The organism is Actinoallomurus sp. NPDC052308 (assembly GCF_040679195.1).
Taxonomy (GTDB): Bacteria; Actinomycetota; Actinomycetes; order Streptosporangiales; family Streptosporangiaceae; genus Actinoallomurus; species Actinoallomurus liliacearum.
This window is the reverse complement of the sequence record NZ_JBFAUM010000001.1, coordinates 1,109,535-1,164,234: the sequence shown is the minus strand read 5'-3', so window position 1 is coordinate 1,164,234 and position 54,700 is coordinate 1,109,535. Positions and strand designations below refer to the sequence as shown.

At 71.8% G+C, this 54,700-nt stretch carries 63 protein-coding genes and 1 tRNA gene (1 of these 64 running past the window's edge); 29 read left to right on the top strand and 35 right to left on the bottom strand.

Going from position 1 to position 54,700, the window contains the following annotated elements; all coding sequences use genetic code 11:
• Positions 1–810, bottom strand: partial view of an MFS transporter gene (locus tag AB0L00_RS05910; RefSeq protein WP_364428903.1) — the 5' portion only. The gene continues 585 nt to the left of window position 1, outside the view; the window shows 810 of its 1,395 coding nt (coding positions 1–810); its start codon is at positions 808–810; its stop codon lies beyond the left edge, outside the window.
• Positions 811–992: 182 nt separating this feature from the next.
• On the opposite strand from AB0L00_RS05910, the gene AB0L00_RS05905 reads away from it, so the two are divergent.
• The 9 genes from AB0L00_RS05905 (at position 993) to AB0L00_RS05865 (ending at position 13,377) form a co-directional block, all read left to right on the top strand.
• Entirely contained in the window at positions 993–1,799 is an 807-nt protein-coding gene (locus tag AB0L00_RS05905) for an AraC family transcriptional regulator (protein ID WP_364428900.1), read from the top strand.
• A gap of 162 nt (positions 1,800–1,961) precedes the next feature.
• Positions 1,962–4,058, top strand: coding sequence for a hypothetical protein (locus AB0L00_RS05900; protein WP_364428897.1), 2,097 nt, complete (start codon positions 1,962–1,964; stop codon positions 4,056–4,058).
• Between the two features lie 285 nt (positions 4,059–4,343).
• On the top strand, positions 4,344–5,117 hold the full coding sequence (locus tag AB0L00_RS05895; protein WP_364428894.1) for a PHB depolymerase family esterase: 774 nt from the start codon (positions 4,344–4,346) through the stop codon (positions 5,115–5,117).
• A 40-nt stretch (positions 5,118–5,157) separates the two neighbouring features.
• Positions 5,158–6,342 (top strand): amino acid deaminase/aldolase, encoded by a 1,185-nt coding sequence (locus AB0L00_RS05890; protein WP_364428891.1) that lies wholly within the window; start codon positions 5,158–5,160, stop codon positions 6,340–6,342.
• A gap of 105 nt (positions 6,343–6,447) precedes the next feature.
• Positions 6,448–7,566, top strand: a complete 1,119-nt coding sequence (locus AB0L00_RS05885) for a carbohydrate kinase family protein (RefSeq protein WP_364428888.1) — start codon at positions 6,448–6,450, stop codon at positions 7,564–7,566.
• Between the two features lie 82 nt (positions 7,567–7,648).
• Complete coding sequence (locus AB0L00_RS05880) at positions 7,649–8,992, top strand: extracellular solute-binding protein (protein WP_364428886.1); 1,344 nt, start codon at positions 7,649–7,651, stop codon at positions 8,990–8,992.
• Positions 8,989–9,924: a sugar ABC transporter permease gene (locus AB0L00_RS05875; RefSeq protein ID WP_364428883.1), complete on the top strand. Its 936-nt coding sequence runs from the start codon at positions 8,989–8,991 to the stop codon at positions 9,922–9,924. Before AB0L00_RS05880 ends, AB0L00_RS05875 begins: the two co-directional genes overlap by 4 nt.
• A complete protein-coding gene (locus AB0L00_RS05870; RefSeq protein ID WP_345359682.1) occupies positions 9,921–10,721 on the top strand; it encodes a carbohydrate ABC transporter permease in 801 nt (266 codons plus the stop codon). Before AB0L00_RS05875 ends, AB0L00_RS05870 begins: the two co-directional genes overlap by 4 nt.
• Positions 10,722–10,749: 28 nt before the next feature.
• Positions 10,750–13,377, top strand: a complete 2,628-nt coding sequence (locus tag AB0L00_RS05865) for a sugar-binding protein (RefSeq protein ID WP_364428880.1) — start codon at positions 10,750–10,752, stop codon at positions 13,375–13,377.
• Between the two features lie 56 nt (positions 13,378–13,433).
• Here AB0L00_RS05865 and AB0L00_RS05860 read toward each other — a convergent pair whose 3' ends face one another.
• On the bottom strand, positions 13,434–13,733 hold the full coding sequence (locus AB0L00_RS05860; protein ID WP_364428877.1) for a DUF3618 domain-containing protein: 300 nt from the start codon (positions 13,731–13,733) through the stop codon (positions 13,434–13,436).
• 167 nt (positions 13,734–13,900) lie between these two features.
• Here AB0L00_RS05860 and bcp point away from each other — a divergent pair, with 167 nt between their 5' ends.
• From bcp to AB0L00_RS05840, 4 genes are all read left to right on the top strand, one after another.
• A complete protein-coding gene (bcp, locus tag AB0L00_RS05855) occupies positions 13,901–14,371 on the top strand; it encodes a thioredoxin-dependent thiol peroxidase (RefSeq protein WP_364428874.1) in 471 nt (156 codons plus the stop codon).
• Between the two features lie 45 nt (positions 14,372–14,416).
• Positions 14,417–14,917 carry an HNH endonuclease signature motif containing protein gene (locus tag AB0L00_RS05850; protein ID WP_364428872.1) on the top strand — a complete coding sequence of 167 codons (501 nt, stop codon included), beginning with the start codon at positions 14,417–14,419 and terminating at the stop codon, positions 14,915–14,917.
• Positions 14,908–14,981 (top strand) — tRNA-Leu (locus AB0L00_RS05845). Before AB0L00_RS05850 ends, AB0L00_RS05845 begins: the two co-directional genes overlap by 10 nt.
• Before the next feature lie 74 nt (positions 14,982–15,055).
• Positions 15,056–15,832: a DNA-formamidopyrimidine glycosylase family protein gene (locus AB0L00_RS05840; protein ID WP_364428870.1), complete on the top strand. Its 777-nt coding sequence runs from the start codon at positions 15,056–15,058 to the stop codon at positions 15,830–15,832.
• A gap of 29 nt (positions 15,833–15,861) precedes the next feature.
• Here the strand turns inward: AB0L00_RS05840 and AB0L00_RS05835 are convergent, their stop codons facing one another.
• The 4 genes from AB0L00_RS05835 to AB0L00_RS05820 form a co-directional block, all read right to left on the bottom strand.
• The gene (locus AB0L00_RS05835) at positions 15,862–16,689 is read right to left on the bottom strand and encodes an SAM-dependent methyltransferase (protein WP_364428867.1); all 828 of its coding nucleotides are present in this window, start codon (positions 16,687–16,689) and stop codon (positions 15,862–15,864) included.
• Positions 16,690–16,888: 199 nt separating this feature from the next.
• Positions 16,889–18,106, bottom strand: a complete 1,218-nt coding sequence (locus AB0L00_RS05830) for a S53 family peptidase (protein ID WP_364428864.1) — start codon at positions 18,104–18,106, stop codon at positions 16,889–16,891.
• A 241-nt stretch (positions 18,107–18,347) separates the two neighbouring features.
• A complete protein-coding gene (locus tag AB0L00_RS05825) occupies positions 18,348–18,743 on the bottom strand; it encodes a RidA family protein (RefSeq protein WP_364428861.1) in 396 nt (131 codons plus the stop codon).
• Positions 18,740–19,501 carry an NAD(P)-binding domain-containing protein gene (locus tag AB0L00_RS05820; protein WP_364428859.1) on the bottom strand — a complete coding sequence of 254 codons (762 nt, stop codon included), beginning with the start codon at positions 19,499–19,501 and terminating at the stop codon, positions 18,740–18,742. The genes AB0L00_RS05825 and AB0L00_RS05820 overlap by 4 nt, the downstream gene beginning before the upstream one ends.
• A 79-nt stretch (positions 19,502–19,580) precedes the next feature.
• Here AB0L00_RS05820 and AB0L00_RS05815 point away from each other — a divergent pair, with 79 nt between their 5' ends.
• From AB0L00_RS05815 to AB0L00_RS05790, 6 genes are all read left to right on the top strand, one after another.
• Positions 19,581–20,501 carry a LysR substrate-binding domain-containing protein gene (locus AB0L00_RS05815; protein WP_364428856.1) on the top strand — a complete coding sequence of 307 codons (921 nt, stop codon included), beginning with the start codon at positions 19,581–19,583 and terminating at the stop codon, positions 20,499–20,501.
• Positions 20,502–20,573: 72 nt separating this feature from the next.
• A complete protein-coding gene (locus AB0L00_RS05810; protein ID WP_364428853.1) occupies positions 20,574–21,680 on the top strand; it encodes an LLM class flavin-dependent oxidoreductase in 1,107 nt (368 codons plus the stop codon).
• On the top strand, positions 21,677–22,255 hold the full coding sequence (locus AB0L00_RS05805) for an NAD(P)H-dependent oxidoreductase (RefSeq protein WP_364428851.1): 579 nt from the start codon (positions 21,677–21,679) through the stop codon (positions 22,253–22,255). The genes AB0L00_RS05810 and AB0L00_RS05805 overlap by 4 nt, the downstream gene beginning before the upstream one ends.
• A 26-nt stretch (positions 22,256–22,281) precedes the next feature.
• Positions 22,282–22,785 carry a flavin reductase family protein gene (locus AB0L00_RS05800; RefSeq protein ID WP_364428848.1) on the top strand — a complete coding sequence of 168 codons (504 nt, stop codon included), beginning with the start codon at positions 22,282–22,284 and terminating at the stop codon, positions 22,783–22,785.
• Positions 22,786–22,898: 113 nt separating this feature from the next.
• On the top strand, positions 22,899–23,774 hold the full coding sequence (locus AB0L00_RS05795; RefSeq protein ID WP_364428845.1) for an MEDS domain-containing protein: 876 nt from the start codon (positions 22,899–22,901) through the stop codon (positions 23,772–23,774).
• Positions 23,771–24,694, top strand: coding sequence for a sensor histidine kinase (locus AB0L00_RS05790; protein ID WP_364428842.1), 924 nt, complete (start codon positions 23,771–23,773; stop codon positions 24,692–24,694). The genes AB0L00_RS05795 and AB0L00_RS05790 overlap by 4 nt, the downstream gene beginning before the upstream one ends.
• Before the next feature lie 66 nt (positions 24,695–24,760).
• On the opposite strand, the gene AB0L00_RS05785 is transcribed toward AB0L00_RS05790, so the two are convergent.
• Genes AB0L00_RS05785 through AB0L00_RS05770 form a run of 4 tightly spaced genes read right to left on the bottom strand, consistent with a single transcriptional unit; the run spans position 24,761 to position 26,404 of the window.
• Complete coding sequence (locus AB0L00_RS05785; RefSeq protein ID WP_364428840.1) at positions 24,761–24,883, bottom strand: hypothetical protein; 123 nt, start codon at positions 24,881–24,883, stop codon at positions 24,761–24,763.
• A gap of 33 nt (positions 24,884–24,916) precedes the next feature.
• On the bottom strand, positions 24,917–25,363 hold the full coding sequence (locus AB0L00_RS05780) for a hypothetical protein (RefSeq protein WP_364428837.1): 447 nt from the start codon (positions 25,361–25,363) through the stop codon (positions 24,917–24,919).
• Positions 25,353–25,868, bottom strand: a complete 516-nt coding sequence (locus AB0L00_RS05775; protein WP_364428834.1) for a SigE family RNA polymerase sigma factor — start codon at positions 25,866–25,868, stop codon at positions 25,353–25,355. Before AB0L00_RS05775 ends, AB0L00_RS05780 begins: the two co-directional genes overlap by 11 nt.
• Before the next feature lie 41 nt (positions 25,869–25,909).
• On the bottom strand, positions 25,910–26,404 hold the full coding sequence (locus tag AB0L00_RS05770) for a hypothetical protein (RefSeq protein ID WP_364428831.1): 495 nt from the start codon (positions 26,402–26,404) through the stop codon (positions 25,910–25,912).
• A gap of 104 nt (positions 26,405–26,508) precedes the next feature.
• Here AB0L00_RS05770 and AB0L00_RS05765 point away from each other — a divergent pair, with 104 nt between their 5' ends.
• The 3 genes from AB0L00_RS05765 (at position 26,509) to AB0L00_RS05755 (ending at position 29,540) form a co-directional block, all read left to right on the top strand.
• Complete coding sequence (locus AB0L00_RS05765) at positions 26,509–27,243, top strand: maleylpyruvate isomerase family mycothiol-dependent enzyme (RefSeq protein WP_364428828.1); 735 nt, start codon at positions 26,509–26,511, stop codon at positions 27,241–27,243.
• 82 nt (positions 27,244–27,325) lie between these two features.
• Positions 27,326–28,489, top strand: coding sequence for a glutamate--cysteine ligase (locus AB0L00_RS05760; protein ID WP_364428826.1), 1,164 nt, complete (start codon positions 27,326–27,328; stop codon positions 28,487–28,489).
• A gap of 64 nt (positions 28,490–28,553) precedes the next feature.
• A complete protein-coding gene (locus AB0L00_RS05755; RefSeq protein ID WP_364428824.1) occupies positions 28,554–29,540 on the top strand; it encodes an iron-containing redox enzyme family protein in 987 nt (328 codons plus the stop codon).
• Here the strand turns inward: AB0L00_RS05755 and AB0L00_RS05750 are convergent.
• The 4 genes from AB0L00_RS05750 to AB0L00_RS05735 form a co-directional block, all read right to left on the bottom strand.
• Complete coding sequence (locus AB0L00_RS05750; protein WP_364429025.1) at positions 29,505–29,756, bottom strand: CDGSH iron-sulfur domain-containing protein; 252 nt, start codon at positions 29,754–29,756, stop codon at positions 29,505–29,507. The genes AB0L00_RS05755 and AB0L00_RS05750 overlap by 36 nt on opposite strands.
• Positions 29,746–30,384 carry a HemK2/MTQ2 family protein methyltransferase gene (locus AB0L00_RS05745; RefSeq protein ID WP_364428821.1) on the bottom strand — a complete coding sequence of 213 codons (639 nt, stop codon included), beginning with the start codon at positions 30,382–30,384 and terminating at the stop codon, positions 29,746–29,748. Before AB0L00_RS05745 ends, AB0L00_RS05750 begins: the two co-directional genes overlap by 11 nt.
• A 383-nt stretch (positions 30,385–30,767) precedes the next feature.
• Positions 30,768–31,001: a hypothetical protein gene (locus AB0L00_RS05740; protein ID WP_364428819.1), complete on the bottom strand. Its 234-nt coding sequence runs from the start codon at positions 30,999–31,001 to the stop codon at positions 30,768–30,770.
• Positions 30,998–31,303, bottom strand: coding sequence for a hypothetical protein (locus AB0L00_RS05735; protein ID WP_364428817.1), 306 nt, complete (start codon positions 31,301–31,303; stop codon positions 30,998–31,000). Before AB0L00_RS05735 ends, AB0L00_RS05740 begins: the two co-directional genes overlap by 4 nt.
• Positions 31,304–31,447: 144 nt before the next feature.
• Between AB0L00_RS05735 and AB0L00_RS05730 the strand changes: the two genes are divergently transcribed.
• Positions 31,448–32,743, top strand: a complete 1,296-nt coding sequence (locus AB0L00_RS05730; RefSeq protein WP_364428814.1) for a hypothetical protein — start codon at positions 31,448–31,450, stop codon at positions 32,741–32,743.
• Between the two features lie 112 nt (positions 32,744–32,855).
• The gene (locus AB0L00_RS05725) at positions 32,856–32,954 is read left to right on the top strand and encodes a hypothetical protein (protein ID WP_364428811.1); all 99 of its coding nucleotides are present in this window, start codon (positions 32,856–32,858) and stop codon (positions 32,952–32,954) included.
• A gap of 105 nt (positions 32,955–33,059) precedes the next feature.
• On the opposite strand, the gene rdgB is transcribed toward AB0L00_RS05725, so the two are convergent.
• The 3 genes from rdgB to AB0L00_RS05710 all read right to left on the bottom strand — a co-directional run bounded on the left by rdgB (position 33,060) and on the right by AB0L00_RS05710 (position 35,238).
• Complete coding sequence (gene rdgB, locus AB0L00_RS05720) at positions 33,060–33,656, bottom strand: RdgB/HAM1 family non-canonical purine NTP pyrophosphatase (RefSeq protein WP_345359749.1); 597 nt, start codon at positions 33,654–33,656, stop codon at positions 33,060–33,062.
• Positions 33,653–34,372 (bottom strand): ribonuclease PH, encoded by a 720-nt coding sequence (rph, locus tag AB0L00_RS05715; RefSeq protein WP_364428807.1) that lies wholly within the window; start codon positions 34,370–34,372, stop codon positions 33,653–33,655. Before rph ends, rdgB begins: the two co-directional genes overlap by 4 nt.
• A 116-nt stretch (positions 34,373–34,488) precedes the next feature.
• The gene (locus tag AB0L00_RS05710; RefSeq protein WP_364428805.1) at positions 34,489–35,238 is read right to left on the bottom strand and encodes an MBL fold metallo-hydrolase; all 750 of its coding nucleotides are present in this window, start codon (positions 35,236–35,238) and stop codon (positions 34,489–34,491) included.
• A 90-nt stretch (positions 35,239–35,328) separates the two neighbouring features.
• On the opposite strand from AB0L00_RS05710, the gene AB0L00_RS05705 reads away from it, so the two are divergent.
• Positions 35,329–35,817 carry a hypothetical protein gene (locus tag AB0L00_RS05705; protein WP_364428802.1) on the top strand — a complete coding sequence of 163 codons (489 nt, stop codon included), beginning with the start codon at positions 35,329–35,331 and terminating at the stop codon, positions 35,815–35,817.
• A gap of 39 nt (positions 35,818–35,856) precedes the next feature.
• On the opposite strand, the gene AB0L00_RS05700 is transcribed toward AB0L00_RS05705, so the two are convergent.
• From AB0L00_RS05700 to AB0L00_RS05685, 4 genes are all read right to left on the bottom strand, one after another.
• On the bottom strand, positions 35,857–36,609 hold the full coding sequence (locus AB0L00_RS05700; RefSeq protein ID WP_364428799.1) for an MBL fold metallo-hydrolase: 753 nt from the start codon (positions 36,607–36,609) through the stop codon (positions 35,857–35,859).
• Positions 36,610–36,619: 10 nt separating this feature from the next.
• Complete coding sequence (gene murI, locus AB0L00_RS05695) at positions 36,620–37,435, bottom strand: glutamate racemase (protein WP_364428796.1); 816 nt, start codon at positions 37,433–37,435, stop codon at positions 36,620–36,622.
• A 162-nt stretch (positions 37,436–37,597) separates the two neighbouring features.
• On the bottom strand, positions 37,598–38,377 hold the full coding sequence (locus AB0L00_RS05690) for a thioesterase family protein (protein ID WP_364428794.1): 780 nt from the start codon (positions 38,375–38,377) through the stop codon (positions 37,598–37,600).
• A gap of 122 nt (positions 38,378–38,499) precedes the next feature.
• Positions 38,500–39,354 carry a helix-turn-helix transcriptional regulator gene (locus tag AB0L00_RS05685; protein WP_364428791.1) on the bottom strand — a complete coding sequence of 285 codons (855 nt, stop codon included), beginning with the start codon at positions 39,352–39,354 and terminating at the stop codon, positions 38,500–38,502.
• Positions 39,355–39,501: 147 nt separating this feature from the next.
• Here AB0L00_RS05685 and AB0L00_RS05680 point away from each other — a divergent pair, with 147 nt between their 5' ends.
• Positions 39,502–40,128, top strand: a complete 627-nt coding sequence (locus tag AB0L00_RS05680) for a YbhB/YbcL family Raf kinase inhibitor-like protein (RefSeq protein WP_364428789.1) — start codon at positions 39,502–39,504, stop codon at positions 40,126–40,128.
• Positions 40,129–40,177: 49 nt separating this feature from the next.
• Here AB0L00_RS05680 and AB0L00_RS05675 read toward each other — a convergent pair whose 3' ends face one another.
• The 8 genes from AB0L00_RS05675 to clpS form a co-directional block, all read right to left on the bottom strand.
• On the bottom strand, positions 40,178–40,855 hold the full coding sequence (locus AB0L00_RS05675) for a nucleotidyl transferase AbiEii/AbiGii toxin family protein (RefSeq protein WP_364428786.1): 678 nt from the start codon (positions 40,853–40,855) through the stop codon (positions 40,178–40,180).
• Entirely contained in the window at positions 40,846–41,229 is a 384-nt protein-coding gene (locus tag AB0L00_RS05670; RefSeq protein WP_364392480.1) for a hypothetical protein, read from the bottom strand. Before AB0L00_RS05670 ends, AB0L00_RS05675 begins: the two co-directional genes overlap by 10 nt.
• A 74-nt stretch (positions 41,230–41,303) precedes the next feature.
• Positions 41,304–42,251 carry a cysteine synthase gene (locus tag AB0L00_RS05665; protein WP_364428784.1) on the bottom strand — a complete coding sequence of 316 codons (948 nt, stop codon included), beginning with the start codon at positions 42,249–42,251 and terminating at the stop codon, positions 41,304–41,306.
• A 1-nt stretch (position 42,252) separates the two neighbouring features.
• Positions 42,253–42,525, bottom strand: a complete 273-nt coding sequence (locus tag AB0L00_RS05660; RefSeq protein ID WP_345359784.1) for a MoaD/ThiS family protein — start codon at positions 42,523–42,525, stop codon at positions 42,253–42,255.
• Between the two features lie 190 nt (positions 42,526–42,715).
• Entirely contained in the window at positions 42,716–43,147 is a 432-nt protein-coding gene (locus AB0L00_RS05655; protein ID WP_364428781.1) for a M67 family metallopeptidase, read from the bottom strand.
• 25 nt (positions 43,148–43,172) lie between these two features.
• Complete coding sequence (locus AB0L00_RS05650; protein ID WP_364428778.1) at positions 43,173–44,120, bottom strand: sensor histidine kinase; 948 nt, start codon at positions 44,118–44,120, stop codon at positions 43,173–43,175.
• Between the two features lie 174 nt (positions 44,121–44,294).
• Complete coding sequence (locus AB0L00_RS05645; RefSeq protein ID WP_364428776.1) at positions 44,295–44,831, bottom strand: DUF2017 domain-containing protein; 537 nt, start codon at positions 44,829–44,831, stop codon at positions 44,295–44,297.
• A 3-nt stretch (positions 44,832–44,834) separates the two neighbouring features.
• Positions 44,835–45,125: an ATP-dependent Clp protease adapter ClpS gene (clpS, locus tag AB0L00_RS05640; RefSeq protein WP_252778952.1), complete on the bottom strand. Its 291-nt coding sequence runs from the start codon at positions 45,123–45,125 to the stop codon at positions 44,835–44,837.
• 32 nt (positions 45,126–45,157) lie between these two features.
• Here clpS and AB0L00_RS05635 point away from each other — a divergent pair, with 32 nt between their 5' ends.
• Positions 45,158–46,489, top strand: coding sequence for a nicotinate phosphoribosyltransferase (locus tag AB0L00_RS05635; protein ID WP_364428774.1), 1,332 nt, complete (start codon positions 45,158–45,160; stop codon positions 46,487–46,489).
• Between the two features lie 707 nt (positions 46,490–47,196).
• Here AB0L00_RS05635 and AB0L00_RS05630 read toward each other — a convergent pair.
• The 4 genes from AB0L00_RS05630 to AB0L00_RS05615 form a co-directional block, all read right to left on the bottom strand.
• Positions 47,197–47,847: a methyltransferase domain-containing protein gene (locus AB0L00_RS05630; RefSeq protein ID WP_364428771.1), complete on the bottom strand. Its 651-nt coding sequence runs from the start codon at positions 47,845–47,847 to the stop codon at positions 47,197–47,199.
• Positions 47,844–48,335, bottom strand: coding sequence for a hypothetical protein (locus AB0L00_RS05625; RefSeq protein WP_364428768.1), 492 nt, complete (start codon positions 48,333–48,335; stop codon positions 47,844–47,846). Before AB0L00_RS05625 ends, AB0L00_RS05630 begins: the two co-directional genes overlap by 4 nt.
• A 134-nt stretch (positions 48,336–48,469) precedes the next feature.
• Positions 48,470–49,387, bottom strand: coding sequence for a CU044_5270 family protein (locus tag AB0L00_RS05620; RefSeq protein ID WP_364428765.1), 918 nt, complete (start codon positions 49,385–49,387; stop codon positions 48,470–48,472).
• Positions 49,380–49,937, bottom strand: coding sequence for an RNA polymerase sigma factor (locus tag AB0L00_RS05615; protein WP_364428762.1), 558 nt, complete (start codon positions 49,935–49,937; stop codon positions 49,380–49,382). Before AB0L00_RS05615 ends, AB0L00_RS05620 begins: the two co-directional genes overlap by 8 nt.
• 304 nt (positions 49,938–50,241) lie before the next feature.
• Between AB0L00_RS05615 and AB0L00_RS05610 the strand changes: the two genes are divergently transcribed.
• Both AB0L00_RS05610 and AB0L00_RS05605 read left to right on the top strand, forming a co-directional pair.
• Positions 50,242–50,817, top strand: coding sequence for an isochorismatase family protein (locus tag AB0L00_RS05610; protein ID WP_345359809.1), 576 nt, complete (start codon positions 50,242–50,244; stop codon positions 50,815–50,817).
• A gap of 53 nt (positions 50,818–50,870) precedes the next feature.
• Positions 50,871–51,386, top strand: a complete 516-nt coding sequence (locus AB0L00_RS05605) for a gluconokinase (protein WP_364428759.1) — start codon at positions 50,871–50,873, stop codon at positions 51,384–51,386.
• Between the two features lie 158 nt (positions 51,387–51,544).
• Here AB0L00_RS05605 and AB0L00_RS05600 read toward each other — a convergent pair whose 3' ends face one another.
• Positions 51,545–53,314: a DEAD/DEAH box helicase gene (locus AB0L00_RS05600; RefSeq protein WP_364428756.1), complete on the bottom strand. Its 1,770-nt coding sequence runs from the start codon at positions 53,312–53,314 to the stop codon at positions 51,545–51,547.
• 122 nt (positions 53,315–53,436) lie between these two features.
• Entirely contained in the window at positions 53,437–54,348 is a 912-nt protein-coding gene (locus AB0L00_RS05595) for a zinc metalloprotease (protein WP_364428754.1), read from the bottom strand.
• Between the last annotated feature and the right edge of the window lie 352 nt (positions 54,349–54,700).

Here is a 54,700-nt window from a genome sequence, read left to right as displayed (position 1 = left end):
GCCGCCCATGACGCAGCAGCACGCGAGCAGCCCGGGCCGGACGCCCCTGAGGCGCACGACCCCCAGATCGAGGAGCGGATGGGCGGCCCGGCGCTCGTACGCGCCGAAGACCACCAGCCCGGCACAGCCCAGGGCCAGGCAGCACCACGACCACACCGGCCATCCCTCCTCCCGGCCGAAGACCAGGGGCAGGACCAGGCCGCTCATCGCGGCGGACAGGATGGCGACGCCCCCAAGGTCCATCCGGCGGCCGTCCGAGGACACGTCCGCCGGCAGCGCACGGCGCCCCACCAGCAGGACCGCCGCGGCGACCGGCACGTTGATCAGGAAGATGGGACGCCAGCCGGCGGCGCCCGTGATGAGCCCGCCCAGGATCTGCCCGACCGCCACGCCGAGCGCGAGCACCATGGAGTACGCGCCCAGTGCCCGCGCCCGGGCGCGTCCGCCGGCGTGCAACTGGATCAGGGACAGCACCTGGGGCAGGAGCAGTGCCGCCGCGATCCCCTGCGCGACGCGGGCCAGGACCAGCACGAGGCCGTCGGAGGCGAGGCCGCAGCCGAGCGAGGCGATCGCGAACGCGCCCAGGCCGATCAGGAACAGCCGGCGATGACCGTACAGGTCGCCGAGCCGCGCGCCGGTCACCACCAGGACCGCGACGGCCAGGGTGTACCCGCCCGTGACCAGTTGCAGAACGGCACCGGACGTTCCCAGGTCCGCCTGTATCCGCGGCATCGCGACGGTCACGATCGAACCGTCCATCGAGACCATGAGCTGCCCTGTCAGCAGGGCGGGGAGCAGACCCCGACGCATTGAACCTCCCGTAGTCGTCGGGGCGAGTCTGTTCCGTACGGACCCGCGGCGGCTTGACGAAATTTGCGCTCTCGGCTCCCGAGCGAATCCGCACGGCCGGCCCCGCACGACCTCGGCGTGACGCCCGCCCCTCGACCGCCCGGACCGCCCGGAATGTCCGCCCGCCGGGCTACTCTGCGGAGGTGCTGTCCAGCGTGCTGCTCGCCGATTCGCCCGAGTTCTCGGTGGCGGCAGTGCGCTGCGGCGGGCACCGCTCCGGCTGGTCCGCGACCGAGGCCGCCGCGAGACACGAGATCGTGCTCGTCCGGTCCGGGCGGTTCCGGCTGCGCCGGGACGGCCGGGAGGCCGTCGTGGATCCGACGCGCGGTTACGTCCAGGTTCCGGGGGACGAGGCGTCCTTCGCGCATCCGGCCGGCGGTGACGTCTGCACGGCGATCTCCCTGTCCACGGGCTTCTGGCGCGCGGTGACGGACGACGCCGGGCCGTCGGCACGACCGGCGGTCCCCGTCGACGGCCGCCTCGACCTGGCGCACCGCCGGCTGTTGCGTTCGACCTCCGACGTCGCCTTCGCCATGGCCGAGGAACTGGTCGGCCTGCTCACCGAGGTCCTGCGGCGCGCGGCGGACGCCGGGACGGTCCGCCCGCACCGGGCCGTGAGAGGTCCCGGACTCGCCGACCAGGCGCGCGAGGCGATCCTGGCCGACCATCCCGACGCCGCCGGGCTGGTCACGCTGGCCCGGCTGCTCGGCGTCTCGCCCAGCCACCTGAGCCGGGTGTTCCACCGCGAGACGGGCCTGACCCTGACGCGCTACCGCAATCGCGTCCGCGCCGGCCGCGCCCTCGACCGCATCGAGCAGGGCGCGCACAACCTCGCCGAGGTCGCCGCCGACCTGGGCTTCGCCGATCAGGCTCATCTGGCCCGCACCGTCAAGGCGGAGTTCGGGCGCACCTCGACGGAGATCCGCCGCCTCCTGGGCGCGGTTCGGTAAAGAGTCGGGAGCCTGAACGGCGGCGACGCTGTGCCCGCCGCGCGGCCGCGGCCCAGACTTCACCCAGTCGACCGGCACGCGTGATCCGCAGGGCGGGGCGTGTTCCGGCCGGCGGCCGTACTCTCCGTGCCGGTTTCCCGGACACCCCAAGGAGATGGTCAGGTGCTGAGAGGCGCAGTCGCCGGGATCGCGGTCGCCCTGACGCTCCTCGCGTCCTCACCGGCCCACGCCGAGACCGCGGCGCCCGTCCGGCATGTCGTGCTGATCGGGGTTCCGGGGCTGCGGTGGAGCGACGTGGGCCCCGCTGCCACTCCGCACCTGTGGGGCCTCGCGCGGCGGTCCGCGATCGGGCTGCTCTCGATCCGCACGGTCGGCACCCTGACCTGCCCGGGCGACGGCTGGGCGACCGTCTCGGCCGGGGCCCGGTCCGCGGCGGGTCCGTACTGCCACCGGCCCATCGACGTCTCCCCCTCGGGAACGGGCGCCCTGGTGGAGGACATCGGCCCGATCCGCCGCCGGAACGCCGGGTTCGGCGTCGTCGGCCTGCTCGGGGACGCCGTGCACCGGGCGGGCGGCCGCACCGCCGCCGTCGGCACCGAGGCGGCGCTGGCCGCCGCGGACTCCCACGGCCGCGTCGACGCGTACGCGCCCGGCGTCAACGCGCTGCCCGCCCCGGAGTGGTGGGCGCGATCCGCCGCCACGATCGTGGACGCCGGGGCGGTCGCGGGTCCGGACCGGGCCACCACGGCCCACCGTGCGGACGCCGCGGTCGGGACGGTGCTGGCGCGCCTGCCGGCCGACGCCGAGGTCCTGGTCGCGGGAATCGCCGACGACGACCGCACGCCGCACCTGCGCGTCGTGCTGGCGACCGGACCCGCGAGCGCCGGCCGCTACCTCGGCTCGGACTCCACCCGGCGGGCCGACATGGTGATCCTCCCGGACCTGACCGCGACGATGCTGGCCCGGCTCGGCGTCCCGTACCCGGCGCGGCTGATCGGCACTCCGATGCTGCCGGACACGGCCCGCCCGGCCCCGCTCGCCTCGGCGGTACGGGACCTGCGCGCGCAGGACGTCGCGGCGCAGACCGGCCGCAAGCTGATCCCCCGCTTCTTCGCCGCCTTCGTGGTCGGCCAACTGCTGCTCTACGGCTCCGCCGCGCTCGCGCTCCGGCGGCGATGGGCCGGGCGGCGACGCGCCCGGATCCTCGCCCTCACGCGCCTGACCGCCCTGGTCGCGGCGGCCGTCCCGGTCTCGACCTACCTGGTCAACCTGATGCCGTGGTGGCGCGGCGGTCATCCGCTGCCCGCCCTGGTCGCGGGCATCGCGGTCGCGGACGCGCTGATCGTCGCGGTCGCCGCGTCCGGGCCGTGGCGCCGCCGGGTGCTGGGGCCCGGCACGGTGATCGCGGGCGGCACCGCCGCCGTCCTGGGCGCCGACCTGCTGACCGGCAGCCGGCTGCAACTCAACAGCCTCATGGGCTACTCCCCGCTGGTCGGCGGCCGCTACTACGGAATGGGCAACATCGGGTTCGCGGTGCTGGCCACCTCGACCCTGCTGGCCGCCGCCGGGGTCGCGCAGTGGCTCGAACCCCGCCATGGCCGCCGCGCGGCCGTCACCGCCGTGCTCGCCATGACACTGACCGCCGCGCTGCTGGACAGCTGGACCACGTGGGGCAGCGACTTCGGCGGCCTGATCGCGTTCGTCCCCGGCCTGGCCACGACGGCGCTGCTGGTGAGCGGCCGTCGCGTGGGCTTCCTGCGGCTGCAGTTGCTGCGCGCGGCCGGCATGGCGCTGGTGCTCGGCGTGGCGTACCTCGACCACCTGCGGCCGCCCGCCCGGCAGACGCACATGGGCCGCTTCTTCGGCCAGCTCATCGACGGCGACGCCCTGCCCTGGCTGGAGCGCAAGTTCACCGCCATGGTCCGCACGTTCGGCAACCCGACGCTCCTGCCGATCGTGGTCGCGGCCTTCCTCTTCCTGCTGCTCGTGCTGCACCGGCCGGGCCGCGCCGGGGCGGGCGGGCTGCAGCTCGCCTATGACCGCGCCCCCATGTTCCGGGCCGGCCTGTCGGGCGCGTTCGTGACGGCCGTGGTCGGCGGGGCGGTCAACGACTCGGGGATCGCGGTCCCCGCCCTGGCCCTCGCCGTCGCCGTCCCCCTGGCGCTCGCCGCCACCATCACCGCCCTGCAGACCTCTGAAGCCCTCGCACCCCCGGCCCCGCCGTCCCCTCGCCACACTCCGCAGCCGGCCGACGCCTAAGGCTTTTCGCCGCTCCATACCGCGGCAGGCACGAAGGCGCCGGCTCGAAAGGGTCGGGGCCTCGGCACCGAACTTTGCGCTACCAGTGAGTAGTTTCGGCGGGGGCCGGTTGGTTAGATCGGGGGGATGCGGCGGGTTGCGGCGTTAGCGGTCATCGGTCTTCTCGTTCTCGGCGGGTGCAAGCCGGCGGACTCCGGGGGGCACGGTTCACCCCGGCCGTCCCGGGCGCGGCATGGCGTGCCGGCGTCGGTGGGTGACGTTCCCACGGCGGCGGGGACGCATCGGATGAAGATCGACGTGGGTACGCCCGGGCACCGGGAGTACCTCGTCCACGTGCCGCCGGGCCTGGCGCGGCAGAGCTTCCGGTCGGGGCGACCCGCCCGGCCGCTGCCCGTCGTCCTCGCCCTGCACGGCGGAGCCGACAACATGACCGGCTTCGAGAAGAAGACCGGGTTCGACGCGCTCGCCGACCGGCACGGCTTCCTCGCCGTCTACCCGGACGGGTTCGCCTTCACCTGGAACGCCGGGGACTGCTGCGCCCCCGCCCGGCTGGCGCACATCGACGACGTCGGCTTCCTGAACAAGCTCATCGACCATCTGACCGGCGTGGGGCTGGCCGATCCGAAGCGGGTCTACGTCACGGGATTCTCCAACGGGGCCGGCATGGCCTACCGGTTCGCCTGCGAGTCCGCGGAGAAGGTCGCCGCGATCGGGGCGGTGTCCGGGGCGCTCGCCATGACGTGCCATCCGGCCCGGCTGGTGTCGGTGATGGTCTGGCACGGCACCGCGGACCACAACGTCCCGTACAACGGCGGCGGGCACCGTGACTTCAACGACTCCCGGCCGTTCCCTCCGGTCGGCAAGGCGGTGGACTTCTGGCGCCGGAGCGACCACCTGTCGCCGCTCCGGGCCGACGGCGCCGCGGGCTGCCACTCCACCGGGCGCGGCGACGGCGGCGTCGAGGTGGTCCTGTGCACCGTCGCGGGCGGCGGGCACCAGTGGCCGTCCGACGCGAGCCGGCGGCTCTGGGAGTTCTTCGCCGGGCATTCCCGGACGTGAACTCTTCTCATATTCGAGTGGTCTGTGGCACGCTGCGGGCATGACGCTGCGCAAACGGTATGACCTCGCCACATCCCACCTGGAACCACCGTTCGCCATCGTCGACCTGGCGGCGTTCCGCTCCAACGCGGCGAATCTCACCCGGCGTGCGCACGGCAAGCCGATCCGGGTGGCCAGCAAGTCGGTACGCTGCCGGACCCTGCTCGAACAGGTGCTGGCCATGGACGGGTTCGCCGGCGTCATGGCGTTCACGCTGCCGGAGGCGCTGTGGCTGGCCGAGGAGCGGGTGAGCGACGACATCCTCGTCGCCTACCCGACCGCCGACCAGAGCGCCCTCGCGCGGCTGGCCGACGACGAGCACGCGGCGGCCGTCGTCACCGTGATGGTCGACTGCGTCGAGCACCTGGACCTGATCGAGAAGGCCACCGGCGGCCGGCCCGTCCGCGTCTGCCTCGACATCGACGCCGCCTGGCGCGCGGCCGGCGGCCGGATCCGCGTCGGCGCGCTGCGCTCGCCGGTCCGCACCCCGGAGCAGGCCGGGGGGCTGGCCCGGGAGATCGCCCGGCGTCCGGGGCTGCGACTGGTCGGGCTGATGGCCTACGAGTCGCAGATCGCGGGCGTCGGGGACGACCCGCCCGGCAAGCCGGTGTTCTCCCGTGCGGTACGCCTCATCCAGGCGCAGTCGCGCGTCGAGTTGGCGCGCCGCCGCGCGTTGATCGTCAAGGCGGTCCGGGAGGTCGCCGACCTGGAGTTCGTCAACGGCGGAGGGACCGGCAGCGTCGAGAAGACGGCGGCCGAGAAGGCCGTGACCGAGGTCGCCGCGGGCTCGGGCCTGTACCAGTCCGTGCTGTTCGACCATTACACGAACTTCTCCGGCAGCCCGGCCGCGCTGTTCGCCCTGCCCGTCGTACGGCGCCCCGCGCCCGGGGTGGTGACCGTGCTCGGCGGCGGATACCTCGCGTCCGGGGTCGCGGACCGCAGCCGGCTGCCGCAGCCGTACCTGCCCTCGGGGCTGCGCTTCGACGCCCGGGAGGGCGCGGGCGAGGTGCAGACCCCGCTGCTCGGCGCCGCCGCCGACCGGCTGCGGATCGGCGACCGGGTGTGGTTCCGGCACGCGAAGGCGGGTGAACTGTGCGAGCGGTTCGACGCCCTTCATCTCGTCGACGGCGACCGCGTCACGGCGACGGTTCCGACGTATCGCGGCGAGGGACGCACGTTCCTGTAAATCCCCGAGATCAGGTAGGGAATTCCCCGAACCGCCCTGGGAACGGTCCAGCAGCGCGTAATGTCGTACGACAGTGTTTGAATCCCCCTCCGAAGGGGAGGCGCCGTGGACCAAGTGAAACCGATGATCGCGCCGCCGGGTCGTCCGCCCGAGCCGCGGCTGGAGGATCCCTGCGTCGAGCGCGAGGCGGCCGCCGAGCTTCTGCACGGCGACGCCGGAGGCCTCGACGTGTTCCTGGCCGGCACCGTCTTCATGGACATGATCTTCACGGGGCTGCCGGCCCTGCCGCCGCCCGGCACCGAGCTGATCACCGATGGCCTGGGGTCGGCACCCGGCGGCATCGCCAACATCGCCGTCGCGATGAGCCGGCTGGGCCTCAACGTGGGCCTGGCCGCCGCGTTCGGCGACGACATGTTCGGCGCGTACCTGTGGCGGACGCTGTCGGAGCAGGAGGGCGTCGGACTCGTCCACTCCCGGCGGCTGCCCGGCTGGCCCACCCCGGTCACCGTGTCGCTCGCCTACGACGCCGACCGGAGCATGGTGACCTACCACCGGCCCATGCCGGTGCTGCCCGAGGCGCTCGTCGGCGTCCCGCCCAAGGCCAAGACCTGCTTCCTCGACCTCGCCCACCCCGTGCCGGAGTGGGCCGCGACCATGCGCGAGAAGGGCGCCGCGGTCGTCGCCGACATCGGCTGGGACCCCACCGAGACCTGGTCCGTCGACGTGCTGAACCGCCTCGACCTGGTCGACGTGTTCCTGCCCAACGCCGTGGAGGCCATGGCCTACACCCGGACGAGCTCCCCCGAACAGGCGCTCGACACCCTCGCCGAGCGCGTCCCCGTCGTCGTGGTCAAGCGCGGCGGCGACGGCGCGATCGCCATCGACACGACCACCGGCGAGCGGGCCGAGACGACCGCCCTGCCGGTCAGGGCCCTCGACCCGACCGGCGCCGGCGACGTGTTCGCCGCCGGCTTCGTCTACGGCACCCTCGCCGGCTGGGGCCTGAGCGAGCGGCTGCGGTTCGCCAACCTCTGCGCCGGCCTGTCCGTCCGGCACCACAGCGGCTCACTCGGCTCGCCCTGCTGGGGAGAGATCGCGGCGTTCGGCGAGTCCGGGGAGGTCCCCGACGAGATCCTGCGGGACTACGCGTTCGTCGTCCCGTACATCCCGGACTCCTCGGTCGACTCGGTCACGCGGGCGGAGCCGACCGTACGGCAGGCGTGATCGTAACGAACTCGGGTACCGCCGAGAAGATCATTAGAGAAGACCGCGCCGCCCTTTTCGGTTGACCGAAGGAGCCCCCGCCATGCGGAAACCATTGGTGGTCCTGACAGCGGTGCTGGTCGCCGCGTCCGCCTGCGCCCCCGGGTCGGGCGGCAGCAAGCCGAAGACCACCGCCCCGAGCGCCGTCAGCACCGACGTCGCCAAGGCCGGTCCGGTCACGCTGACCGTCTGGGACCAGGAGGTCCTCGGCGGGCAGAACGAGCAGATGAATAAGCTCAACGCGGCCTTCCACGCCAAATACCCCAACGTGACCATCAAGCGGGTGTCGCGGTCCTTCAGCGACCTGGAGAAGACGCTGCGGCTGGCGCTGTCCGGCGGCAACCCGCCCGACGTCGTCGAGGCGAACCAGGGGTACGGCATCATGGCCGCCCTCGTGAAGGCCGGCGCGCTGATGCCCCTCGACCCGTACGAGCAGGCGTACGGCTTCCGCAAGCGCTTCCCCGCCGGGCTGACCCAGCTCGACAGCGTCAGCGCCGGCGGCAAGGCGATCGGCTCCGGCAGCCTCTACGGCGTCGCGATGACCGGCGAGGCCGTCGGGATCTACTACAACACCGACAAGCTCGCCAAGCTGGGTCTCAAGCCGCCCGCGACCTGGGCGGAGTTCGAGCAGGACCTCGCCACGGCCAAGAGCAGGGGCGAGACGCCGATCTACCTCGCCAACCTGGAGAAGTTCCCCGGCATCCACGAGTTCGGCGTGCTGCTCGGCCAGACGACGGGCAAGGACAAGCTGCGCGACCTCGTGTTCGGCCGGGGCGGCGCGTGGACCGATCCATCCGTCGTGCAGGCCGCGCAGCGGCTCGCCGACTGGGCGAAGAAGGGCTACTTCCCGTCCGAGGTCAACGCCGCCAAGTACAACGACTCGCCCGCGCCGTTCGCCAAGGGTGAGGGCGTCTTCCTCATCGGCGGACCGTGGTTCGCCGCGGACCTGCAGAAGAAGATGGGGGACAAGGTCCGCTACCTCCTCCCGCCGCCCGCCCAGGCCGGCGGTGCGCCCGCCGCCACCCTCGGCGGCCCCGGCCTGCCCCTCGCCATCACCGCCAAGTCCAAGCACCCCGACGTCGCCGCCGCCTACCTCAACTTCATGACCAGCCCGCAGGCCATGGACGTCGTCACCCAGACCGGCGGCCTCGCCGCACTCCCCCCGGCGAGCGCGCAGCCGACCTCCGCCGTCGGCCGCGACCTGTCCGCCGCGTGGAAGACCGCCAGCGACAAGGACATCCTCGTCCCCTACCTGGACTACTCCACGACGACCTTCCTCGACACGCTCGGCGGCGTCCTGCAGGAGATCATCGCGGGGAAGAAGACCGCGCAGCAGGGCATGCAGGACGCCCAGCGCGACTACGCCGCCTTCCTGGCCAAGCGGTGAAGGTACCGGCCACCCGGACCCGGCCCCCCGCCGACCGGACGGAGGGCCGTCCGCCGGGCGCCCGCCCGCCCGGCGAGCCCCGCAAGGTCGCCTACCTCTACGTGCTCCCGGCCCTCGTGGTCTACGCGGCGTTCCTGCTCTGGCCGCTGCTGCACGGCGCGTACCTCTCGCTGTTCCACTGGGACGGGCTCTCCGTCGGCACCTGGGCCGGGCTCGGCAACTACAGCCAGGCGATCAGCGACCCGCACCTGCGCGGGACGTTCTGGCACGCCGCCGTCCTCGTGTTCTTCTACGCCGTCCTGCCCTGCTGCATCGCGTTCCTGCTGGTCGCCGTCATGTCCCGGTCCCGGCCGCGCGGGCTGACGTTCTTCCGCACCGTGCTGTTCCTGCCGCAGGTCGTGGCCATGGTCGCGGTCGCGGTGGCGTGGCAGTGGATCTACTCCGAGCACGGCCCGATCAACGGCACGCTCCGCCTCGTCGGGCTCGGCGGGCTCGCCCGCGGCTGGCTCGGCGACTTCACCTGGGCGCTGCCGTCCGTCGGGCTCATCGGCACCTGGGCGGAGATCGGGCTGGCCATGGTGCTGTTCCTGGCCGGCGTGCAGAAGATCCCCCGCGAGCTGTACGAGGCGGCGCGTGTGGACGGCGCCGGGGCCGTCCGCGAGTTCTTCGCGGTCACGTTGCCCGGGTTGCGGCGGGAGCTGTCCGTAGCGCTGACGCTGACCATCATCGCCGCGCTGCGCAACTTCGACCTGATCTACCTGACCACCGGCGGCGGCCCCGGCGACGCGACCCGGGTCCCGGCGTACGAGGTCTACAACCGGACGTTCAACACCGGGGAGGTCGGCCTGGCCTGCGCGATCGGCGTCATCATCGCGGTCGTGGTGTTCGCCGTGACCGCCGGCGTCGGCCGTCTCGTGGAGGGCCGCGCGTGACACCGACGACCTCACGGGCCGAGCGCGCCACGACGTACGCCGTGCTGATCGTCTTCGCGGTGATCGCCGTGTTCCCGCTGCTGGCGGTGGCCTCGCAGGCCTTCGGCCTGCCCCATCCGTCCGCCGGCGCGTTCACCGGCGCCTGGCGGAAGGGGCACTTCGCCCGCTACCTCACCAACAGCCTGATCGTCGTCACCGTGGTCGTGGTCGCGGCGTCGGCGCTGTCGATCCTGGCCGGGTACGCCCTGGGCACGATGGAGTTCCGCGGCGCGAACGCGCTGTTCTACGTGTTCCTCGCCGGCCTGATGGTGCCCACCGAGGCCATCGTCGTGCCGCTGTACTTCGACCTGCGGTCCGTCGGCCTCGACAACACCCTGCCGGGCCTCATGCTGCCGCAGATCGCCCAGTCGGTGTCGTTCGGCGTGTTCTGGATGCGCGCGTACTTCCGGTCCGCGCCGCGCTCGCTCATCGAGGCGTCCCGGATGGACGGCGCCTCCAGTTGGACGACGCTGTGGCGGGTGCTGCTGCCGGTCGGCCGCCCGGCCATCCTCACCATGGTCGTCCTCATCGCGATGTGGACCTGGAACGAGTTCCTGCTCGCCCTTGTGATCATGAACTCGAACGAGGACCTGCGCACCGCGCCGCTCGGCCTGTCGATCTTCCAGGGCCAGCACCAGACCGAGTACCAGATGCTCATGGCCGCCGCACTGATCATCGCCGCACCCGTCGTCCTCGTCTACGTCTTCCTCCAGCGCCACTTCATCGCCGGGATGCTCTCAGGAGCCGTCAAGGAATAGCGTCGTCCGGACAAGGAGTTGACCCCCCATGCGCAAGAGCCTCGCCCTCTCCGTGACGCTCGCCGCGGGCCTGCTCGGCCTCGCCCCGCCCGTCCAGGCCGCCGCGGGGGACCCGCCCCGGCCGGCCCGGCTGGACGTCCTGTTCGTCGGCGCGCACCCCGACGACGAATCCTTCAACCTCTCCACGTACGGCCAGTGGAACGAGCGGGCCCACGTGAAGACCGGCGTGCTCACCATCACCCGCGGCGAGGGCGGCGGCAACGCGGTCGGCCCCGAGGAGGGCCCGGCCCTCGGCCTGCTCCGCGAGGGCGAGGAACGCGCCGCCGTCGCCAAGGCCGGCATCATCGACGTGCACTACCTCGACAAGGTCGACTTCTACTACACCGTCAGCGACGAGCTCACCCGCTCGGTCTGGGACCACGACTCGACGCTCGCCAAGGTCGTCCGCCTCGTCCGGGAGACCCGCCCCAAGGTCATCACGACCATGACGCCGTCCCCCATCCCCGGCCAGCACGGCAACCACCAGGAGGCCGGGCGCCTCGCCGTCGAGGCGTACTACCTCGCCGCCGACCCCACGGCGTACCCCGACCAGCTCACCAAGGAGCACCTCAAGCCCTGGCGCGCCGCCCGCCTGCTCCACCAGGAACACCTCGTCACGAGCGGCACCGGCCCGTCCTGCGAGACGACCTTCACGCCCACCGACCCCAGCGCCGACGTCTACGGCGTCTGGGACGGCCGCGCCTCGAAGAACGGCAAGACCTGGGCGCAGATCGAGGCCGAGGCCGGGCGTCTCTACGCCAGCCAGGGCTGGGCGCACAACCCCGACCCCCCGAGCGACCCGAACAAGATCGGCTGTGACTACTTCACCCTGGTCGACAGCCGGGTGCCCTTCACCCGGGGGAACCACGACCCCCTCGCCGCGCTCGAAGGCGCCACCTACCCCGCCAAGGGCGGCCTGCCCCTCGGCACCGAGTTCTCCTTGACCACCGGCCGCTTCGGCGTCGCCCCCGGTGAGCCGTTCACCGTCACCGCGCACGCCTCGGTCCCCGGACGCGTCACGCTCTCCGCGCCCGCCGGCTGGACCGTCACCGGCTCCGGCGCCCTGCGCCACGGCACCACGACCTTCACCGTCACCGCCACCGGCAAGCCCGGACGCGTACGGCTCGGCGCCACGCTGACGACCGCGCACGGCACCGGCACCACCGGCCGCGCCGTCGAGGTCGAACCCGCGGTCACCGGCCGCCAGCAGCCGCTCCCCCGCGTCTCCGACTTCGACGCCTGGGCCGCCACCACCGGCGCGCCCCAGCTCTCCGACCGGGTCAAGCGGGTCCTCACCCTCGCCTCCGGCGGCTCCCGCCAGGTCCGCGTCGACCTCACCAACACCACGAAGCAGGCCCAGCAGGGCTCCGTCACCCTGAACCTGCCCAAGGGCTTCACCGCCGACGCCGCGTCCAAGCCGTACACCCTCGCGGCCGGCGCGAAGGGCTCGGTCGCCTTCACGGTGCGCGACACCGACACCTCACTGCCGACCGCCAACCAGGGCGGCACCGGCGGCGACTACGACTACACCATCACCACCACGTCCACCGGCACCCCCGACGTCGCGAAGGCCGCGCTCGAACTCGTGCCGGCCACCACGATCCCGCACGCCGCCAAGGAGCCCACGGTCGACGGCAAGGAGTCCGCCGCCGAATACCCCGGCCCGACCCTGAACCTGTCCCGCCTCTGGGAGGGCACCGCCTGCGAGTCGGCCGCCGACTGCGCCGCCACCGGCAAGGTCACCTGGTACGACGACGCCCTCTACGTCCTCGTCCACGTCACCGACGACAAGCAGGGCAGCGTCCTCGACCCCGCCGACTGCAAGCGGCACTGGCGCACCGACTCGGTCGAGATCGCCCTCGACCCGCGCGGCGACGCCGAGAACACCTCGACCACCTTCAAGACCGGGATCATGCCCACCACCACGAACGGCGCGCCCTGCTTCGAACGCGACGCCGACAACCACCAGGGACCCGGCGCGGACACCGCGCCCGGCATGCGGGTCGCCTCGGTCGTCGACAAGCCGTACACCGGCTACACCGTCGAGACGAAGATCCCGCTCGCCGACCTGCCCGCCGCCGTCGACCCGGGCCGCCTCGGCCTCGACATCTTCGTCTACGACTCCGACACCACCGACAAGACCGGTCAGTCCCGCATCGGCTGGTCGACGTGGGGCGGAGTGCAGGGCGACCCCTACCGCTGGGGCCTGGCCACCCTCCCCGGCTACACCCCGCCGTCCGGTAGGCCCACCACCGCGCCGCCCCCGGTGATCTCCAAGACCGCGGCGCTGTCCGTCAACTCCCCGCAGTCGATCCTGCAGGCCGCCGGCACCGGTGTCCCCCTCGCGGCCGGAACCGCCGCGCCCCGCTCCGACACCGCCCGCGTCGTCGGACGGCCCGCCGTCACCGGCGGCGCGGTCACCGTCCGGCTCCGCGCCACCGGCCCCGGCACCGCGTACGCCTACGTCTGGAACGGAAAGATCCTCGGCCAGGCGAAGGTCGCCTTCACCGCGGCGGGGACCCGCACCGTCACCGTGCCCGGCGCCGCCGGCACGCTCGCCGTCGCCTTCGACGCCCAGGCGGGCGGCACCGCCGCCACCGCCGTACCCCTCCGCTGAGAAACGACGAAGCGCCCAGGCTCCCGGTCAGGAGTCTGGGCGCTTCGCTCGCGCGGTCAGCGGCCGCGCCGGCGCAGCAGCATCCGGAGCGCGAGGGTCGTCGCCACGACCCCGGCCCCGATCAGCACCGGTCCGGTCAGCGGGCTGCGCGGCCGATCCTGCTTCTCCCGCCGGGCCAGAGCGCCGAGGTCCTCGGCGACGAGACCGGCCTCCTCCTTGACCTTCGCCATGCCACGCTGCGCGGCGTGCTTCGGGCTCAGCCGGTCGGCGAGCTCGTCGATGCTGCGCGCCAACTCCTCGCGCGTCTGCTCGATGTCCCGCTCAATCGCCGCTGGATCGCGGGCTCTGTCGGACATGAGGTTTCCTTCCTGCGGTGGTGGTCGGAATCGGCGGCATGATCCCAGCACAAGTCTGTCAGGTGCCGCCGCCCGACATCGCTCTCTGGCCGACTTGTACCCCGATCCCGCGTCGTATGCTGCGACCCAGGTACGGTGGGACTCAGCTCGACCGGAAAGGTGATCAAGTGACGGAGCAACGACTGCAGCCCGGAGACGTGGCCCCGGAGTTCACGCTTCCCGACGCCGACGGCAAGCCGGTGTCGCTGTCGTCGTACCGCGGCCGCCGCGTGATCGTCTACTTCTACCCGGCGGCGATGACCCCTGGCTGCACCAAGGAGGCCGTCGGCTTCCGCGACGCGCTCCCGGCGCTGGAGGAGGCGGGCGTCGACGTGCTCGGCGTGTCGCCGGACGAGCCCGGCAAGCTCGCGAAGTTCCGCGACCGCGACGAGCTGACCTTCCCGCTGCTGTCCGACCCCGACACCAAGGTCCTCCAGGCGTACGGCGCGTACGGCGAGAAGAAGCTGTACGGCAAGACCATGGTCGGCGTCATCCGCTCCACCTTCATCATCGACGCCGACGGCAAGGTCGAGAAGGCCCTCTACAACGTGAAGGCCACCGGCCACGTCGAGCGCCTGCTGAAGGAACTCGGCGTCTGACGCGACCGCCCGGAGACTGTCCGACCGTGGCGCTAGATTCACGCCATGGTCAACAGAAAGTACAGCTACAAGTACACTCCGGAGCTTCTCGCCGAGGCTGCCGCCGCCTCCAACAGCATCGCCGGGGTACTTCGCTACCTCGGAATCCCATGGTCAGGAGGAGTACACGCGCATATCAGCCGCAGACTCAAGCACTTCAATATCGACACATCCCATTTCGGCCGTCAGGCATGGAACAGAGGCAAGCCGGCGGCCCATCGTCTGACGCCCGAGCAGGTTTTCGTGATTCGACCGAGCGACGCGCGGCGGCAGCGACCGGAAATCCTGCGGAGGACTTTAATCGAGTCCGGAGTCGCCTACCGGTGCGGCGAGTGCGATGTGGCGGCCATCTGGAACGGCAGACCGCTGATCCTGCACGTCGACCACATCAACGGAGACTACTTCGACAACCGCAGAGAAAACCTCCGCTTCCTCTGCCCGAACTGTCACTCACAGACACCGACGTATGCCGGTAGAATGAAGAACAGGAAGAGCAAGGGGTCGTAGCCCAATCGGCCGAGGCACACGCCTTAGGAGCGTGACAGTGTGGGTTCGAGTCCCACCGGCCCCACAATGAGAAATCCTCCGGACCCACAGGTTCGGAGGATTTTTCATATTCTCGGGCAGCGCGGGTAGCAGTTCTTTGTGCCGGAGCTTCCTGACGTCGAGGGGTTTCGCCGGGTGCTGGCCGAGCACACCGGTGAGCCGATCACGGGCGTGCGCGTACGGGACGCCGGGGTGCTGCGCGGGACGACCGCGCGGGCGCTGGACGACGCGGTGCGCGGCCGCCGTTTCGAGGAGCCCCGGCGGCTCGGGAAGTGGCTGATCGCGCCGGTCGGCGGTCCGGTGTTGATCCTGCACTTCGGGATGACCGGCTCCCTTTCCTGGCACTCGCCGGATGAGCCGCCGCATCCGCACGACCGTGTCATCTGGAGTCTCGGCGACGGCGAGCTCCGCTTCCGGGACATGCGCAAGCTCCAGGGTGTACGCCTCGCGGACGACGAGCGGCGGGCCGAGCGGATTCTCGGCGACCTGGGGCCGGACGCGCTCGAGGTGTCCCGCAAGGAATTCGACGAACTGCTGTCCGGCCGCCGTGGTCGGCTCAAGTCCGCATTGACCGATCAGTCGCTGCTCGCCGGCCTCGGAAATCTGCTGGCCGACGAGATCTGCTGGCAGGCGCGGATCAGCCCGCTCCGGGCCGTGCCGGACCTGGACGAGAAAGACCTCGCGGCGCTCTACCGCACGATGCGGCGAATCCTGCGAGAGTCGGTGAAGGTCGAGAGGGTTCCGCCGCGCGATACCTGGCTCACCGGCGCTCGCGACGAGCGGGACGGCCCGTGTCCGCACTGCGGCACCACGTTGTCCCGGCGCCGGGTTTCGGGGCGTACGACCGTCTGGTGCCGTTCCTGCCAACCCACCTGATCAGCGTGGGATCACCAAGGTGGTGGTGCCTACGGGCGGCGGGCGACGCCGGCGTACATCCAGCGGGTGCCGTCCTCCGCGCCGGGGTCGGGGCGCCACTGGGGGACCCAGACGACGCCGGGGTCGAGCAGGTCGAAGGCGTCGAACAGGGCCTCGATCTCCTTCTGGGTGCGGCTCTGCAGGCGGGCGGTGGCGTTCTTCCACGCGCCGGCGGCCTGGTCGCCGGTCTCCGGGTGACCCTCGGTGGTGCTGTGCGACAGGATCAGGAGGCTGCCGGGGGCCATCACCTCGCGGAAGGTCGCGATGCTGGCGCGGACCTCGTCGTCGGCGGCGAAGTGCAGGACCGCGAGCATGAGCACGGCGACCGGCTGGTCGAGGTCGATCAGTGACCGTGTCTTCGGGTGGTCGAGGATGGCGGCGGCTTCGCGGAAGTCGGCCTGGATGACGGTCGTGGTCTTGGACGGCGGCAGCAGCGCCCGCGCGTGCGCGAGGACGATGGGGTCGTTGTCGACGTAGACGACGCGGGCGTCCGGGGCGAGTGACTGGGCGGCCTCGTGGACGTTGCCCTGGGTGGGCAGGCCGGTGCCGAGGTCGATGAACTGCCGGATGCCGCTCTCGACGGCGAAGCGCACGGCCCGGCCGAGGTACGCGCGGTTCTCCCGGGCGGCGCGGGGGATGTCGGGTCCGGCCTCGATGGCGACCTGGGCCGCGGCCCGGTCGGCGGCGTAGTTGTCCTTGCCGCCGAGGAAGACGTCGTAGATCCGCGCCGGGCTGGGCGTCCGTACGTCGATGCCCGGTGGGGCCTGCTCGTGGCCCTGGTCCGCCCAACCGGTCGTCGTGCTGTCCGCGTCGGTCACGGCCGCCCACCCCCTCATCGGTCGCCGATCGACTCTGGTCGGCTCGCGATGATCATCGTACTCGGCGGTATCTGAAGCTATCTCGGGTTTACCGGCATTACGGGCGCAGGGATGCCCCTGGGATCGCCGCTCCGTCCTGCCCGGAAAGGCGACGGCGGGCCCGGCGTCGTGCGTGCCGGGCCCACCGTTCACCGGACCGCTAGAAGGCGCCGGTGCCGTTCGGGGTGCCCAGGCCGGTGGGGCCGTCCCAGCCGGTGCGGGCGGTGCAGAGCTGCGACGGGGAGCAGCTTCCGTTGCTGCCAGAGGTCACGTCGAACAGCGAGCCGGAGTGGGTGTAGGGGTAGTTGTTGTCGATGCTGGCGGCGTTGCCGGCCAGGCCGTACACGCCGGCGATGACCGGCGCGGCGACGCTGGTGCCGCCGAAGACCATCCAGCCGCTCTGGCCCTGGTAGGCGGTGCTGTCGTAGACGGCGACGCCGGTGTTCGGGTCGGCGACGGCGGAGACGTCGGCGACGGCGCGGCGGGAGCAGCCCGTGTTGAAGCTGGACTGGCCGGACAGGGCGGTGTTGTAGGACGAGCAGCCGCTGCCCGCGCCGCTCCAGGCGGTCTCGGTCCAGCCGCGGCTGTTGCTCGCGGTCCTCAGCGAGGTGCCGCCGACGGCCGTGACGTAGTGCGAGGACGCCGGGTACTCGACGCCGTAGCCGCTGTCACCGGAGCTGACGGTGATCGCCTTGCCGGGGTGGTTGTAGTACGAGCCGTAGCTGGAGTCCGAGGCGTCGGAGCCGCCGTAGCTGTTGCTGATGACGTTGGCGAGCTTGGCGGCGGTGTTCTCGGCGGCGCCGAGGTTGGCGAACGACGCGGACTTCGCCTCGACCAGGACGATCTTGCAGTTGGGGCAGACGGCGGAGACCATGTCGAGGTCGAGGGAGATCTCCTGCGCCCAGCCGCCGTCCGTGGACGGGTAGGACGTGCCGCCGTTCTGGTCGACCTTCTTGAAGCAGCCGTTGGCGGTCGTGCACGCCGGCAGGCCGTACTGGCTCCGGTAGACGCCCAGGTCGGCCTCTGCGGTGGGGGCGTTGTAGGCGTCGACGATGGCGACGGTCTGGCCGGAGCCGCCGCTGGTCGACAGCTTGTAGGCGCTCTGCAGGTTGGCCGGCGAGAGGCCGGAGGGGGCGGCGGCCGCGGCGCGTACGGTGGCGTTGCTGGTGGCGACGTCACTGCGGACGAGGGCGTTGCAGCTCGCGCGGCCCGCTCGCGGAGTCGAGCAGGCGTGGTGGAACGGGTGCTGGACCACCGGTGCCGCAGGCGCGGCCGCGCTCGTGGCGGCGGTCGGGCTGGCGGAGGCGGGGCCGGACAGGAATGGGACCAGGGCGAGGATCAGCCCACCCATGAGGGTCCCGGTGACGCGTCGTCGCATGTGCTCTCCTAAGAGCCGGCGGGGGGTACGACGCAGGAATCTTCACATGACGCCCGACAACACCAAAAGACCCCAAATTTCTGTCAATTTCGGCAACAAGTGCCAAAGACAGTAAAGCTCGATTTTCGAGGAATCGCAGGCAGCAGCCCTTGACTGTCTGAGTCAAGGCAAAGACAGTAAAGTCCTGGCAAAGGGCGTCGGAGAGCGCCGAGGCGCGGGCAGCGCCTCGGCGCCCGGTGATTCAGACGATCGCCGTCACCTCGACCTCGAGCAGCGCCCCGGGGACGAACAGCCGGGACACCTCCACGGTCGTGCTGGTCGGGGGCGTGCCGGTGAACCGCGGCAGCCGTGCCTCGGCGTACTCACCGAGCCGGTCCAGGTCGGTGAGGAACGTCCGGATGTTGACCACGTCGCCGAGCGTCGCGCCATGCGCCGCGAGGATCTTCTCGATCACGTCCAGCACGTAGTCTGCCTGGGCCCGCATGTCGTTCGCGCCGATGAGCCTGCCCTCGGCGTCGATCGCCACCTGGCCGGACAGGACGAGCATCGTCGTGTCGCCGAGTTCGATCCGGGCCACGTGGGAGTACCGGCCCGCGGGCGGAGCCGGGACGGTGGCGGGGTTGTCGAAGGTCGTCACTTCAGTACCTTTCGCAGGTCGGCCTCCTGGTCGGAGGCGCACAGCAGCCTTTCCCGTACGGCCTCGAGCACGGGGAACGCCGCGACGTCCAGCGCCAGCCCGACGTCCTTGGCGGCCAGCCGCAGCGGGAAGTCGGCCTCCTCGGCGCGGAGCCGGGCGACGGCCCCGGCGAGAGGTCCTTCGGCGAGGACGGCGAGCGGGTCGGGGACGCCGAGCCGGGTGGCGAGCCCGGTCAGGTCCGCGGTCAGCGCCACGGCCCCGATGGCGGCGTTGATGAGCAGGATCTTCCGCGCGGCCCCCGCTCCGAGTTCCCCGCACCGTACGACGGTGCCGAAGACGGCGAGGATCTGCGCGACCCGGTGGACGTCGCCGCCGGCCAGCACGGTGAGGGTGCCGTCGGCGGCGCGGTCGACGCTGCCCATCACCGGCGCGTCGACCACGGCGGGCACCCGCGCGGCGAGCGCGCGCACCGCCGCCGGCCCGACGGTGGACATCTCGACGAGGCAGGCGTCGGGCCGCATCGCCGGAGCGATCCGCGCGGCCACCGCCTCGAGGGCGGGCGCGTCCGCCAGCATCGTGATGACGACGTCGGCGGCGCGGACGGCGTCGGCGGGCGTCGCCGCGATGGCGGCTCCGGCCGCGCCCAGCGGCGCTGCCCGTTCGGCGGTGCGGTTCCAGACGGTCACGTCGTGCCCGGCCGCGAGCAGCCGCCGGGCGAGAGGCGCTCCCATGCGCCCGAGTCCGAGAAAGGCGATCACGACGAAGACGTTATGAGTCGGCGAGACATTCCACCAGCGAATGTTTCGCATGAACGGCATGCGGGCCTAGCATGGCTGGATGGATATCGATCTCCTCGTGGTCTTCCAGGAGGTCGCGCGGCGGGGGTCCTTCACGGGCGCGGCGGAGGCGCTCGGCTACACCCAGTCGGCGGTCTCCCGGCAGATCTCCGTCCTGGAAGGCCGGCTGGGCGCGGCGCTGTTCGACCGCCTGCCTCGTGGCGTGCGGCTCACGGAGGAGGGCCGGTGCCTGCTGCCGCACGCCTCGGCGATCACCGAACGTCTCCGGACCGCCCGGGGCGATCTCCGGGCGCTGCGGGATCTGGCGGCCGGCCGGCTCCGGGTGGGCGCGTTCGCCACCGCCGACGCCGCGCTCGTGCCGCAGGCGATGGCCGCGTTCCGCGCCGCGCATCCGCGGGTGTCGGTCTCGCTGTCCGACGGCCTGACCCGCCACCACGCGGAGCGGCTGGGGGCCGGCGAGCTCGACCTGGCCATCGTGACGGCGGACACCGAGGAGGACTTCGAGGGCCTGCGGCTGCGCCATCTGCTCGACGATCCGATGCTCGTGGCCGTGCACCCGGGCCACCGCCTGGCCGGGCGCGAGGAGGTACGGCTCGCCGAGCTGGCGGACGAGGACTGGATCGCGGGCCGGTCCCGGCCGGAGGACACGTTGATCAGCGCGACGCCGCATCGGGCGTTCCGCCCCCAGATCACCTACGTCGTCGGCGAGTGGATCGCCAAGCAGGGGATGGTGGCGGCGGGCCTAGGGGTGACGCTCATCCCGTCGCTGGCGGCCGGCGCGGCCCGGCCGGACATCGTCCTGGTGCCGCTGCACCCCGATGACGCGCCGGTGCGCCGGGTGTACGCCGCGACACCCGCCGGGGTGACGGCCCCGCCCGCGCTCACGGCGTTCCTCGGCTTCCTCGACGACGCGGTCACGCGGCTCCGCGAGCGAACGGCGCGCGCGACGCGGCGGACGTGACGCCGCCGCCCCACGAAAGATATCCCTACTTTATTGGTTGACTTTGTTAGGATCCTCGTCGACCATGGCAGCGTGACCGCATTCCACTGGTTCCTGCCCACCAGCGGCGACGGCCGCACGCTCGTCGGCGGCGGCCATGGCGCCGCCGTACGCGGCGTGCAGCGCGAACCCGACATCGAGTACCTGGCGCAGATCGCCCGCACCGCCGAACAGCTCGGCTTCGAGGGCGTGCTGACGCCCACGGGAACGCTCTGCGAGGACGCCTGGCTGACCACCGCCGCGCTGACGCGGGAGACCGAGCGGCTGAAGTTCCTGGTCGCCTTTCGTCCGGGCCTGCTGTCGCCGACCCTCGCCGCGCAGATGGCCGCGACGTACCAGCGGCTGTCCCGGGGACGGCTGCTGCTGAACATCGTCACCGGTGGGGAGACCGCCGAGCAGGCGCGCTTCGGCGACCACCTCGGCCACGACGAACGCTACGCGCGCACCGACGAGTTCCTGACCGTCCTGCGGGGCGCCTGGAGCGGCACCTCGTTCGACTTCTCCGGCAACTACTACGAGATCGAGGGCGCCACCGTGCGGGAGGCGCCCGACCCGGCGCCCCGCCTGTACTTCGGCGGGTCGTCGGGCGCCGCCGGGCCCGTGGCGGCGCGGCACGCGGACGTCTACCTCACGTGGGGCGAGCCGCCCGAGCAGGTGCGCCGAAAGATCGAGTGGGTGCGGGAGCTGGCCGCGCGGGAGGGCCGTGCGCTCCGGTTCGGCATCCGGCTGCACGTCGTGACCCGCGACTCGGCCAAGGAGGCCTGGACGGCCGCGAACCGGCTGCTGGACGACCTCGACCCGGCCGAGATCGCCGCCGCGCAGCAGGGCCTGGCCCGCAGCGAGTCGGTCGGCCAGCAGCGGATGCGCGCTCTGCACGAGACCTTCCGTAAGGGCGGGTCCAGCCACGACCTGGAGATCTACCCGAACCTGTGGGCGGGCGTCGGCCTGGTCCGCGGCGGCGCCGGCACCGCGCTGGTCGGCAGCCATGCCCAGGTGGCCGAGCGGATCGAGGAGTTCGCCGAACTCGGCATCGACGAGTTCGTCCTCTCCGGCTACCCGCACTTGGAAGAGGCGTACTGGTTCGGCGAGGGCGTCCTGCCCGAGCTGACCCGCCGCGGACTCCGGGAGGTGGCCGCATGACCGAGCGAAGCGAGGGAATCGGCGTCGACCGGGGTGAGGCCCTGGCCGGCCGGCCGGCCGTGGGCCCGGACGAGGTCCCCGGGCGTCGCGGACCGAAACTCGTCGTGCTGGTCGGCAACCCCCGCCCGGCGTCGCGCACGCACGCCGTCGCCGACCGGGCCGCGCGGGCCATCGCGCCGGGCGTCCGGCCGGAGACCGTGGACCTGACCGAGCTCGCCGATCGCCTGTTGAGCCGGGACCCGGGCCCGCTCCTGGACGAGGCGGTGTCGCGGGTGACCTCGGCGGACCTGCTCCTCGTGGCCAGTCCTACGTACAAGGGGACCTACACGGGCCTGCTCAAGTCGTTCCTCGACCGGGTGCCGTCCTTGACCGGCGTGACGGCGCTGCCGCTGCTGGTGATGGGGTCGCCTCGGCACGCGCTCGCGGTGGAGGTGCACCTGCGGCCGCTCCTCGTCGAGCTCGGCGCGACCGTCCCCACGCCGGGGCTCGCCGTGGTCGAGGCCGACATCGACCGCTTGGACGAGGTCCTGGCCGGATGGGCCGCCGCCGTACGGCTCCCTGAAGCCGTACGGTGACGCGGGCCGGTTCGGAGGCGAAGTCGATGGGCACGCGTGTGAGCCAGCGACCGGTGGTCGACGGGGCGAGCTTCCGGCGGGCCGTGGGCCGGCACGCCGCCGGGGTGGTGGTCGTGACCGGTCCCGGCCAGGTGGGCCTCACGGCCACCTCGTTCACCTCGGTCAGTCTCGACCCGCCGCTGGTGTCGTTCTGCGTCGGACGTGCCTCGACGACCTGGCCGCGGCTGCGCGACGCCGCGACGTTCGCGGTGAACGTGCTCGCCACCGACCAGACGGAGATCGCGTCCCGGTTCGCCGGGCCCGGCGGTGGCCGCTTCGCGCCACCGACCTCCTGGCGCCCGGGGCCGGGTGAGGTGCCGATCCTGAACGGCACCGCGGCCTACCTGCTGTGCGAGCCGTACGACACGGTCGCGATGGGAGATCACTGGCTCGTGGTGGGCCTGGTCGTCGAGACGGGCGTCGGCCCGCCGGGCGCTCCCCTGCTCTACCATCGCGGCCGGTACGGCCGGTTCACCGCGCACGGCGGGTGACTGACGGTTTCACTGGAAGTTTCAATGACAGTGGGATTCGTGAAATCATCGTCACGCTGTGTCGTTCGCCGTATGGTGGAGGCCACCTGCCGACGTAGCGCGGGAGGAGGCACATGGAGCCCTGGTTCGCCCGAAGATCCGTCGGAGAGCTGCTTCCCGGAGACCACGCCTGGTTCTCCTACGCCGACCAGGAGGAGCACGACCACGTCATCGGAGCCTTCCTCCGTGACGGACTGGCCGGTTCCGACAAGGTCATCTACATCACCGACGCCGGTCCGCAGGACCTTCCCGACCTGCGGTCGCGCTATCGGCTGGAGCCTGAGACCTACCTGCGCAGCGGGCAGTTGGCGATCCTGCCGCAGGCGGAGACCTGCCTGACCCGCGGGGTGTTCGACCCGGCGCGGATGACGACGACGCTGCGGGAGGTCCTCGACCGGGCGGAGACCGAACGGTTCCGCGGTGTCCGGGTCACCGTCGACATGACGTGGGCGTTCCGGCAGGAGAGTGGACGCGACGGCATCCTGGAGTGCGAGGCGCGGGTGGACGCGGCGATCTCGCCCAGCACGATGGCGATGGCGATCTGCCAGGTCGACGCACGCTCCTGCACGCCCGAGGAACTCACCGCGCTGAAGGAGAGGCACGAGGTGCTCGTGGGCGCCGATCCCTACTTCGACGACGGAGTGCTGAGCATCACCCCGACGTTCCACCCCCGTGGCCTCCGGCTCAGCGGCGAGCTGGACGGCGCGCGGCACGCCGTGTTCGGCGAGTCGCTGCGGAAGGTCGTCGATCGGGGCGGCGAGGTGCACCTGGACCTCGCCGACCTGCGGTTCATCGACCTCGGCGCGCTCAGCATGATGGCCGGCGCGGCGATGCACCTCGGGGCGCGGGTGGTCCTCGACAATCCCTCGATCCACCTGACGGACGTCGTCGCGCTGGTGAGCAGCCGGCTGCTGCCCTGGCTGGAGATCGGCGACGGTGAGGCCCGATGACGCGACTCATCCACCAGGTCCTGATGTACGACAACGAGAAGGACATCCTGGACACGGTCGTGCCGTTCCTCCAGGAGGGGCTCAGCGCGGGCGAGGCCGTGCTGACCGTCGGCACGGCCCCCAACCTCTCCTGCCTGCGTCAGGCCCTTGGCGCCGACTCCGACGCCGTCGAGTTCGCCGACTCCGCCTCCTGGTACGTCCAGCCGACGCGCACCATCGCCAACTACAGCTCGTTCATCGCCGAGAACGCCACCGCCCGGGTCAGGGTGGTCGCGGAGCCGGGCTGGGAGACCGGGACGCCGGCCCAGATCGCCGAGTGGACGAGGTACGAGTCGATCATCAACGAGGCGTTCGCCGACATCAGCGCCTCGGTGCTGTGCCTGTACGACCGGCGCACCACGCATCGGGGACTGCTCGACGGGGCGCTGCGCACCCACCCCCAGATCGTCGAGGGGACCTGTCCCCGCTGCAACGACGCCTACCTCGACCCGGCCACCGTCGGCGCGCACGTCGACCGCGATCCCCTGCCGCCCCCGCCGCCCGGCGCGGTCCGGCTACCGATCGACGACGACGACCTGAGCACGCTGCGCTCGTTCCTCGCCGGCCACGCCCGCCATCACGGCATGTCCCGCCCCCGGGTGAACGACCTGCTGGTGGCGACGACGGAGGTGGCCACCAACGCGATCCGGCACGGCCGCCATCCGATCGGCTGCCAGCTGTGGCGGGAGGACGACGACCTGATCGTCGAGGTGACCGACGCGGGCCACTGGCAGCCGGACCCGGTCCCCGGCTTCGTACCGCCCGATCCCGCGTCCCTGTCGGGATTCGGGCTGTGGGGCGTTCGCATGCTGTGCGCGCTGGTCCAGTTGCGCACCGGCCCGGCGGGGACCATCGTCCGGCTGCACGCCCCCTGCCGTTAGCCCGCGCCCCTGCCGTCAGCCGTCACTGCCGTTGGCCCGCGTCACTGCCGTCCCGCGTCGCTGCCGTCAGCCGAGCGATGTGACGAACCGCTCCGCGTCCTGCCGGGTCATCCCCGTCTCCGCCTGGACGAGCGCGACGGCTCCGGGGAGGTCGCCGCCGCGCATGACGACGGCCACGACGATCACCATGATGACCGGTGGTCATCAACGGATGATGGCAGATCACCGTCCCGTCGGCCGGGGGGTCGAGGACGGCGTCGTCGTGGACGACGGGCTCGGCGTCCCGGCCGCGGTACGGGTGGGCCGCGGGGTCGGGGTCGGCCGGGCGGACGGGGTGCGTCGCTCCGGCTTCGTGGTCCGCTGTCTCGGGCGGGCCGTGCGCGCCGACGGCTCCGGCGACGGTGTCACCACGGTCGTCGCGGACGGCGGAGCGACCGGCACGCTGTGATCGCTCGGTTCGACCCGGTGATCCGGCCGGAGCAGGCCCCATGTGACCAGGGCGATCGCCGCCACCGCCGCCGCCGCGAGCAGCAGCCGCGGCCACCCGGGAACGGCCCGCGCGGGCCGCGCGGTGTTCCGGAGCCGGTCGATCAGCTGGGGGTCCGGCCGGACGCCCTCGGCCGCGCGCCGGTAGTGGTCGCGGAGCAGGGCGTCGAGGTCATCGCTCATGAGCCGCTCCTTCCTCCGCCAGTTGCCGCCGAAGCGCCGTCATCGCCCGTGACGTGTGGCTCTTCACCGTTCCCCGGGAGATGCCGAGCGCGTCCGCGATCTCCTGCTCGCTGAGATCACACCAGTAGCGCAGCACCACCACGGCCCGCTGCTTGACGGGCAGGGCCGCGAGGACGTCGTCGAGCGGGGTCCCCGTCGCGTCGTACGCCTCGCGCGCCCCGGTCAGGCGATCGACGTCGATCGTTCCGCCGACCGGCAGATCGGCCCGCCTCTTGCGGCGCCTGTGATGGTCGATGGCCAGGTTGACGAGCACCTTGCGCGCGTACGCCTCCGGCTGGTGCCCGCCGCGCAGGATCCGCGTCCACCGCCGCGCGACCCGCTCGTACGTGGTCTGGAGGAGGTCCTCGGCGAGGTGGCGGTCGTAGACGAGGAACACCGCGGTGCGCAGCAGGCGCCCCGCGGAGGCGATGACGAACTCGTCGAACGTGAGCTCGTCTCCACTCACTCCGCGGGCCTCCTCTCGGCTCAGGATGGACAGTGTCCCGCCTACCCCACTGCCTTCGGGCGCGGGCAGTAGGAGGGCACCGGCGTCGCAGTCACGGGCCGGTGCGACGGCCGGGCCGTCGAGGGCGTCGGATGGGGCTTCGACGGGACCGGCGCGGTGCTCGTCGGGCGGGGTTCCGGCCGCGCGGTGCTCGTCGGGCGGGGTTTCACGGAGGCCGTCGGATGGGGCTTCACGGTGCTCGTCGGGCGGGGCTCCGGCCGCGCGGTGGTCGCGCACGTCGGCACGGGACGCGGTACGTCCGTCGGCACGGGCCGGGGTTCGGTGCTCCGGGTCGGGCGGGGAGAGGGCGTCACCGGCACCGGCTGCCGGGATGTCGGGGTGGGGGCGACCCGGGAGGAGTCGGCGACGTTCTTCGCCCCGTGGCCCGAGCCCCCGGCCAGGGCGGTGCCGCCCGCCCACACGCCCGCCAGCACGGCGACGGCCGCGCCGGCCCCCGCGAAGGTCAAGGTGGTCCGGCGGCGTCTGCGATCGGTCATGGCAAGATCCCTTCGTTTCCGTACACCCCCATCAACCCCGCCCCCGGGCCGATCGGTTGTCACGGTCTTTGACGGAGTTCGCGCGACCGGTCAGGCTTGTCCTGATGGAGCCCTCCGACTTCCTCACCCGGCTGCGGGCCGAGAGCGCGCACCTCGCCGCGTTCGCCGCCGACCGCGACCTCGGCGCGCCCGTCCCCACCTGCCCCGGTATGAACGTCGGCGAGGTCGTCCGGCACCTCGGCAGCGTGCACCGCGCGGTGATCGACTGGGTGCGCGCGCAGCGCCGGCCCGAGGACTGGGACCGCGGACCGGACGACGGCGACGTGATCCGCTGGTTCCGCGCCGGTGCCGCCGAACTGCACGACGAGCTCGGCCGGCGGCCTCCGGACGAACCCTGCGACACATGGTCCCCGGAGGACCGCACCGTCGGCTTCTGGTGGCGGCGGATGGCGCACGAGACCACCGTGCACCGGGTCGACGTCGAGGCGGCGTACGGCCCGATCGGCCCGGTCGACGCGGAGTTCGCCGCCGACGGCGCCGACGAGGTCCTGTCGCTCTACCTCGTCCAGCGGTTCGGCCGGGGCGGCCGGGGGCGGCCCGCGGCCGCCCGTACCGTGGGTGTCGCCGCCGGGTCCCGGGTGTGGCGGGTGACCTTCGACGCCGCGTCCGCCGAGGTGACCGCCGAGCTGCCCGATGACGCGGACGCCGTGGTGATCGGCGATCCGGCCGCCGTCTACCTGTGGCTGTGGGGCCGCCGGGGCGACGACGCCGTCCGCGTGTGCGGCGACCGCGCGGCGGCGGCGGACCTGCGCGCCGCCCTCGCCGCCGCCACCGGCTGAGGACCTCCCGCCCCGGTATCGGCCGCGCAGGTCGTTCCTTGGCGATCCGTTAGCGGGCAGCCGCACCGGGAATGGCTTCGGCATGGGGGACGGGCCGGTGTACGGCCTCGACGACGGGGTGACCGTGGGCGTGGAGGAGGAGTTCCTCCTCGTGGACGCGGAGACGCGGCGGACCGTGCCGCGGGCGGCGGCCGTACTGGCCCGCGCGCCGGAGTCCGGCGTCGATCTCACGCCCGGCGGCGGGCTGTACGGCGAGCTGCTCACCGCCCAGGTCGAGGCCGCGACCGGCACCTGCACCACGCTGGACGCCCTGCGCGGCCAGCTGTGCGACGGCCGGCGCCGGCTCGCCGCCGCGGCGGACGCCGAGGGCGCGCGGTTGATCTCCTCGGGGACCGCGGTGCTGCCCGGGGACGCCATTCCGGTGGCCCCCGGTGAGCGGTTCGCGGAGATCGCCGACCGGTACGCCGGCGTGGTGGCGGACTACCAGGCGTGCGGCTGCCACGTGCACACCGGCGTGGCCGACCGGGAGACGGCGGTCGCGGTGGTCAACCACCTGCGGCCCTGGCTGCCGACGCTGGTGGCGCTGGCGGGGAACTCACCGTTCGACCACGGCCGGGACTCGGGATACCAGAGCTGGCGGATGCTCGATCAGGCGCGCTTCCCCGGCTCCGGGGTGCCGCCGTGGTTCCCCTCGGCCGCCGCCTACGACCGTCAGGTGGCCCGGCTGGTCGAGGCCGGCGCGCTCATCGACGAGCGCATGTCCTTCTGGCTCGCCCGGCCGTCGCCGCGGCTGCCGACCGTGGAGGTCCGGGCCGGAGACGCCGCCGCCACCGTCGACGAGGCGGTGCTGCAGGCGGCCCTCGTACGCGCCCTGATCCGTACGGCCCTGTCCGACCTGCGGCGGGGCCGGGAGGCGCCCGCCGTCGACGACCAGCTCTGCGCGGCCGCGACGTGGTCGGCGGCCCGGTACGGCCTCGACGGTCCCGGGGTGCATCCGGTCGAGGAGCGCGCGGTACCGGCGACGCGGCTGCTCCGGGAGATGCTCGACCGGGTCCGCCCGGCGCTCGAGGCGTCGGGTGACCTGGCCCGCGTACGCGCCGTCCTCGCCTGGCTGGCGCGGCACGGCTCCGGTGCCCTGCGCCAGCGCGCCGCCGCCGCGTACGGCCTGGGCGCGGTGGTGGACGTGCTCGCCGAGCAGACGGCCGGCCCCTGCCGAGAGGACGAGGACGTGACGGAGTTCCTATGACCGAGCGAAGCGAGGGAATCGGTAAGCAGAGCACCTTGGTCACGGGGCCGGCGAAGGAGGTCCCATGACCGTGGACGCCACGCTGCCCGAGCCGCGCGGGCCCCTGTCGGAGACCGTGACGGTCGCGCTGGCCGGCGACCCGCCGCCGGCGGCGTCGCCGGAGGTGGTCCGTGCCGCCGAGCCCTTCGGCGAGGATCTGCACCTGGCGCTGTACGTCTGCTACGAGCTGCACTATCACGGGTTCGACCGGGTGGACCCGCGCTGGGAGTGGGATCCGGAGCTGCTGCGGCTGCGGCGGCGGCTGGAGGACCGCTTCCTGCCGGCCCTGCGCGCGGTGTGCCCCGGCGGGACCGACACGGAGACCGCGCTGGGCGGGCTGCTCGTCGAGGACCCCGACGCCTACGGCGTCTCACACCACCTGCTCGACACGGGGCGGTGGTGGGAGATGCGCGAGTACCTGGCGCATCGCTCGATCTACCACCTGAAGGAGGCCGACCCGCACGCGTGGGTGATCCCGCGGCTGCGGGGCGAGAGCAAGGCGGCGCTGGTCGCCGTCGAGTTCGACGAGTTCGGCGGTGGGCGGGGCGAGCGGATGCACGCCAAGCTGTTCGCGGACCTCCTGGACGGCGCCGGGCTGGACTCCCGGTACGGCCGCTATCTGGAGCACGCGCCCGCCCAGACGCTGGCCACCGTGAACCTCATGTCGCTGTTCGGCCTGCACCGGGCGTTGCGCGGGGCTCTCGTCGGGCACTTCGCCGCCGCAGAGATCACCACCCCGCCGAACGCGGACCGGATGGCGCGGGCCCTGACCCGCCTGCGCGCGGGGCCGGAGTGCACACGGTTCTTCACCGAGCACATCGAGGCCGACGCCGTACACGAGCAGATCATGCGCCGGGACGTGATCGGCGACCTGCTGGCCCGGGAGCCGGAGCTCGCGGCCGACGTCGTGCTCGGGATCCAGGCCACCGCGTATCTCGAGGACCGGCTCGGCGCTCACCTGCTGGAATGCTGGCGATCAGGCCGTACCTCCCTGCGGCGCCCGCTCCCCTGATCCCCGCTGCCTCCGGCGATGGCTGGTGTCGCACAGCGGGTACCGGCGGCTGCGCCGGCACGCGCACACGGCGACCACGAAACGATCGCAGTACAACGTCGTGCCGTCGTCGGTGACCAGCTCCACCGGCCCCTCGACGAGGACCGGGCCGCCGGGCACGACGACCACACGACGCGGCTCCCGGCCGGGCCGCCCGTCCGGACGCTCAGCTCTGATCGGCACGGACCACCACCAGCTCCTCGTGTCGCTGACCCGGGCGGATCAGCCCCCGTTCCTCCAGGAACGCCGCCCGCGACCGCATCACCGGCCCGAACGGCTGCCTCCACCGCGCGACGACCGACGCCTTCAGCCCACCGCCGCGCAGCGAGTTCAGCGTCGTCTCCACCCCGCACAGCGCCGACTGGACCATCAACAGCGTTCCCCCGACGGCCAGCGTCCCCGGCGCGCGGGCGCAGATCCGGTCGATCACCGCCCGCCCCCGCCGGCCCGCGTCGCAGGCCCGGCCGCGTACGCCGCGCGGCGCGCCCGCGCTCGGCACGTACGGCGGGTTGGCCACGATGACGTCGAACACCTCATCCGCGATCGGCTCGAACAGGTCACCGCGGAGCACCCGCACCGGCACGCGTCGCAGCCGGGCGTTCATCCGCGCCGTCAGGACCGCGCGGCCCTCGACGTCCACCGCCGTCACCGCTTCGGCGCCGGCGTAGGCGGCGACGATCGCCAGCGCACCGGTCCCGGTGCACAGGTCGAGCACCCGGGAGCCCTGCACCCCACCGCAACACAGCTCCCTGGCCAGCAGGAACGTGTCGCTTTGCGGCCGATATACCCCGAGGGGCCGGAACATCCACATCGTGGTCGCCTATCCGGTTGATCGACGTCTCGGGCCGCCCGCCTCCGGCCCCATCGCCGGCCCGGCAGGCGATCCACGCGAGAGAGATCGAGTGGCACTCTCCCCGGCCGCCCCGCCCAGATCCTCTTCCAGCAGCGGGCAGTGCTCCGGTCGGCGATAACGGGTGCCCGACTGGAAGCGGGATTCGTCCATGTGGCGCAGGCCCTCTTCGCCGCCGGCGCCCCGTTCGCGGGCCTTATGCAGCTTTGTTCCCCCGACGGCGCCCCGCCTCACCTACGCCCCGCGAACCGATGGCGACCGGAAGGCTCGGAGACCGAGACGATCTCACGATGGTCCGTCCCGAATGATGACTGTTTTGCCCTAGTCACCCTCAGGCTTTACCGAGCCATCCGCCCGGCCCGCATTCGCGGATTGAGCCGGAACCGCGGCGGCCAAGGCCAGGTCGTCGCGGTGAGGATCGCCCTGGTCAACTCCTCCGGATCGAGCGCCTCCACCAGCCGCCATCCCATCGGAGGCGGCACGAGCGCCCACCAGGAGCCGGTGTACGGGCCGTACCAGATCACCATTCCCGGAAATCGCCGGCGGAGCACGCCCAGCGCGCTCGCGCTCACGCCCGTTTGTCCGGCCGCCCGGCCAGATACCCCGCGATCTGGGCCGCCGCGCCCGCCGGGTCGTCCGTCGCGTGACGCACCTCATCGGTACGACGCCAGACGAACGACCCGTTCCTGACCTCGATCCACACCCGTTCGCCGGTGAGGCCGGCGCGGACCGAAAGGGCCGGCCGGGCGTCGCTCAACCCGACGTACAGTCCCGAGCCGGCCAGTTCTTCACAGAGCTCGGCGAGGAGCCTGAGTTTTGCTTCGCGCCCGAATCCGGCGCTTTCGCCGTGAGGATTCTCCCGGGGGATCTCCATGGCACCTTCCCTGCTCTACCGCTTGACGGCAACCTCCGTTGCTTGTTCGCTAACGGCAAGAGAAGCTGTTTCCACCAAACGTAACGACCCCCGAGTCGCGCTCCTTCTCTCCCCTTCTTTTTGGTGGAGGACTAAATGCCGGAAATGAGCACAACGCCGAATATTCAGCTCACCGCTTGGCGGGAGGCACAGGGCGGCGGCGGCTGGAGTCGCGCCCAGATGGCGACCGCCGTGAACCGCACACCGACGGGCATCGCAGAGGGGCTGATGTGCGACGAGGAGCGCATCCGCCGTTGGGAGCGCGGGGAGGTGCTGTGGCCGCACCGGCCGTACCGCCAGGCTCTGGAGGAGCTGACCGGGTTGTCGATGGAGGAGCTCGGTTTCGTCCCGCCGAGCAGGCAGCGGGAGCGGCGCATGGTCGCGGCGCGCATCCTTCCTCAGGACGCGCTGCGAACCGAGGCCGAGCTGTTCAGCACCATGGAGCTGGCCAGGATCGCCGACGTCTCGCACATCGGGCCGGGCACCGTCGAGGCGATCCAGGAGGCGGTGGAGCTGCTATGCCGCGCATACCCCAGCACGCCCGCGCGGCTCCTGCGCGACCGTGTCAAACAGCGACTCTCATACATCCTCGGCCTGCTGAACGGACGCCTGACCCTCGCCCAGCACCGCGAGATCCTCATCCAGGCCGGCTGGCTGGCCGCGCTGCTCGGCTGCCTGCACTACGACCTCGGCGAGCGCGAGCACGCCGATGCCGCACGGCTCGGCGCTCTGCAGATGGGCAGACAGGCCGAGCACGGTGAGCTCGAGGCGTGGGCGCACGAAATGGCGGCCTGGTTCGCCCTGACCGAGGGCCGCTACGAAGACGTCCTGGAAGCCGCCGAGCGCGGCAAGGCCGTTGCGGGTACCAGCAGCGCACTGGTCCAGCTCACCCTGCAGGAGGCCAAGGCTCACGCCCGGTTGCAGCACCGCCGGGAGGCGGCTGCGGCCCTCGAGCAGGGGGCCGCGCTGCTCGCCAAGCTGCCGACCCCCGTACACCCGGACAACCATTTCGTCTTCGACAACACTAAGTGGATCTTCTACGCCGCCACCGTCTACGCGTGGCAGGGCCACGATGCCCGCGCCGAGGAGCACGCCCGGGAGATCCTGGCCCGCCACACCCGCCCGGACGGCACCACGAACGCCCCGATGCGGGTCGCCAACGCCCGCCTCGACCTCAGCCTCGTACACGCACGTCGCGGCGATCTCGACGCGGCGGTCGAGGAGGCGATAACGGCGTTCGGGTACCGGCGCAGGAGCCTGACCGACCTCATCAATCGCGGTCAGGACCTGGACCGCATTCTCCGGAAGCGGTATCCGGGTGAGCGGCGGGCCGCCGAGTTTCATGAGCGGCTGATGACCGCGCAGCGGGCACTGGCGGAGAACCGACCGGAACTCCTGTAGCGGCCCAGCCCTCCTTCTTGGTGCAGGTCAGGAGGAGGGTGCCTTTGGCGAAGGTGCGACTGGCGGCCGGTGACCACGCCTGGATGCCACCCGGCGCCCCGAGTCGCGCGAGGTGCTGACCCGCACCATCCGCGCCGACGTCGATGCGAACATCGCCTACCACCTGGACTCCGGGCCGCCCGGCGACGCCACGACGGTGGTCACGTGCTGATCGCGGAGCGGCTCACCCTGCCGGAGGTGTTCCCCGAGGCGCTGATCACGAGCGTCGTGGGGCACGTGCTGCCACCCGATGAGGGGGCCGCGAGCCGGTGAGCCCTCAGCCCGCGTGGGCGACCCGTGCGCGGATGCGGTCCGCGAGGGCGGTGAAGGCCTTGCCGCGGTGGCTGATGGCGTCCTTCTCCTCGGGGCCCAGCTCGGACGTCGTACGGGTGTCGCCCTCGGGGACGAAGATCGGGTCGTAGCCGAAGCCGTTCGTGCCGCGCGGCGCGTCGATGACGACGCCGTCCATGTGGCCCTCGACGGTGTCCTCCTCGCCGGACGGCCAGGCGATGGCCGCCGCGCACACGAACCGGGCGCCCCGGTGCTCGGGTGCGACGTCGGACAGTTGGCCGAGAAGCAGGTCGAGGTTGGCCTGGTCGTCACCGTGCCGGCCGGCCCAGCGGGCGGAGAAGATCCCGGGCATGCCGTTCATGGCGTCGACGCACAGCCCGGAGTCGTCCGCGACGGCGGGCAGCCCGGTGTGCGCCGCGATCGCGCGGGCCTTGAGCAGGGCGTTGCCCACGAACGTCAGCTCGGTCTCGGGGACCTCCGGCGCGTCCGGGAACTCCTCGAGGCCGACGACGTCGATGTCCTCGAGGATCCGGCGCAGCTCGGCGACCTTCCCCTGGTTGCGGGTGGCGAGCACGACCTTCATGACCCGAGTGCCTCCTGCTGGATGCGGGTGAGCTCGGCGCAACCGCCGGCCGCGAGGTCGACGAGGGCGTCGAGCTCGGCACGGTCGAACGGCTGGCCCTCGGCGGTGCCCTGCACCTCGACGAAGCGGCCGTCGCCGGTGCAGACGACGTTCATGTCGGTCTCGGCGGCGACGTCCTCCTCGTAACACAGGTCGAGGCGGGGCTCGCCGTCGATGACGCCCACGCTGACCGCCGCGACGGAGCCGACGAGCGGGCTGGCCCTGACCAGCTTGCGCTCGCGCATCCAGGCGACCGCGTCGGCGAGGGCGACGTACGCGCCGGTGATCGCGGCGGTACGGGTGCCGCCGTCGGCCTCGAGCACGTCGCAGTCGAGGATGATGGTGTTCTCCCCGAGCGCCTTGTAGTCGACACAGGCCCGCAGCGAGCGGCCGACGAGACGCGAGATCTCGTGCGTGCGGCCGCCGATCTTGCCCTTGACCGACTCGCGGTCGTTTCGGGTGTTGGTCGCGCGCGGCAGCATGGCGTACTCCGCCGTCACCCAGCCGAGCCCCGAGTCACGGCGCCAGCGCGGCACACCGGTCTGGACGGACGCGGCGCACAGCACCCGCGTGCGGCCGAACTCCACCAGCACGGAGCCCTCGGCGTGAGAGAGCCAGCCACGCTGGATGCGGACGGGACGTAGCTGGTCGGCTGACCGACCGTCGGGGCGAGCCATGGGCCCAACCCTATCCAGACCCTGGAGGGCCCCGACGCCTCGACGGCGGGTACGAGGGGCGTTGCCCGCGGACCCACGTACCGGCCGCGCACGTCACAGGTCGTACGCGCCGCGCGTCACAGGTCGTAGACGGCGCCTTGGCGGGCCAGCTCGATCTCGCCGCGGAATCCGCCCGCGCCGGCCTCGGCCAGGACGGTGGCCGGATCGTTCCAGGGCACCAGGTGGGTGAGGACCAGTCGTCCGACGCCGGCGCGTGCCGCGTGTTCCGCCGCCTGCCCGCCGGTCAGGTGCCCTTGCGTCGGGTCCTGCCGCCCTTCGAGGAAGGACGCCTCGGCGAGCAGGAGGTCGGCGCCCTCCGCGAGCGTCACGAGCGCGTCGGACTCCCCCGTGTCGCCGGAGTAGGCCATCGCCCTCCCCTGGTGCTCCAGCCGGAAGCCGTACGCCTCGACGGGGTGGTTCACGCGCGCGGCCGTCACGGTGAACGGTCCGACCTGCAGCGTCCCGGGACGCAGGGTGCGGAAGTCGAACACCTCGCGCATCCCGGGATCGAGCGGAAGGTCGTACGCGCGGGCCATCCGTTCGGCGGTGCCCGCGGGCCCGTGAACGTCGATGCGCGGTTGAGGACCCCCGGCGACGTATTTGCGGGCGACATAGTAGCCGCACAGGTCGAGACAATGGTCGGCGTGCAGATGTGAGAGCAGGATCGCATCGATCGCATAAAGGTCGATCTGGCGTTGCAAGGCTCCCAGAGCGCCGTTCCCCAGGTCCAGCAGCAGCGCGAAGCCGTCCGCTTCGACCAGGTAGCACGACGCGGGACTCGTCGGCCCGGGAAAACTGCCCGAACAACCGACCACGGTGATCCGCAAGTGTCGCCCTCTCGTCAGGCCGTCGTCCACCACGTCGTCATCGAGCCTAGCCTGGACCCTCCGCCCACGCGATCAGACACAGGAGTGCCGATGCCCATCGAGATCGAGCGTAAGTTCCTCCTCGCGGCCGTGCCCGATTGGAACCATCCCCTTCTGCGCTCCGCCACGGTAATAGGTTTCGAACAGATCTACCTCAAGGCGGACGGCGCCGAAGAAGAGAGAATCCGGCGGAGCCGGCGCGATGGAGTCGACAGCTACCATTACGCCCATCTCCGCCCGTTGAGCAAGGGCACCCGCGAGGTGATCGAGAAAGAGATCGACGCCCGCGAATACGAGCGACTGCGCCTCCAACGCGACCCCGCACGGCAGATCATCGTCAAGGATCGCCACTGCTTCACCTGGCAGGGGCGATTCTTCGAGCTCGACGACATCAAGCAACCCGTGACCAGGAGATGCCTCCTCCTGGAGGTCGAGATCGATCGGCTCGCCGAGGAGGTGCCCCTCCCGGACTTCCTCCGCTACGAGCGGGAGGTCACCGGAGAGACCCCATACTCGAACGCGGCGATAGCCCTCGGCTGAACGGAAGACGCCGAAGCCGGGTACCGCGTCCGTTCGTTCCTAGATCTCGTACACGGCGCCCGGCTGGGCGAGTTCGATCCTGCCGCGGAAGCTGCTGTCCTTCGCCTCCGACAGAGACAGCGCCGGGTCGTTCCACGGCAGAAGATGGGTGAGGACGAGGGTGCCGGCGTCGGCCTTCGCGGCGTGCTCCGCGGCCTGGCGCGCGGTGAGGTGCTGCGCGGCGAGGGGCAGGTCGGGGCGCTCGATCCAGGCGGCCTCGCACAGGAAGAGGTCGGCGTCGCGGGCGAGTTCGATCAGGGCGCTCGATTCCGCGGTGTCTCCGGAGTAGGCGATCGTGCGGCCCTCGTGCTCGATGCGGAATCCGAAGGTCTCCACGGGATGGTTCATCTGGGCCGTCGTCACGGTGAAAGGCCCGATGGTGAAGGTCGCGGGTCGCAGCGTGTGGAAGTCGAAGGTCTCGCGCATGCCCGGCTCCGGATCGAGCCCATAGGCGCCGGCCAGGTGTTCGGCGGTGCCCGCGGGTCCGTAAACCGGGATCACCGGCTGCTTTCCATGGGGCGCGAACGTCCGGGCGATCCAGTAGACGCACAGGTCGAGGCAGTGATCGGGATGGAGATGGGAGACGCAGATGGCGTCGATGTCGAGAAAGGGGTGGTGACGTTGCAACGTCCCGACCGAGCCGCTGCCCAGGTCGAGGAGCATCGCGAAGCCGTCGGCCTCGACCAGGTAACAGGACGCCGGGCTGTCGGGTCGGGGAAAACTGCCAGAACACCCAATGACCGTAAGCCGCACCACGACCTCCTTAAACCGTATACAGACCGCTGACCGGGGCGGATTCGACGAGCCCGATCTCCGGGCCGAGGAAGCGGCGGCCGAGGACGCCGAACGGCGCCGGGTCTCCGGTCGCCCGGAACCGGTGGCGGGGCTCCGGGGAGCCCTCCGCACGGGCCAGGCGGCGGTCGTGCAACACCCGGTAGACGTCCTTGGCGGTCTCGTCGGCGCTCGATACGAGGGTTACCCCGTCACCGGCGACATATGAGATGACGCCGGCCAGCAACGGGTAATGCGTGCAGCCGAGGATGAGTGTGTCGCACCCCGCGTCGAGGATCGGCTCGAGATAGCCTCGCGCGACGTCGAGGAGTTCGTCGCTCATGGTGATGCCCCGCTCCACGAACTCTACGAAACGCGGACACGCCACACTTGTCAGTGTCACATGAGGCGCAGCGGCGAACGCGTCATCATATGACCGGCTCGTCACGGTCGCACGAGTCGCCACCAGCCCCACGTGACCCGTACGGCTGGCGCTGACCGCGGCGCGCACGGCCGGCAGGATCACCTCGACGACCGGGACGTCGTAGCGCTCCCTGGCGTCGCGCAGCACCGCGGAGCTGGCGCTGTTGCAGGCGATCACGAGCATCTTCACTCCCTCGGCCACGAGGTGGTCGAGCACTTCGAGGGCGTAGGCGCGCACCTCGGCGATCGGCTTCGGGCCGTACGGGAACCGCGCGGTGTCGGCGACGTACAACACGGATTCGTTCGGCAACTGGTCGAGGATGGCGCGGGCGACGGTCAGCCCGCCGACCCCACTGTCGAAGATCCCGATTGGCGCGTCAGACATGATCCCAACAGGCTAGGAGACCATGAGGTGATCGTCGGGTGGATGCGCCGCACATCACACTGTGATTTCCGGCCCTTTACGACTCCCGCTTCCGGTCCATAGAAAACCGGCGACCGGGGCCGACGCGGGCCCCACTGGCAATCGTGGCCGACGCCGGGGGTGTCAGCGGCCGCGGCCGACGCGGGCGATCTGGCGGCTCTGCGCGGCGAGGCGTCCGGCGGAGTCCCAGACCTCCACCTCCTCGTCGAACCACCCGTCGCTGACCAGCCGGGCACGGCCGTGGAGAGCCAGCCAGCCCGGGGCGGGAACGGCCCGCATGTGCCAGGTCAGTTCGACGGTCGGCGCCCAGCCGCTCGCCCCCGCGTTGAGCACCACCGGCGGCAGGGCGTCGACCGCAAGGGCGAGGAGGATCCCGTCGGGTTCGTACGGCTCGCGCATCCGGAGGTGGCCGCGCATCTCGGGCACCCCGCTGGGCCGCCCGTCGAGCCAGCCCATGGTGGCCGGGTCGTACCGCAGGTCGATCTGGCGGGCGAAGCCGTTGTTCGACGGGAACTCCGGGCACTCCTCGATCGGCGGGAGCTTCTCCTGCTCCACCGAGTAGACGGGAGCGGCGTCACCGTTGAGGGTGCCGGTGGTGATGAGCGCCTCGATCAGGGCCTGGTCGTTCTGGACGAGCGTGACGCGCGCCACCGCCGCCGTACGCCCGGCCTTCAGCGGTTCGACCCGGACCTCCGCCGGCCCGGCCTTCGACACGCGCAGGTAGCTCGCGCTGGTGGCGACGGGGTGCGGGTGCGAGGACTCCTCGAGCACCGCGCGGGTCATCACCGCCATCGCGTAGCCGCCGTTGATCGCTTCTCCGATGCCGAAGTCCCCGTCGAGGTCGACGGCGTAGCGTCCCTCCGCCACCCGTCGCACCGTCGTGGCCGCCGCGAAGCCGCCCATTCCCCCACCCCACCACCGAGAATCGAATCACGTTCGGTAATACCCTACCGGCCCGGTTTCGTACGAGCCGGACATGGAGCGCAGATGGGACGATCGCCACATGGTCCGCCGCAGGTCACGACTCAGCCCAGTGCCCTCGCCGTCCGGGCGAGCGCGCCGGCGCGAGAGGAGACGATCTTGCGCAGCGCCTGTTCCGCCGCCGCGTCGGCCGGAGTGACGGCGATCAGGTACTGGTCGGAGTTGTCGAGTGTGGCCAGGGTGGTGTAGCGGATCGTCAGGTCACCTCCGACCTCGTGGCGGAGGCGCTTCGTACCGTGAGTGCGTTCCTGCACGGTGTGGTCGTTCCACCAGGCCGAGAACTCCTCGCTGCGGTGGCGCAGGTCACCGATCAGCGCGCGCAGCGGGGCGTCGGCGCGATGGCGCGCGAGGTTGGCGCGCAGGTTCCCGACGGTCTCTCTGGCGATCCTGGTCCAGTCCAGCTGCATCTCGCGGATACGCGGCACGAGGAACAGCATGCGGGCGACGTTGGCGGTCTCGCCGCTGCCGAAGTCCGCGCCGAACAACGCCGCCGCGGGTTCGTTCCGCGCGAGGACGTCGAAGCGGAAGTCCACGATGTAGGCGGGCAGCAGCGGCATCCCGTCCAGGAGCCCCTGAAGGTCGGCCCCGACCGGTGCGGGCCGGTGACGGGACGGCGGGGCCTCCCCCCGCGCGATCAGGTGCAGATGGTGTCGTTCGGACTCCGACATCCGCAGGGCTCGCGCCAGGGCGTCGAGGACGGCGGTGCCGGGCGAGCCCACCCGGCCCTGCTCCAGGCGGGTGTACCACTCGACACTGATGGCGGCCGACTGGGCGACCTCCTGGCGCCGCAGGCCCGGCGTGCGGCGATGACCGGCGGCGGGCAGACCGACGTCCTCCGGCCGTACGCGTGCCCGCATGACGCGCAGGAACTCCGCCAGTTCGGCGTTATGCCGACTCATCCGACTCACCCATGACCCGCATGGTCCAAGAGTCCGGTGCCCCATGTCCATCGCGGCGCCTGGCACTGTGAGTACCAGCATCCTGGCGGCCTTCCTCCAGTCGGATCCGCGCCGCGATCGTGGACGCACGATCGAAGGAGGCAGGAGATGAAGAGATCCGTTCGGACCTTCGCGACGGTGGCCGGCGCCGCCGTCCTGGTGGGATCGGCCGCGACGGCCGCCGCCGCGCGCGATGGGCACCATGGCCCGGTCGGCGACGGGGGCTACGGCTTCACCGTGATCCGCAAGGGCGTGCCGGACTCCGCCACGCGGATGACGCTGACCAGCCTGGATGTCCGGGACGGCGGTGCCTTCCCGGCCGGGTCATGGGCGAACGCGTTCGGCTGCTCGGCGGGCAACAGACCACTGCGCCTGTCCTGGAGCGGGGCCCCGGCGGCGACCCGCAGCTACGCGGTCACCATGTACGATCCGGACGCGCCGTCCGGCAGCGGGTTCTGGCACTGGCTGGTCTGGGACATCCCCACCGGCGACACCACGCTGGGCGCCAAGCCGCCGGCGGGCGCCGTCTCCGGCACCAATGACGCCGGCGGCACCGGCTACCTCGGCCCCTGCCCGCCCGCCGGCGACATCGGGCATCGCTACCAGGTGACCGTGTACGCGCTGAACGTCGCCGGCCTGGATCTGCCGGCCGACACGCCGCCCGCCGTCGCGACCTTCACCATGAGCGGCCACATCGTCGGGTACGGCCGGATCACCGCCACGGCGCAGCGGTAGAGCGCCGTCGCGCCCGGAGAGGCGGCGGGTGAGAGCGCTCCGGCAGGACTCAGAGCTCGGGATCGACCTCTTCCTCTTCCATGAGCCGCAGGTTGATGTCCTGCGCCCATTCGGCCGCGAACCGCTTCACCCGCCGCACCTCGTCCAGCGTCAGGCCGTAAGCCTCGAACTCCGAGTCGTTGCGCAGCTCTGCCGCTTCAAGTCGCGAGGCCAGGCGACGCAGTGAGAAGTCGGATTCATGCGAACGGCAGAGCCATTCGAGGCGCTCGAAGCTGTACTCCCCCGCGAGCGCTGCCGCGTCGATGAGGTCACGCGCAATGCCACGATCGTGCAGCGCTCGCATCTTCAGGCCGACTGCGTCGTCGAAACCCAGCACAGGGCAGGAGTCCACGATCACGGGGCTGACGCGAAGGGTCGCCTTCATGAGATCGACTTCGCAGGACTCACTCGTCAGCGGATCTGTGACCACCAGCCGGGCGAACCGGTAGTTACCCGGAGCGGCGGCGACATCGAACCCCTTCGCCCGATAACCCGCCACCACGCGCAGTGTCAGTTCCTCGACCGGTAGGGGGTTCGCGGTCGCGAAGTCGATGTCCTTACTGGGTCGATCTACCAAGCCGTGGGCCTTCATCGCATAACCGCCTGCGAGGAATAACCCGTGCTCCTCGCAAAGGTCGAGCCCCGCCTCGATGAGTCGCCGGTGAAAGGGAGGGAAATCTATGCCCACGGCGACTCTTTCCAGCGGGCGAAGGCTGCTGCGAAGGCACCGGGAGACGCACCGATCCTTGCCAACTCGGGAAAACGGCCCTCCCATGCCTCCACGTAACCGTCGCCCAGCCTCCGGTGCAGAAGGGGCCACGCCTCGAGGAGGTAGTCGCCGTTGAGGAACTCCGGATAGTGCTTCTGCAGTCCCTGCACGATCACCAACTCGTAAAGCGCGACTCGCTGCGCGAAGCGCTCGATGTCGTAACGGGTGTGACCTGACCAGCAGAGATCCAGAGGGAGGTCGATGACGCCCTCGCGAGGACCGTGTAGGTCGGACAGGGAGCGGGGAATCCAGCGCGGCAGGTGCGCCGTCCAGCTCGGCAACGTCTCGGGCATACGGCCATTATGCCGAGCACACCGACCGTACGCGGGCGCTCACCGAAAGAGACGGCGAACGCCCGCGAGGCCGGTCAGGCCCAGAGCTGGCCTTCGAGGCGCTCCTCGGCCTCCTCGAGCGTGCCGCCGTACGCGCCGGTGGAGAGGTACTTCCAGCCGCCGTCGGCGACGATGAACGCGATGTCGGCGCGCTCGCCGGCCTTGACGGCCTTGTTCGCCATGCCGAGCGCGGCGTGCAGGGCGCAGCCGGTGGAGATGCCGGCGAAGACGCCCTCCTGCGCGAGCAGCTCACGGGTGCGCCGGAGCGCGTCCGCCGACGTCACGGAGTACCGCGTCGTCAGCACCGACTCGTCGTACAACTCGGGCACGAAGCCCTCGTCGATGTTGCGCAGGCCGTACACCAGCTCGCCGTAACGCGGCTCGGCGGCCACGATCGCGACGCCGGGCACCTGCTCGCGGAGGTACCGGCCGACGCCCATCAGCGTGCCGGTGGTGCCGAGGCCGGCCACGAAGTGGGTGATCGACGGCAGGTCCTCGAGGAGCTCCGGACCGGTCGTCTCGAAGTGCGCCCGGGCGTTCGCCTCGTTGCCGTACTGGTAGAGCATCACCCAGTCGGGGTTCTCCTCCGCCAGCCGCTTGGCGACGCGCACCGCCTCGTTCGAGCCGCCGGCCGCCGGGGAGAAGATGATGCGCGCGCCCCACATCTCCAGCAGCTGCCGGCGCTCGGCCGAGGTGTTCTCCGGCATCACGCAGACGATGTCGTAGCCGCGAAGCTTCGCGACCATCGCCAGCGAGATGCCGGTGTTCCCGGAGGTGGGCTCCAGGATCGTACGGCCGGGCGCGAGCAGCCCCTCCTTCTCCGCCTTCGCGATCATCCAGAAGGCGGGGCGGTCCTTGACCGAGCCGGTCGGGTTGCGGTCCTCCAGCTTGGCCCACAGCCGCACCTCAGGCGACGGCGACAGCCGTGGCAGGCCGACCAGCGGCGTACGGCCGAGGGAGTCGAGCAGGGAGTCGAAACGCACGTCAGCCGCCGGCGACGGCGGGCAACACGGTCACGGTGTCGCCGTCGGAGACCTTCGTGCCGAGGCCGCCCAGGAAGCGGACGTCCTCGTCGTTCAGGTAGACGTTGACGAACCGCCGCAGGCCCTTCTCGTCGACCAGCCGGTCGCGCAGGCCCGGGTGGCGGGTCTCCAGGTCGGCGAACAGGTCGTCGAGCGTGGCGCCGCCACCCTCCACCGCCTTCGCCCCATCGGTGTAGTTACGCAGGATCGTCGGAATACGAACCTCGATCGCCATCGCGAGTGTGCTCCTTCGTCTTACGGTCCCGGCATGGCTCAACACGGCCGGATGCGCGGGGATTCCGGGCTCTGGGGGAGGTCAGCCCTGGCGACAGTCGTAGACGACTTCGGCGCGGCAGTGGCCGAAGAGGAAATTCTGCACGGGCGTGACGAACGGGATCGGGCGCTCCGTCATCGTCGTCACGGAATCAGTCTACCGAGTCGGGTTCGTACGACTCCACGACGCGGACCTCCTCCTCGTCCACCTTGCCGTCGACGATCCGGTACGAACGGAACTCCGTCTCGCCGTCGGCGCGGGTGGAGACCAGCACGTAGTGCGCGTTCGGCTCCGAGGCGTAGGAGATGTCGGTACGCGAGGGGTAGGCCTCGGTCGCGGTGTGGGAGTGGTAGATGACGACCGGCTCCTCGTCGCGGTCGTCCATCTCGCGCCACACCTTGAACTGCTCCATCGAGTCGAATCGGTAGAAGGTCGGTGAACGCTCGGCGTTCGCCATCGCGATGAACCGGGTCGGACGGTCCGAGCCCGCGGCTCCGGCGACGACGCCGCACGCCTCGTCCGGGTGGTCGGCGCGCGCGTGCGCGACGATCTGGTCGACGATGGCCCGTTCGATGGTGAGCATGCGCAAAGCGTATCCACGGCGGGCCTCAGCGGGACTCGTGGCCCATGTGCAGCCGTACGACCGAGCCGCCGGCGCCGGACCGGATCTCCACGAGGTCGCACAGCTGCCGGACCGCCCACATGCCCGCCCCCGCGGGCCGGTGCGGTGTGGGCGGGAAGTAGCCGAGGTACCGGTCGTCGAGCGCGGTCCCGGCGTCGACGACGTCGCAGATCAGCCTGCCGTGCGCGGACCACACCCACACCGATCCGTGGCCCCCGCCGCACCGCGTGATGTGCGCGACGACCTCGCCCACCGACTGCACCAGGGCGAGGCTGCGCTCCCGGGACAGCCCGTGGTGCTCGGCCGCCGCCGCGACGAAGGCGCGCAGCCCGGCCGGGTCCCCGCCCGCGAGATCGCGGCTCAGCACCGGCTCGGTCGGCGGCGCGAGCGGGACCCGGTTGCGTTCGGCGTAGAAGACCGCCGGGTCGGTGAACAGCGCGCTCTGGCGGCTTCCGGTGACGCCGACCAGCTCCGGATGGGTACGGCCCACGTCCTCGGCGGCCTCGGCGGGCAGCGACCGCACGTCGTACGCGCACAGCAGGTTGGTCCGGGTCTCGGCGAACGCCACGTTGAGCAGCGACTCCAGCCGACCCCACTCCCGGATCTCCGGTCGGGTGCACGCCCGCCACACCGGCTCCGCGACGAGGTACAGCGGGCCCTGGGGCCACCACCGCTCGCGGGCGTGCGCGAGGTAGGCCGTGAGGGTCCGGGCCGGCGCGCCGAACCAGCCGGACGCGTCGACGAACTCCACCGTCCCGGCCCCGCGGCCGAGGCACCGGCGTACGAGCCCGGCGCGCTCACTGATCACGACCGGGCGGCCGCCCCGGGCCAGGCCCTCCCGTAAGAAGGGGATCGTCGCGTCGAGGAACTCGTCCTCGTGTCCGTACAGCAGGGCTCGGTGAACGAGCACATCGACGGAGTCGGTCGCGGTCATGGAGCCTCCTTCGTCGGAGGAGTGACCAGAGGGGCTGTGCTGTCGATTCCCTCGCTTCGCTCGCTCACGTCCGCTCCTCCCAGCGCGGAGTCCGGCGGCGCCGCCAACCTACCAAGCCGCTGATCGACTGAGCGGGTCGAACGACCGATCAGCCGATCACTTCGCGACAAATGCTCACCAAAGCGCTCGAACCAGGTCCTCTTGGAGATAGGTCAGCCAGTCATAGGCCGCGAACGGCGCGGTCCGAGGATCGTTCCAGTCGAGGCTGCGCGTCCGTTCGAGCGTCTCCTCGCTGATCCCCAGGCGGGTGCCCAGGGCCAGTCGCAGATCGTTGAGCGACCGCAGCCACACCTGGGCCTGCTCGTCGTCCAGGAGGATCTCGCCGCCGTCGCCGAGCGTGTCCAGCACGAGCTGGGCAGCCGCCCGCTTGCCGTCCCGCAGGCCCGCCTCGGTGTAGCGCCGGAACTCCGCCGCCGCGGCCCCGTTGTCCCGGTAGGCGTCCGGGAACAATCGGGCCAGCACCGGATCATCCGAGACGGTGGTGTTCTCCGAGAAGCTGAGGTTCGGCAGGCCGTCGTCGCGCGGGCCGGGTGCGGGCCCGCCGAGCAGGTCGAGAAGCTGGGTGACCAGCGCGTGGACGACGGAGGCCTCCTCCCGCGTCATCCGCAGCCGCACACCGCCGCCGTGGACGCGGGTGAACCAGGTGTTCATGACTCAGACATCCTGCCGGACCGTGGCCCACAAACCGTACGAATGCAGGATCTCGCAGTCGCGCTCCATCTCCTCCCGCGTGCCGCTGGACACGACGGCGCGGCCCTTGTGGTGCACGTCGAGCATCAGTTTCTCGGCCTTCATCTTGGAATAGCCGAACACGCTCTGAAAGACGTATGTGACGTACGACATGAGATTGATGGGGTCGTTCCAGACGATCGACACCCACGGACGGTCCGAACGTACGTCTTCGGCGGCGTCCGGCCGATCCAGTTCGACGGGAGCCGTGCTCACCTCAGTGCCTCCTTCCAGGGTGCTGCGCGCACATGGTGTACACACCACACCGTAATCTGCCACTCGTGCATCATTCGACGGCGCTGCTGACCGACCGCTACGAACTCACCATGCTCCAGGGTGCCCTGACGGCGGGCACCGCGCAGCGCCGGGCGATCTTCGAGGTGTTCGCCCGGCACCTGCCGAACGGCCGCCGGTACGGCGTCGTCGCCGGAACGGGCCGGTTCCTCGACGCGCTGGAGTCGTTCCGGTTCGGCGGCCCCGAGCTGGAGTACCTCATCTCCCACGGCATCGTCGACGAACCGACCGCCACATGGCTGGAGTCCTACCGATTCTCCGGCAACGTCTGGGGCTACGCGGAGGGCGACTGCTACTTCCCCGGCTCGCCGATCCTCGTCGTGGAGGGCAGCTTCGCCGAGGCCGTGATCCTCGAAACCCTCGCGCTGTCGATCCTCAACCATGACTGTGCGATCGCCTCCGCCGCCTCCCGGATGGTGCGCGCGGCCGGCGACCGTCCGCTCATCGAGATGGGATCCCGGCGCACGCACGAGATGGCCGGCGTGGCCGCCGCCCGCGCAGCCTACCTCGCCGGCTTCCGTACCACGTCGAACTTGGAGGCGGGGCGCACGTACGGCGTGCCGACCGCCGGCACGAGCGCGCACGCCTTCACCCTGCTGCACGACAGCGAGCGCCACGCCTTCCAGTCCCAGCTCGACGCGCTCGGCGCGTCGACGACGCTGCTCGTCGACACCTACGACGTCGCCCGCGCCGTCGCGGTCGCGGTCGAGCTGGCCGGCCCGGACCTCGGCGCCGTCCGGATCGACAGCGGCGACCTGGGCGAGATGGCGCGGGAGGTGCGCGAACAGCTCGACGCGCTGGGCGCGCCCAAGACCCAGATCATCGTCACCGGCGATCTCGACGAGTACTCGATCGCCGCCCTCGCCGCCTCGCCCGTGAACGGGTACGGCGTGGGAACGTCGCTGGTCACCGGCTCCGGCGCGCCGACCGCGTCGCTGGTCTACAAGCTGGTGGCCCGCGCCCAGTCCGACGACGGGCCGCTGCGGCCGGTCGCCAAGAACTCGGTCGGCAAGCCGAGCCGGGGCGGGCGCAAGTGGGCGGTCCGCCACCGCGACGAGAACGGCCGGGCGATCGCCGAGGTCGTCTCGCTGAACGAGCCGACCCCCGGCCCGTACGACCGCCCGCTGCTGCGGCCGCTGGTCGTCGGCGGCGAGATCGTCGGCCGCGAGGACCTGTCCGAGGCCCGTGACCGCCACGAACGCGCCCTGACGGAACTCCCCCCGTCGGCCTTCCAGCTCTCCCGCGGCGACGTGGCCATCCCCACGGAATTCCTGTACGGCGCGTGACACCACCCTGAGGGCACGGCACGAGCCGGAGCGGGCCGGAGGGCCAGTGCAGGCGGCGCAGGGCTGATGCTCGGTAAAGCCGCCGGGATTGAATCTCATATCGGACGAAGTCCCCGGCAGCACGCCCCTTCACCGAGCTTCACACCCGGCCCACCCGAGCCAAACGCCATCCGGCCGGCACGGCGGCGTGCCGGAGATCAGATGACCGCGGCGGTGCCGCTGTTGCGGTCTCGTTGCCGCCGTTGTTGGCGGGTCGATGACCCATTTGCCAGGCCTGCTACGTCATCACCGACGCCACAGTGGTTGATCGATCCGCCATTCCTCTGCGGCCCGCTCCCAGCGGCGGGAGATGACTCGCCCGTCACATCGGCTCCACGGCGACTTCGCCACCGTCGAGGCCACGGCGCCGCCGACGGGCGGTATCGCCGGCAGGGCGGGCGCTCGGCGAAGACCCGCTCCGCCGGGCGATTCACCCCGGTGGCGGCCCGGCCCCCAGCGGCTTCACCGAGCCTTCCGCCCGCTCCAGCCCCGAGGAGCCGAACGGCGTCGAGATCCGGGGCGTCCGAGGGTCACGATGACTTGATCACTGGCGGTCACTGCCGCCTAGGCGCAGCGATCGCCAAGGATCACGCGGGTCAGAGCGCCGCCGCCGGCGGGTCGAGCTCTCTAGGCGCAGCGACCGCCAGTGATCTTCAAAAGCGACGCCCTCACACGGCGGACATGACCGTTCCCGGGCGGGGGCAGGGGCGGAAGCGGGACAGGTAGGCCAAGGTCGGGCCGTGGCGTGTCTCCAGGTGGAGGCCGGACGCGTCGGCGAGGCGGTGGAGCCGGCCGAACGGGATCCAGTGCCGGTCGAAGAACTCCCCCACCACCAGCCGCCCCATGGGCGCCAGCACTCGCGCGACCTCACGCAGGACCCGGTCGGGCTCGGGGATCTCGCCCAGGGCGGTCACGAGGTAGACCGCGTCGAAGGTCTCCTCGCCGAACGGCAGAGTCCGGGCGTCCGACTCCGTCGCGGTGATGTTCGCGATGCCGCGCTCCTCGGCGCGGCGGGTGACGTGGTCGAGCATCTCCGGCTGGATGTCGACGACGTCGAGCCGCCCCGCCGGGCCGAGCTGCGGCGCCACGTGCACGGACTGCAGCCCGGTCCCGGGGCCGATCTCGAGGATCCGTTCCCCCGGGCGGGGGCGGAGCACCTCGTCGAGGCGGCCGCAGGTCAGGTAGGGCAGGGGGATGTCGAGCAGGGTCCGCTGGGCGTACGGATAGGGCGCTCGGTCGCCGAGCCACCAGGCGGCCGCCGCGGCTCCGCCGGCGGCGGCCAGTCCCCAGCGGGTACGGCGAGCGGTCAGTACGGTCATTGTCTCTCCATGGGATGAGGTCGGTGAGCAGCGCGAGCACTCGGCGGGCTGGGCGATCCGTGATCCCGGCGTGGAAGCGCGCGGACGGCCAGGACGGCGCAGGTGATCGCCAGCGGCATCTCCGGGAAGACCGCCATCGCCACGGCGGTGGCCCGGTCACCGCCCGGTGTGGCCGTGACGACGTCGAACCAGGCGTCCACGACCGGCAGCGGCGCGGTCGCGGCCGCCGCCAGGCAGCCACGGGGGTCACGCCGGCCGAGGAGCAGCCCGGTGGCGATCAGGCCGAGCGCCTCCAGGCCGTCGAACCCCGCCCATGCCGTCGACCAGTGCGCGGCGACGGTCGCTCCCGGCAGCTCGAACGCGAGAACGAACAGCCATGGGACCAACGCCGGACCCGCACCGATCAGTACGAACGCCTGCCAGCGGAGTCCCGGCCGGCGCGCCGGGCGGCCGGGACCGACGGACCGGACGGGGATGAGAGTGCTCACGAGAATGCATTCATGTGGGGCCTCGTCGATTACGCCTGATCACCCACTTCGTGGGGGGCGTCGACGTTCCTGAGAGGGGCGCGCGAAGGTCGTCCGCGCGCCCTTCGCCGGTGCCGATCAGCGAGCGGCACGATCTACTTGGGCAGCGTGTTGATCCATTCGGCCGCCTCGATCCTCGACGTACCGCTCGCTTTCTGATCACCGAAGTCGGAGTTGCGCAGTCGCGAGGTCACCGGATCGACGACCAGTCTCGCCCAGCCATCCGGGTAGGAGATCTGCAGGCCCTGCCCGCCCTTCACCGGACCGAGCTTCTTCACCTCTGGGAGATCGGCGAGTGCCCGGAAGCCGGCGGCACGGACCGCAGGCGGAGCCGGCGTCCTCTCGAGAAGACCGACCAGCCCTCCGATGACGACCTCGTCCTCGGACACCTTCCCTTTTCCCTTGCCGACAAGCCGCATCAACCTGCTGTGCTGCTTGATGTAGGTCTTCAGCGCGGTGGGATCGTCCGGCAGCCGCTGGATTCGCTCGAAGCTCAGCCTGGTGTCCCCTACGAAGAAACCGTTGTTCCACGTTCCGTGGTGGCCCCCGTTCTCCTCGACCGGGCCGGTCGGCGACCCCTCCCTGACCCAGGATCGACCGTCGCGCCGGGTCCACGTCTCGATCACCGACGCTCCCGTGTCCGAGTCGCCCTTGGAGGTCTTGGTGTAGACGGTCTTGACGTGCCAGTAGGTGCCGATGGTCGCGGGGGCCTTCTCCGCCGTCGTGGCCGCGGCGAGGAGGATCTGCCGGGCGGACAGGGTGGAGGGCGCGGCCGTGGTGGGCGGGCTGTTGGGGTTCGGGGTGCGCGGCGTACCGGTCGAGGTGAGGACGATCGCGGTCGCCGCCGTGACGGCGGTGAGGCCGAGGCCGCCGGCGAGCCACCCGATCCGGCGCCTGCGGGCGGGGCCGCCGCGCATCGTGTTCTGGAGCCGGTGCCGGCTCCGGTCGGCGATCTCGCCGGACGGCTCCGGGGCCACGAGCGCGCTGGCGAGCATCGTCAGTTCGTCATCCATGGAATGCCTCCTTGAGCTTCTTGCGGGCGCGGCTGAGCCGGGAGCCGACCGTGCCGGCGGAGATGCCGAGCGCGTCGGCCACCTCGTCGTAGCTGAGATGACCGAGGGCGACGAGCAGGACGACGTCGCGCTCGCCCGGGGAGAGCCGCGCCAGGGCCCTGACCAGCTGCGGCTTCATGTGGGCGGCGGCCACCGCGGCGACGACGCGGTTCTCGTGGCTGTCGGCGGTCGGTTCGGCCCCGGCGCGGGCCACGGCCTTGTAGTGCCGTGCCTCTTTGCGCCGGTGCCGGGCGACCAGGTTGGTGGCGATGCCGAACAGCCACGGCCGCAGGGCGCCGCGGCCGGGATCGAACCGTTCACGGTCGCGGAACGCCACGCAGAACGTCTCCGCGGCGATGTCCTCGGCGGTCTGCGCGTCCAGCCGGCCCGCCGCGTACAGGTAGATGTCGCGGAAGTACCGGTCGTGGACGGCCGTGAAGAGTTCCGGGTCCCGGCGGAATCGGGCGGCGAGTTCGGCGTCGCTCGCCTGCTCGCCGACGTCGGCGGTCATGGGCCCTCCTTCGTCGGAGGAGTGACCCGTGGGGCTGCGCTTTCGATTCCCTCGCTTCGCTCGGTCATGGGCCCTCCTTCGTCGGAGGGGCGACCCGTGGGGCTGCGCCGTTGATTCCCTCGCTTCGCTCGGTCATGGCCCTGCCTCCGTCATGCGGTGCCTCCTGGGTGAGGGATCGTGGTCACCCATGCTTCGCCGCACGCCGAGATCGTCTTCCCTGGAAATCTCGGCGCTCGTCCGATGATGTTTCCGGTCCCGGCGGGGTAGCTTTTCCTGTGCTGGAGATCTGGCCGGGGAGGCTGCCGTGAGCACGGCGTTCATCATTGTTGATGTGCAGAACGACTTCTGCGAGGGCGGATCACTGCCCGTGACCGGTGGGGCAAACGTTGCGACGGCGATCTCCACCTACCTGCAGGACAACCGGCGGGCGTACGCGCACGTGGTGGCGACCCGGGACTTCCATCTGGATCCGGGCGACCACTTCTCGGAGAATCCTGACTTCGTCGACACCTGGCCGGCGCACTGCGTGATCGGCACGCCGGGCGCCGACTTCCACCCGAACCTCGACCTCGCGCCGATCGAGGCGGTGTTCAGCAAGGGTGAGCACAAGGCCGCCTACAGCGGCTTCGAGGGCGCCACCGACGACGGCACGCCGCTGGGCGACTGGCTGCGCAAGCACGAGGTCGACTCGGTGGACATCGTGGGTATCGCCACCGACCACTGCGTCCGCGCGACCGCCCTGGACGCCGTACGGTCCGGGATCGCCACGAGGGTGCTGCTGGGCATGACGGCCGGGGTGGCCGGGGAGACCGTCGAGCGGGCGCTGGACGAGATGGGCGCGGCGGGCGTGGAGCTGTCCGGCCAGCCGCTCCTCCGCTGACCGGCCTCCGGCCCGTACGTCGTGCTTCTGGATCACCCGATACGTTGCCAGGTATGCACCACCCGATAGTCCTCATCATGGGCGTCTCCGGCAGCGGAAAGACCACGATCGGCGCGATGCTGGCCGGTCGGCTCGGCTGGAGGTACGCCGAGGCCGACGACTTCCACCCGCCTGCGAACGTCGAGAAGATGCACGCCGGCGTGCCGCTGACGGACGAGGACCGCTGGCCGTGGCTGCGGGCCATCGGCGCGTGGATGCACGAACAGGACGCCCCGGCGGTGGTCACCTGTTCGGCGCTGAAGCGCAAGTACCGGGACGTGCTGCGGGAGAGCCGGCCGGACCTGCACCTGGTGTACCTGGATGGTTCCAAGGAGCTGATCGGCGGGCGGCTCGCCGCCCGGCACGGGCACTTCTTCCCCCGGCAGCTCCTGGACAGCCAGTTCGCCGACCTGGAGACACCGGCGCCGGACGAGAACGCGCTGATCGTCTCGATCGACCAGCCGATCGAGACGATCGTCGAGGAGATCCACCGGCGGCTCGACCTCCCGCCCGGGCCCGTCGGCCGGTAGTACGGCCTGATCGCCAGGGCGGAGTCGGCCCCGGCCGCGTCCGCCTCGGCGGTCAGCGTGAGCGTCCACGCCCCCGGTCGCCTCCGCGCCCGCCCCCCGGCCGGCTCCTGCCTCGCCGACCACGGATCGCCGCCTTCCCTATCGCGGCGCGCCGCGGGTCAGTCGCGGACGCGGGGCATCGGGCGGGCGGCCCACTCCCGGATCTTGGCGATGCGCTTGCGGACGTCGTCGCTGCTGGCCTGCGCGCTGGGCGGCCCGCCGCAGACCTTGCGGAGCTCGGCGTGGATCACGCCGTGCGGCTGGCCGGTGCGGTGGTGCCACGCGCCGACGAGGTTGTTGAGCTCCTTGCGCAGCGCGTGCAGGTCCTCGGCGGCGGTGTGATCCTCCTCGGTCGGCGCCTCGCCCTTCTTGCTCCTGCGCTGCGCGGCCAGTTGCTCGGCCTGCCGCTGCTTCAGCAGCTGCGCGACCTGGTCCGGCTCCAGGAGGCCGGGGATGCCGAGGAAGTCCTCCTCCTCGGGTGAGCCCGGCGCGGCGGTCATGCCGAACTCACCGCCGTCGAACACGACCCGGTCGAACGTCGCCGACGCCTCGACCGTCTCGAACGCCAGCTCCTCCCCCACGTCGGGGTTGTCGCGCTGCCGGTTCGCCTCGGCGATCAGGTCGTCGTCGAGGCCGTCCTCGCGGACCGGCCGATCCAGGACATGGTCGCGCTCGGTCTCCATCTCGGCCGCGTGCCCCATCAGCGTGGGCACCGACGGCAGGAACACCGACGCCGTCTCACCGCGCTTGCGGGCCCGGACGAAACGGCCGATCGCCTGCGCGAAGAACAGCGGGGTCGAGGTCGAGGTGGCGTAGACGCCGACGCAGAGGCGCGGGATGTCGACGCCTTCGGAGACCATGCGGACCGCGACCATCCAGCGGTCCTCCGACGCGCTGAACTGCTTGATCTTCTTGCTCGCCGCCGGGTCGTCGGACAGCACGACGGTCGCCTTGGTGTTCGTGATCTCCCGGATCATCTTGGCGTACGCCCGCGCGGACTCGTGGTCCGAAGCGATCACCAGCCCACCCCCGTCGGGGACGCCCCGGCGCACCTCGGTGAGCCGCCGGTCGGCGGCGGCGATCACCTGCTTGATCCAGTCGCCCTTCGGGTCGAGCGCTGCGCGCCACGCCTGGGAGGTCTGGTCCTGGGTGAGCGGGTCGCTCAGGCTGGCGGTGATCTCGTCGCCGGCGCGGGTCCGCCAGCGCATGTCCCCGGCGTACGCCAGGAAGATGACCGGCCGGACGACCCCGTCGGCGAGCGCCGGGCCGTAGCCGTAGGTGTAGTCGGCGCGGCTGCGCCGGATGCCGTCGGGCCCCTCCTCGTACAGCACGAAGGGGATCGGGTTGATGTCGGTACGGAACGGCGTGCCACTGAGCGACAGCCGCCGGGCGGCCGGCTCGAACGCCTCCCGGATCGCGTCGCCCCAGGACCGGCCGTCGCCCGCGTGGTGGACCTCGTCGAGGATGACCAGCGTCTTCAGCGTCTCGGTGCGGTTGCGATGCAGGGCGGGGTGCGCGGCGACCTGGGCGTACGTCACCGCCACGCCCTGGAAGTCCTTGGCCGTACGGCCCTGGGAGTTCTTGAACTCCGGGTCGATCTTGATGCCGACGCGGGCGGCGGAGTCGGCCCACTGCCGCTTCAGGTGCTCGGTCGGGCAGACCACGGTGATGCGGGCGACGATCTTGCGGTGCAGCAACTCGGCCGCGAGCCGGAGCGCGAAGGTGGTCTTACCGGCGCCGGGCGTGGCGACGGCGAGGAAGTCGCGCGGACCGGTGCGGAAGTATTCCTCCAAGGCCCCCTGCTGCCAGGCACGCAGCGCGGTCGCGGTGCCCCAGGGTGCCCGGTTGGGCAGCGCGGGTGGGGTGTCTGATGCGGCGAACGTGCTCACGGTGAAAGAAGGCTACCTTGACCTGCCGACAGGACGGGCCCACCCTCCCGAGGTGTCCGGGACGTTTGGCGCTCCTGTTACCGGCGTTCCGGCCTGCTCATCGCCGCTGCACGCCTCGCGCGTCACCGGTATCGCGCCTGGCCACCGGACGGCGTGGCGCCGAGGCGGTAGGCGGCCCACATGGCCCGGATCCGCAGGCCCTGGTCCGGGGTGAACTCCCGCATGCAACTGTCGAAGCCGTAGTCCATGAAGTTGTGCACCGGGTCGGTGCCGGGCGCGGGGCAGGTGTCCTTCGAGGCCGGGCAGCCGACCGTGGGCACCGACTCGTCCGGCGTGTCGTCGATACCGTCGCCCGGCGGCCAGCAGCCGTTCTCGAAGGTGTGGAACAGCCCCAGCCAGTGCCCGATCTCGTGCACTGCGGTGAGGCCGCGGTTGAAGTGCGGGAACGTGCCGCCGGGGAGACTGCGGTAGTCGACCACGACGCCGCCGACGCCCGGTCGTTCCCGCGCCCACTTGGGGAACGTCGAGAATCCGAGCATCTCGAAGCCGACCGCGGCGGTGTACAGGTTCAGCGTGCCGTACCCGCCCCGGCTGAGCGCCGCCTCGATCTCGGCCCGGTGGTCATGGGGCTTGCCGAACCACCGGGCGTTGGTCGTGACGTCGACGCCGTCGAGCCGGAAGGACACCCCGGTGTCGGCGCCCTGCGGCGTCCGCACGGCCGACCGCACCGTGCCGCCGGGACCGGCGAGCCGCCCGCCGTACGCCGCGTTGAGGACCGCGACCTGCTGGTCCACGGCGGCGCGGGAGAGCCGGCCGTGCCGGCCGTCGGTGAGCACGTGGAACCGCAGCGGGACCACGATCCGATCGGGGATCCGGTGCGCGGCGGCGAGGGCGCGCTCGTCGGCCACGCCGTAGCGGGCGCGCAGCGTGCCGGTGAAGTCGCCCAGCATCGCCTGCATCTCGCCGGGGGCGAGGGAGTCGCCGTCCGCCGGACGCGCCGTCCGGGCCGCCCCCGAGTCCGCCGGCCGAGCCACCGACGCCCGCCGTACCGACCGGGCCACCACCGCCGAATCCGCCGACACCGAGTCCGCCCGCACCGAGCGCGCCGACGGGGACGCCGCCGCCGGACGTGCCGACCGGGCCGCCGATGCCGGACGTACCAATCGGGCCGCCGACGCCGAGTCCACCGATCGGGCCACCGGCGCAGAGCGCGCCGGCGGTGCCGCCGATGTCGGGCGCGCGCAGGCCGCCGTCGTCCCGTGCGCCGGCTGGACACGTGGGGCGGCGGGGGCGGGGGGGGGCCGCCCGGGCGCCCACCCCAAAAACCCCCGCCGACAAAAACCCCCCCAAACCAAACACCCCCCCAAGCAGAGGGTATTATACACC

Bases quoted from the DNA above. Each gene is read 5' to 3' on its own strand.
- AB0L00_RS05895 (WP_364428894.1), top strand. From the start codon at position 4,344: ATGAAGATCGACGTGGGTACGCCCGGGCACCGGGAGTACCTCGTCCAC.
- AB0L00_RS05890 (WP_364428891.1), top strand. From the start codon at position 5,158: ATGACGCTGCGCAAACGGTATGACCTCGCCACATCCCACCTGGAACCA.
- AB0L00_RS05880 (WP_364428886.1), top strand. From the start codon at position 7,649: ATGCGGAAACCATTGGTGGTCCTGACAGCGGTGCTGGTCGCCGCGTCC.
- AB0L00_RS05865 (WP_364428880.1), top strand. From the start codon at position 10,750: ATGCGCAAGAGCCTCGCCCTCTCCGTGACGCTCGCCGCGGGCCTGCTC.
- AB0L00_RS05860 (WP_364428877.1), bottom strand. From the start codon at position 13,733: ATGTCCGACAGAGCCCGCGATCCAGCGGCGATTGAGCGGGACATCGAG.
- AB0L00_RS05850 (WP_364428872.1), top strand. From the start codon at position 14,417: ATGGTCAACAGAAAGTACAGCTACAAGTACACTCCGGAGCTTCTCGCC.
- AB0L00_RS05830 (WP_364428864.1), bottom strand. From the start codon at position 18,106: ATGCGACGACGCGTCACCGGGACCCTCATGGGTGGGCTGATCCTCGCC.
- AB0L00_RS05815 (WP_364428856.1), top strand. From the start codon at position 19,581: ATGGATATCGATCTCCTCGTGGTCTTCCAGGAGGTCGCGCGGCGGGGG.
- AB0L00_RS05805 (WP_364428851.1), top strand. From the start codon at position 21,677: ATGACCGAGCGAAGCGAGGGAATCGGCGTCGACCGGGGTGAGGCCCTG.
- AB0L00_RS05800 (WP_364428848.1), top strand. From the start codon at position 22,282: ATGGGCACGCGTGTGAGCCAGCGACCGGTGGTCGACGGGGCGAGCTTC.
- AB0L00_RS05795 (WP_364428845.1), top strand. From the start codon at position 22,899: ATGGAGCCCTGGTTCGCCCGAAGATCCGTCGGAGAGCTGCTTCCCGGA.
- AB0L00_RS05790 (WP_364428842.1), top strand. From the start codon at position 23,771: ATGACGCGACTCATCCACCAGGTCCTGATGTACGACAACGAGAAGGAC.
- AB0L00_RS05785 (WP_364428840.1), bottom strand. From the start codon at position 24,883: ATGGTGATCGTCGTGGCCGTCGTCATGCGCGGCGGCGACCTCCCCGGA.
- AB0L00_RS05780 (WP_364428837.1), bottom strand. From the start codon at position 25,363: ATGAGCGATGACCTCGACGCCCTGCTCCGCGACCACTACCGGCGCGCG.
- AB0L00_RS05770 (WP_364428831.1), bottom strand. From the start codon at position 26,404: ATGACCGATCGCAGACGCCGCCGGACCACCTTGACCTTCGCGGGGGCC.
- AB0L00_RS05765 (WP_364428828.1), top strand. From the start codon at position 26,509: ATGGAGCCCTCCGACTTCCTCACCCGGCTGCGGGCCGAGAGCGCGCAC.
- AB0L00_RS05760 (WP_364428826.1), top strand. From the start codon at position 27,326: ATGGGGGACGGGCCGGTGTACGGCCTCGACGACGGGGTGACCGTGGGC.
- AB0L00_RS05755 (WP_364428824.1), top strand. From the start codon at position 28,554: ATGACCGTGGACGCCACGCTGCCCGAGCCGCGCGGGCCCCTGTCGGAG.
- AB0L00_RS05745 (WP_364428821.1), bottom strand. From the start codon at position 30,384: ATGTTCCGGCCCCTCGGGGTATATCGGCCGCAAAGCGACACGTTCCTG.
- AB0L00_RS05735 (WP_364428817.1), bottom strand. From the start codon at position 31,303: ATGGAGATCCCCCGGGAGAATCCTCACGGCGAAAGCGCCGGATTCGGG.
- AB0L00_RS05730 (WP_364428814.1), top strand. From the start codon at position 31,448: ATGAGCACAACGCCGAATATTCAGCTCACCGCTTGGCGGGAGGCACAG.
- rdgB (WP_345359749.1), bottom strand. From the start codon at position 33,656: ATGAAGGTCGTGCTCGCCACCCGCAACCAGGGGAAGGTCGCCGAGCTG.
- rph (WP_364428807.1), bottom strand. From the start codon at position 34,372: ATGGCTCGCCCCGACGGTCGGTCAGCCGACCAGCTACGTCCCGTCCGC.
- AB0L00_RS05705 (WP_364428802.1), top strand. From the start codon at position 35,329: ATGCCCATCGAGATCGAGCGTAAGTTCCTCCTCGCGGCCGTGCCCGAT.
- murI (WP_364428796.1), bottom strand. From the start codon at position 37,435: ATGTCTGACGCGCCAATCGGGATCTTCGACAGTGGGGTCGGCGGGCTG.
- AB0L00_RS05690 (WP_364428794.1), bottom strand. From the start codon at position 38,377: ATGGGCGGCTTCGCGGCGGCCACGACGGTGCGACGGGTGGCGGAGGGA.
- AB0L00_RS05685 (WP_364428791.1), bottom strand. From the start codon at position 39,354: ATGAGTCGGCATAACGCCGAACTGGCGGAGTTCCTGCGCGTCATGCGG.
- AB0L00_RS05680 (WP_364428789.1), top strand. From the start codon at position 39,502: ATGAAGAGATCCGTTCGGACCTTCGCGACGGTGGCCGGCGCCGCCGTC.
- AB0L00_RS05670 (WP_364392480.1), bottom strand. From the start codon at position 41,229: ATGCCCGAGACGTTGCCGAGCTGGACGGCGCACCTGCCGCGCTGGATT.
- AB0L00_RS05660 (WP_345359784.1), bottom strand. From the start codon at position 42,525: ATGGCGATCGAGGTTCGTATTCCGACGATCCTGCGTAACTACACCGAT.
- AB0L00_RS05655 (WP_364428781.1), bottom strand. From the start codon at position 43,147: ATGCTCACCATCGAACGGGCCATCGTCGACCAGATCGTCGCGCACGCG.
- AB0L00_RS05650 (WP_364428778.1), bottom strand. From the start codon at position 44,120: ATGACCGCGACCGACTCCGTCGATGTGCTCGTTCACCGAGCCCTGCTG.
- AB0L00_RS05645 (WP_364428776.1), bottom strand. From the start codon at position 44,831: ATGAACACCTGGTTCACCCGCGTCCACGGCGGCGGTGTGCGGCTGCGG.
- AB0L00_RS05635 (WP_364428774.1), top strand. From the start codon at position 45,158: ATGGTGTACACACCACACCGTAATCTGCCACTCGTGCATCATTCGACG.
- AB0L00_RS05630 (WP_364428771.1), bottom strand. From the start codon at position 47,847: ATGACCGTACTGACCGCTCGCCGTACCCGCTGGGGACTGGCCGCCGCC.
- AB0L00_RS05620 (WP_364428765.1), bottom strand. From the start codon at position 49,387: ATGGATGACGAACTGACGATGCTCGCCAGCGCGCTCGTGGCCCCGGAG.
- AB0L00_RS05615 (WP_364428762.1), bottom strand. From the start codon at position 49,937: ATGACCGCCGACGTCGGCGAGCAGGCGAGCGACGCCGAACTCGCCGCC.
- AB0L00_RS05605 (WP_364428759.1), top strand. From the start codon at position 50,871: ATGCACCACCCGATAGTCCTCATCATGGGCGTCTCCGGCAGCGGAAAG.